This is a genomic window from Streptomyces sp. URMC 123 (genome assembly GCF_051386515.1).
Lineage (GTDB): Bacteria > Actinomycetota > Actinomycetes > Streptomycetales > Streptomycetaceae > Streptomyces.
Window position 1 is genome coordinate 1 of record NZ_JBPQTV010000003.1, and the last position, 56,044, is coordinate 56,044.

Here is a 56,044-nt window from a genome sequence, read left to right on the forward strand (position 1 = left end):
ACCGCGCCGACGAACGTGGTCTTGCCCACGCCGAAGCCGCCCGCCACCACGATCTTCGCGGAGGTGGTGGAGCGGGCCGCTCCGCTAGAGCTTCCGAAGTCCACTGAGCACCCTTTCGAGCAGTGTCACATCCGGCGTGCCGCCGGCCTCGGTGCCGCCGCCCGGCTGGTGGATCGCCACCATGCCGGCCTCGGCGAGGTCCGCCACCAGAATCCGCGCCACACCGAGCGGTATCGCCAGCAGCGCGGAGACCTCCGCGACCGACTTCACCTCACGGCACAGGTGGCAGATGCGCTGGTGCTCCGGGAGCAGCGTGCCCATGACGGCGGGGTCGGCCGTGGTGCTGACCAGCGCCTCGATGGCGAGCTGGTAGCGCGGCCGGGTCCGGCCCCCGGTCATGGCGTACGGCCGCACCAGCGGTTGGTCGCCCTCACCCATGTACGACGCGTGATGGCCGTACGGGTCGGGCGAGGCGGATTGCGGGGTCATGAATCCTCCGGGCGGGACAGCAGATTGGTCGGATTGCCGTCAGGCGGTGCCGGTGGGGGGAAGGCGAGCGGCCGGACGTTCGGACGGTGTTCTTGCGTTCGGTCGATCGTAATGGTCAGTTCAGGAGGCTGCCCTGGAGTTCGGCGCGGAGGTCGGGGGTGAGGACCGTGCCCGCGCGGTCGACGAGGAGGGCCATCTCGTAGCCGACGAGGCCGATGTCGCACTCGGGGTGGGCGAGGACGGCCAGGGAGGAGCCGTCGGAGACGGACATGATGAAGAGGAAGCCGCGTTCCATCTCCACCACGGTCTGGTTGACGGCGCCGCCCTCGAAGATGCGGGAGGCTCCGGCGGTCAGCGAGGTCAGGCCGGAGGCCACGGCCGCGAGTTGGTCGGCGCGGTCGCGTGGGAACCCTTCGGACATCGCGAGAAGGAGTCCGTCGGCGGAGACCACCACCGTGTGGGACACACCGGGGGTGTTCTCCACGAAGTTGGTGATCAACCAGTTCAGATTCTGCGCCGCCTGGCTCATCGGACTCAACTAACGCTCCTGCTGGTAAGTGGGGCCAATACCACGGCCGTCCGTGCCGGCCTGTCGGCCCTGCTGGATGCCACGGCGAAGGTTGGTCAGCCGTCCGCGCACGTCGTCGGGCGCGCGCGAGACCTGCGGACCGGTCTGGGGGGTCTGCTGCTGGGCGGTGCCCGCGACCAGGTTGGCACGCGGGACCCGGCGCGGCAGACCGGAGGTGGTGATGCCGCCGGCCTTGGGCTCGCGGAGCTGCTCCGCGCGCCGCCACCGTTCGTCGTTGGGCGAGGTGCGCCAGTTGGCGCCCGTGTCGCCCTCCGAGCGGACCGTGGCACCCGGGTCGCGCCGCGGCATCGGTGCCCTGGGCTCCTCGGCCGGCAGGCTCGCCTCGGCGTTCTCACGGGAGGGTGCCGGGGCCGCGGGACCGGCCGGCTGCTCGCCGGGCTGGCCCTGCACGCCGCGGAACCAGTCCGACTCCAGCGCCTCGAACAGCGGCGTACGGCCGTCGCCCTGGCTCTCGGCGGGCGGGAGCGAGTCCTGCCCGGAGCCGTTCGGCAGCGCGTACTCGCCGGTCTGCTGCGGCAGGTCGTACTCGCCGGTCCGCTGGGGAAGATCGTACTCGCCCGTGCGCTGGGGGAGGTCGTACTCCCCGGTCTGCTGCGGGAGCTCGTACTCGCCCGTGCTCTGCGGGAGGCCGTACTCGCCGGTCTGCTGCGGGAGCTCGTACTCGCCGGTGCGCTGGGGCAGGTCGTACTCGCCCGTGCGCTGGGGGCCGCCGAGGGCGTCCGCCGCGCCGGTGTCGGCGCCCGCCTGGGGCACCCGGTGCTCCCCGGTGTGCTGCCCGACGGGGAACTCCCCGGTGTGCTGCGGGGTGCCACCGGCGTCCGGCCGCCGCGGCTCCAGGCCGGGCAGCGAGAACTCGGCGGTGTCGCCGGGGCCACGGCCCTGCGCGCCGTCACCGGCGGGGCGGTACGCCTCCGGCCGGTGCTCGCGCGGACCCGCGGCCTCGCCGACGCCGGGCTGCGGGAAGCGGCCCGTGGACTCGACGTCCTCGTGCCCCCGCGGCCCCTCGGACTCGTTCCCGGCGGGCGCCGACGACGGGGCCCGGCCGGGCCAGTCGTCGCCGCCGCTGCGGTCGGCACCCCAGCTGGGGCCGGCCGGGCGGCCGTCGCCGGGGAGCTCGCCCGCGGTGCCGCGGGCCGGCAGCTGGGGACGGCGGCGCGCGGGCGCGTCACCGCGGCCCTGGCCGCCCTGGGCGCCCGGAGCACCGGTCGGCGGGGCGACGGTGGGCGTGCCACCGCCGGCGCCGCGCGTGGGCAGGGCGCCGCCGCGCCGGGGCGCGGCCGGAAGGTTGTCGGAGCCACCGGGGCGGTCGCCGCCCTGGCCGCCGAAGGGGTCGGCCTGCCGGCCGCCGAAGGCACCGGAGCCCGCCTGGGGGTTCTGACCCGAGGGGCCGCCGAACGCGGCCCCGCCGGAGGACTGGCCCGCACCCGAGCCCGAGCCGCCGAAGGCGTCCGCGCCGCCGAACGCGCCGGCGCCCGCGGGGGAGCCCGCGCCCGGCCGCGACGGCAGACCGCCGGGGCCGCCCTGCGGACCGCCCGCGCCCTCGATCGGCATGCCCGCGGCGCGGCCCGCCGCGCCCGGCTCACGGCCGGGCAGCGCCGGCCGGGAACCGCCGACCTGGCCGCGCGGCTTCATGCCGGCGAGGCGGTTGGCCGCGGGGTTGTGGCCGCTCTTGCCGGGGGCACCGGGCCCACCCGGCCTGGCCGCGCCGCCCGCGCCGCCCGGCAGACCGGGCGCGCCCGGCGCACCGGACACCGCGCCCGGGGCACCCGAACCGGCCGCCGGAGCGCCCGGCTTGCCGGGGGCCGGCTTCTTGCCGCCCTGGGCGACGTCGACCGGCAGCATGACGAGCGCGGTGGTGCCGCCGGAGTCCGACGGCCGCAGCTGGATGCGGATGCCGTGCCGCAGGGACAGCCGGCCGACCACGAACAGACCCATGCGCCGCGAGACGGAGACGTCCACGGTCGGCGGGCTGGCGAGCCGCTCGTTGATCGCCGCGAGGTCCTCGGGGGACAGGCCGATGCCGGTGTCGTGGATCTCGACCAGCACCCGGCCGTCGGGCAGGGCGTGACCGGTGACCTTGACCTTGGTCTGCGGGGAGGAGAACGAGGTGGCGTTCTCCAGCAGCTCGGCGAGGAGGTGCACGAGGTCGTTGACGACGCGGCCGGCGACCTCGGTGGCCGGGACGCCGCTCAGCTCGATGCGCTCGTACTGCTCCACCTCGGAGGCGGCGGCGCGGAGCACGTCGACCAGCGGGACCGGACGGGTCCAGCGGCGGCCCGGCTCCTCGCCCGCGAGGACGAGGAGGTTCTCGCCGTTACGGCGCATACGGGTCGCGAGGTGGTCGAGCTTGAACAGCGAGGACAGCTGGTCCGGGTCGGCCTCGCGGGACTCCAGCTCGGAGATGAGCGAGAGCTGACGCTGGATGAGGCCCTGGCTGCGGCGCGAGAGGTTGGTGAACATCGCGTTGACGTTGCCCCGCAGCAGCGCCTGCTCGGCGGCGAGGCGGACCGCCTCGCGGTGCACGTCGTCGAAGGCCGCGGCCACCCGGCCGATCTCGTCCCGGCTGTGCACACCGACGGACTCGACGGAGGTGTCCACGTCCTGCGGGTCGGACTCGGAGAGCTGCTTGACCAGCTCGGGGAGGCGCTTCTGAGCGACCGTCTGGGCGGTGTCCTGGAGCCGGCGCAGCGAGCGCACCATGGAGCGGGCCACGACGAACGCGCCCACCAGCGAGACGCCGAGCACGAGCAGGATCACGACACCGTTGAGGATGGCGTCCTGCTGGGCCTCGGAGCGCAGCTCCGCCGCCTTCTGCTGCATCTCGTTGAGGAGGGTGTCCTCGATGCGGGACATTTCCTCGATCTTGGTGGTGTCCTGGTCGTACCAGTCCTTGTACGAGCGCTTCTCGGCCTCGATCTGGCTGTCCGGGGTCAGCATCCGCAGCGCGTACTGGTCGGCCGCGATGATCTCCGCGTTGCCGCCGTCGGAGAGCGCCTGGAGCAGCTGCTCCGACTCGGTCCTGCCCGCGTAGATCTGAATGAACTGGGCGAGCGCGGACTCGCCGCTGACCAGCGCCGACTGGCCGTACTGCCGGTCACTGACGGACAGCTTGGGCTTGGGCTGGTGGGCGAGACCGGCACTGACCATCGCGCGCTGGATGGACGCGTACTCCTTGGCGGAGGAGAACGCCGCCAGCGCGCGGGTGCTGCGGATCATGTCGCTGTTGCTGGTCGCCTGCGCCATGTCCTGGGAGAGCGAGAGCAGCGAGGTGATCAGCTCGTTGTAGCTGCTGACGGTCTGCGCGATGTAGTCGCTGTTGCTGTACGCGCCGGCGCGGATCGTCTTGATCTTCTGCAGCTGCTTGACGATGTTGACCAGCGAGGAGTTCGCGCCGACCAGCGCCGCGCTGTCGGACTGCTCGATCTCGCGGGTGGCCTCGCGGAACGACTGGATGGACCGGTTGGTCTTCTCCCGCGAGTAGACGACGTCGTCGTTCTTGTCGTCACCGGCGGCCAGCGGACCGGCGGAGTGGTCGCGCTCCTCCTGGAGCGCCTCCGCCAGGTCGGTGGCCTGCTTGGTCATCTTGGTGAGCAGCTGCATGTTGTCGAGCTGCTCGAGGTTGTCCAGCGAGGTGTTGATCCGCAGGCCACCGAGGGTGGTGGCGGCGACCACGGGGAGCGCCAGCAGGGACACCAGGCGGGTGGAGATGCGCCAGTTGCGCAGGGCTATCCGGCTGCCGGCGTCGGTCGGCGACTTGCCGGAGGACTTGCCGGAGGTCTTCGCCTCGCCCTTGGCCTTGCCGCCGGCCTTCGCCTTGCCGCCGCCCTTGGACGTCGAGCCGCCCTTGGCCTTGGCGCCGCCCTGGGTACCGCCCTGGGCACCCGTCACGGCGCCGGGTTCGGAGCCCGGGGCGGGAGCACCGACGACGGGTGCACCGCCGCCCGCTCCGCGATCCGGGCCCGGACCGGCCGGCGCGGCCGGTGGGGCACCCGGCCCCTGGGCGCGCTGAGGCGAGGAGCCACGGTCGGCCCCACCGCGCGGCTCCGGGTCCGCCGCCCCGCTGCCATCCCTTTTGAAACGTCCCTGCACTAGCGTCGCAACCTCTGGACCAGGCGTCCCGCCGTGATGTCCGGCGAAACGGTGTCGAGTCGTGGGGACACGGCCCCATGGCGGTCGTGAGTGACCGGCGCGCCTCCCCTTTCCACCGCCGCGCGGCGCTGCTCTGCGCCCAGCGCGCCGGCTGAATTCTGCGGCGGTCCGTGGAATTCCAGCACAGTGCCGGATCTCCAACAAGGGCGGTGGGTCCGGGTGCGATCCGAGTGACGCTTTGTGCGGAAGGCGTCACGAGACGTAGAAAGTGATGTCTGCGATAACGGACTTTTGCCCACGAGTCGCTCGCGGGTGCGGGCTGTCCCAGTAGCGATGATCGGGAGCGGAACGACCGCTTCAATGCGGCAATGTCCGTTTCGGGCGACTCGGATCGCCGCCCGTTTTGCCTCATTTGCCGGGCAACTCGTGAGCAAACTCACATGATGAAGGGCACTTCTTCCCGGGATTCGAGGGGAATTGGATGTTTAGCCTGACGCTTTACAGGGATGGCCGGCGCGTCAAGTGCCGGCCACCATCACGCCCCGCGCCGGCCCGGCGCCCGCAGCCCGAGGATCTCGCCCCGCCATGAAGACGACGATGATGTTCCGCAACATAGCCAACCCGCGGCGCACCACGCTGGCGCACCTGAAGGACGCCGACGAGCCGCGCCCGGCCCCCGCCGAGCTGCCGGAGCACCCCGTCGACCTGCCGACGCAGACCGCCAACCCGCGCCGCACCGTCCTGATGGACGCCCCGAAGGGCTGACCGGCTCGCGCGCTGCCGCGATCGCCTTGCCGCGCTCGCGAAAAGGGGAGCGTTAGCCTGGGGTGTCAGTCTCCCGCGAGTCAGTAAGGGGCAATCGCTTCCCGTGCGCATCGCCAGGTTCTCCATCGACGGCAACGTCGCCTTCGGTGTCGTGGAAGGGGACGCCGCCACCGAAGGCGGCCCCGTCCTCGACATCATCAAGGGCCACCCCTTCGCCGCATTCGAGCGCTCGGGCCGGAAGGTGCCGCTGAGCAAGGTCCGGCTGCTGCCGCCCGTCCTGCCCAACAAGGTCGTCGCGATCGGCCGCAACTACGCCGAACACGCGGCGGAGCTGGGCAACGAGGCCCTCGACGAGCAGGGGCGCCCGGTCGCCCCGGTCACCTTCCTCAAGCCCTCCACGGCCGTGATCGGCCCCGGCGACCCCATCGCCTACCCCTCCTTCTCGCAGGAGGTGCACCACGAGGCCGAGCTGGCCGTGGTGATCGGCCGCATGTGCCGGGAGGTCCCCCGGGAGCGCGTCAAGGACGTCGTCCTCGGCTACACCTGCGCCAACGACATCACCGCGCGGGACGTCCAGCGGAGCGAGAACCAGTGGGCCCGGGCCAAGGGCTTCGACACCTCCTGCCCGCTGGGCCCCTGGGTGGAGACCGAACTCGACCCCAGCGACCTGGGCATCATGTGCACGGTCAACGGTGAACAGCGCCAGCTCGGCCGCACCGGCGACATGATCCGCTCCATCGAGGACCTGATCGTGCACATCACCGAGGCGATGACGCTGCTCCCCGGCGACGTCGTCCTCACGGGCACCCCCGCCGGGGTGGGCCCGCTCAACGTCGGCGACGAGGTCGCCGTCACCATCGAAGGCATCGGCACTCTCACCAATAAGGTGATCAAGCGTGGCTAGCGCATCCGCAGCATCCCCAGCGGCTCCCGTACGCGTACGGTTCTGCCCCTCGCCGACCGGCAACCCCCATGTGGGCCTGGTCCGCACCGCCCTTTTCAACTGGGCGTTCGCCCGCCACCACGGCGGCACCCTGGTCCTTCGGATCGAGGACACCGACGCGGCCCGCGACTCCGAGGAGTCCTACGAGCAGCTGCTGGACTCGCTGCGCTGGCTGGGCCTGAACTGGGACGAGGGCCCGGCCGCGTTCGACGGCTCCACCGCCACGGCGGTGGGCCCGCACGCGCCCTACCGCCAGTCGCAGCGGATGGACATCTACGCCGACGTCGCGCGCAAGCTGCTGGAGGCGGGCCACGCCTACCACTGCTACTGCACCACCGAGGAGCTCGACGCCCGCCGCGAGGCCGCCCGCGCCGCCGGCCGGCCCTCCGGCTACGACGGCGCCTGCCGCGACCTGACGGCCGAGCGCAAGGCCGCGTACGAGGCCGAGGGCCGCTCGTCGATCGTCCGCTTCCGGATGCCCGACGAGCCCATCACCTTCACCGACCTGGTCCGCGGCGAGCTGACCTTCACCCCGGAGAACGTGCCGGACTACGGCATCGTCCGGGCCAACGGCGCCCCGCTCTACACGCTCGTCAACCCGGTCGACGACGCGCTGATGGGGATCACGCACGTGCTGCGCGGCGAGGACCTGCTGTCCTCCACCCCGCGCCAGATCGCGCTCTACCGCGCCCTGGCCGCGATCGGCGTCGGCAGCGGAGGCGTCCCGGCCTTCGGCCACCTGCCGTACGTCATGGGGGAGGGCAACAAGAAGCTCTCCAAGCGCGACCCGCAGTCCTCGCTCAACCTCTACCGCGAGCGCGGCTTCCTCCCCGAGGGCCTGCTGAACTACCTCTCGCTGCTCGGCTGGTCGCTCGCCGAGGACCGCGACGTGTTCTCCATGGACGAGATGGTCGCCGCCTTCGACGTGGCGGACGTCAACGCCAACCCGGCGCGCTTCGACCTCAAGAAGTGCGAGGCCATCAACGCCGTCCACCTGCGGGAGCTGGCCCCCGACGAGTTCGTCCGCCGGCTGGTGCCGTACCTGTTCGACCGGGAGCCCACCGCCGCGGAGCTGGAGCTGCTGGGCCGGGCCGCGCCGCTCACCCAGGAGCGCATGGTCACCCTCTCCGAGGTCAAGGGGATGCTCGGCTTCCTCTTCGTCGGCCCGGAGGACTTCGCGCTCGACGAGGCCGACGCGGCGAAGGTGCTGACCGAGGACGCCCGCCCCGTGCTGGAGGCCAGCGTCACGGCCCTGGAGGGTCTGGCGGACTTCACCCCCGACGCGATCCAGGCGGTGCTGCGCGAGGCGCTGGTGGACGGCCTGGGCATCAAGCCCAAGTTCGCCTTCACCCCGCTGCGCGTGGCGGTCACCGGCCGCCGGGTCTCCCCGCCGCTCTTCGAGTCCATGGAGCTCCTGGGGCGCGAGGAGACGCTGCGGCGGCTGCGCGCCGCCCACGCGGCCATCGGCTAGCCCCACGGCACCCGTCCGTCCCCCGGCCCCGGTCGTGGGCCGGGGCGGACGGGTATCAATTTTGGAGCCGCGTCCCCCATCGGGTAATGTTCTTCCTGCGCCGCCCGAGAGGGCCGAAAGGCCGGCCGGGAAGCGCAAGCCGAACAAAGCCCCCAGGGGTTGCGTTTTGGTGGGGTATGGTGTAATTGGCAGCACGAGTGATTCTGGTTCACTTAGTCTAGGTTCGAGTCCTGGTACCCCAGCAGGAGATCTCCTGTAAGATCTCCGATCTTGGCAAGTCCAAGACCAGCCCCCGTTGTGTAGCGGCCTAGCACGCTGCCCTCTCAAGGCAGTAGCGCCGGTTCGAATCCGGTCGGGGGTACAGATCCTGACTCCGTCACCATCCGGACATTCCCCGGAGGCGACGACGAATGGATCGCTAGGGCCCCCGTTGTGTAGCGGCCTAGCACGCCGCCCTCTCAAGGCGGTAGCGCCGGTTCGAATCCGGTCGGGGGTACTGGTCAATACCATGGGCTATGGTGTAATTGGCAGCACGAGTGATTCTGGTTCATTTAGTCTAGGTTCGAGTCCTGGTAGCCCAGCGCAGGTGTTTCAAGGAAACACACGACATCTGCAAAAAGCTAGCCCCCGTTGTGTAGCGGCCTAGCACGCCGCCCTCTCAAGGCGGTAGCGCCGGTTCGAATCCGGTCGGGGGTACAGAAAAGAAAAGGCCCCCCGTCACTATGACGGGGGGCCTTTTCGCTGCGTTTTTCAAGGGCCTTTCGGCAGGAAAGCGCCGAAGGAAAGCGCCGAGGAATTCCCGGGCCGCCCGGGGACGGCGTACAGCCCCCGTCGACGCCGTTGACGGGGGCTGTACGGCCACAAGGGGCCCGCGGGGGTCATGACGGGCCCCACGGGCTCACGGGGAGCGGCGCAGGGCCTCCGTGAGGCGCGCGGCCGCGTCGATGACGGCCTGCGCGTGCATCCGCCCCGGGTGCCGGGTCAGCCGCTCGATCGGCCCGGACACCGACACCGCCGCCACCACGCGGTTCGACGGGCCCCGCACCGGCGCCGAGACCGAGGCCACGCCCGGCTCGCGCTCGCCGATCGACTGGGCCCAGCCCCGGCGCCGTACGCCCGACAGGGCCGTGGCGGTGAAGCGGGCGCCCTGGAGGCCGCGGTGCAGCCGCTCCGGCTCCTCCCAGGCCATCAGGATCTGGGCCGCCGAGCCGGCCTTCATCGGCAGGGTCGAGCCCACCGGCACCGTGTCCCGCAGTCCGGACAGGCGTTCCGCCGCGGCCACGCAGATCCGCATGTCGCCCTGGCGGCGGTAGAGCTGCGCGCTCTCGCCCGTCACATCGCGCAGATGCGTCAGCACCGGGCCGGCCGTGGCCAGCAGCCGGTCCTCGCCGGCCGCGGCCGCGAGCTCGGCCAGGCGCGGGCCGAGGATGAACCGGCCCTGCATGTCCCGCGCCACCATCCGGTGGTGTTCCAGTGCCACCGCGAGCCGGTGGGCCGTGGGGCGGGCGAGCCCGGTCGCGGTGACCAGCCCGGCGAGAGTGGCCGGGCCGGACTCCAGCGCGCTCAGCACCAGAGCAGCCTTGTCGAGAACGCCGACGCCGCTAGAGTTGTCCATGCAACGATACTCGCGTCTCACTCTGTGAAACGCAAGTTCACAATCCCGCGAAACCCGCCAACCTGGAGGGGCGCCCCCCGATCGGGGCCCGGCCGCCGTCCGGCACGCGAAGTCCCTGGGGGGCCGGACACGGCACCACCACTCGAGTTGGACCGGCACAGGCGCCGGCCGAAGGGAAAGCGATGGGACGGACACTGGCGGAGAAGGTCTGGGACGACCATGTCGTCCGGCGCGCCGAGGGCGAGCCCGACCTGCTCTTCATCGATCTGCACCTGCTGCACGAGGTGACCAGCCCGCAGGCGTTCGACGGTCTGCGCCGCGGCGGGCGCCGGGTCCGCCGGCTCGACCTCACCATCGCCACCGAGGACCACAACACGCCCACCCTCGACATCGACAAGCCGATCGCCGACCCGGTGTCCCGGGTGCAGCTGGAGACGCTGCGCCGCAACTGCGCGGAGTTCGGCGTCCGGCTGCATCCGCTCGGCGACGTCGAGCAGGGCGTCGTCCATGTGGTGGGACCGCAGCTGGGACTGACCCAGCCGGGCATGACCGTCGTCTGCGGCGACAGCCACACCTCCACGCACGGCGCCTTCGGCGCCCTGGCGTTCGGCATCGGGACCAGCCAGGTCGAGCATGTGCTCGCCACCCAGACCCTGCCGCTGGCCCCGTTCCGGACCATGGCCGTCACGGTCGAGGGGGAGCTGCCCGAGGGGGTGACCGCCAAGGACCTGATCCTGGCGATCATCGCCCGGATCGGCACCGGCGGCGGCCAGGGGTACGTCATCGAGTACCGCGGCCCGGCCATCGAGAAGCTGTCGATGGAGGCCCGGATGACGATCTGCAACATGTCGATCGAGGCCGGCGCCCGGGCGGGCATGATCGCCCCCGACGAGACCACCTTCGCGTACCTGCGGGGCCGCCCGCACGCGCCCACGGGAGCGGACTGGGACGCGGCCGTGGCGTACTGGCGCACCCTGCGCACCGACGAGGACGCCGTCTTCGACCACGAGGTCGTCATCGACGCCACCGAGCTCGCCCCCTTCGTCACCTGGGGCACCAACCCCGGCCAGGGCGCGCCGCTGTCGGCCGCCGTCCCCGACCCCGCTTCGTACGAGGACGCCTCGGAGCGCCTCGCCGCCGAAAAGGCCCTGGAGTACATGGGGTTGACGGCCGGTCAGCCGCTGCGCGAGATCGGTGTGGACACCGTCTTCGTAGGCTCGTGCACCAATGGGCGGATCGAGGACCTGCGCTCGGCCGCCGCCGTCCTGAGGGGCCGGCGCGTCGCCGACGGCGTCCGCATGCTGGTGGTGCCCGGCTCCGTACGGGTGGCCCTGCAGGCCGTCGAGGAGGGGCTGGACAAGGTGTTCACCGCCGCCGGCGCCGAATGGCGGCACGCGGGCTGCTCGATGTGCCTGGGCATGAACCCCGACCAGCTCCAGCCCGGCGAGCGCGCCGCCTCCACCTCCAACCGCAACTTCGAGGGCAGGCAGGGCAAGGGTGGCCGCACCCACCTGGTCTCCCCGCAGGTGGCCGCCGCCACCGCCGTCCTGGGGCACCTCGCCGCCCCGGCCGACCTGTCCGACGCAGCCACTCCCGTGGGGGTCTGAACAGCCATGGAAGCCTTCACCACGCACACCGGCCGGGCCGTCCCGCTGCGCCGCTCCAATGTCGACACCGACCAGATCATCCCCGCCCACTGGCTCAAGAAGGTGACCCGGGACGGCTTTGAGGACGGGCTCTTCGAGGCCTGGCGCAAGGACCCCGACTTCGTCCTCAACCGGCCCGAGCGGCGCGGCGCCAGCGTGCTCGTCGCCGGACCCGACTTCGGCACCGGGTCCTCCCGGGAGCACGCCGTCTGGGCGCTGCAGAACTACGGTTTCAGGGCCGTCGTCTCGTCCCGCTTCGCCGACATCTTCCGCGGCAACTCGCTCAAGAACGGGCTGCTCACCGTGGTCCTGCCGCAGGAGACGGTGGACGCGCTGTGGGAGCTGACCGAGGCCGACCCGGCCGCCGAGGTCACCGTCGACCTGGTGGACCGCCAGGTCCGGGCCCGCGGAATTGTGGCCGATTTTCAGCTTGACGAGAATGCCCGCTGGCGGCTTCTGGAGGGGCTGGACGACATCGACCTCACCCTGCGGCACGAGTCGGACATCGCCTCCTTCGAGGCGGCGCGCCCGGCCTTCAAGCCGCGCACAGTGCAGGTCTGATCAGGACTCTTCCCAGGCTGCGCCCCCTGCCTCCCGGCAGGGGGCGCAGCCGTGTGTTGAGGCCCTGTGAAGCGACAACTCGCCCCAGATGGCACAATCGGTGCATGGACCGCGACAGCCAACTCGAGCTCTATGGCATCGTCGCGGACCGGCTGAAAGAAGCGCACGCCAAAGTGCGCGCACTGCAAGTCCCGGAGGGCGTACGGATGGCGCTGTCCCGGAAGCTGCTGATCATCACGGCGGCGGCGAAACACGATCTGGCCGATGCGGCACGGCGGCTGGAGCGGTTGATGCGTGACCTCGACGAGGGTCGGCTCCCCGACGGCGACTGACGCCGACGGGACAGGAGCCAGGGCCGAGTTCGTTGCGGCACAAGGGTGATAAGCCCGTTTCGTGTTTGATTTGCGGTATATATCTGCCTAACGTGCGAAAAAGCTTGAACACTTTCGTTCCGGCAATGTCTCCGAAGGGGAAGACGTGAACAAGGCGCAGCTTGTAGAAGCGATTCAGGAGAAGCTCGGCGGGCGGCAGAACGCCGCCGACGCCGTCGACGCGGTGCTGGACGCCATGGTCCGCGCGGTCGTCGCCGGCGACCGGGTGTCGGTCACCGGGTTCGGGTCGTTCGAGAAGGTCGAGCGCCCGGCGCGCTACGCCCGCAACCCGCAGACCGGCGAGCGGGTCCGGGTCAAGAAGACCTCGGTGCCGCGCTTCCGCGCCGGCCAGGGCTTCAAGGACCTCGTGGCCGGCACGAAGAAGCTGCCCAAGGACGACGTCGCGGTGAAGAAGGCCCCCAAGGGCAGCCTCCAGGCCGGTGGCGCCACCAAGAAGGCCGCGGCCAAGAAGGCCACCGCCAAGAAGGCGGCCACGGCGAAGAAGGCCACCACGGCCGCCGCCGCGAAGAAGGCGGCTCCCGCCAAGAAGACGACGGCGAAGAAGACCACGGCGGCCGCCACCAAGAAGGCGACCACCGCCAAGAAGGCCACGCCGGCGAAGAAGACCACCGCGGCCGCCGCCAAGAAGACCACGGCCGCCAAGAAGGCCACGCCGGCCAAGAAGGCGACCACGGCCAAGAAGACCACCGCGAAGAAGGCGCCCGCCACGAAGAAGGCCACGGCGGCCAAGAAGGCGCCCGCGAAGAAGACCACCGCGCGCAAGACCACCGCGAAGAAGACGGCCACCAGGAAGAAGTAGCGCCGAACGCGTTCAGCGGCGGCATGCCGAGCGCCGGGCCGGGCTCCCCACGGGAGCCCGCCCCGCGGCGTCTCCGGCCTTCTGTCCCGGGCGTCACCGGCGTTCTTGGCGGTGTTCCCGAGGCGCCCCCCGGCGTTTCCCGCGCTGTGCCCGGGGCGTTCCCCCGGCGTCCCCGGCGTCCCCGGCGGCGCGCTCGCTCCGTGTCCCGCGCCGTCAGAACGTCTGGAGCGTGATGAGCGTGACCTGGCGCTCCGCGCCCTCGCCCTCGACCTCGATCCGGACCCGCTGTCCGGCCCGCAGCAGCCGCAGACCCCCCGCGTCGAACGCCGCCGTGTCGAAGGGCAACGGGGTGCCGTCGTCGAGCAGCACGCTGCCGGAGCGGGTCTCGGGGTCGTACGTGTAAGCGGTGGCCTGCATGGCGAGCAGCCTATCCGGCACCCGGCGCCACCGGCCGCGCCCCGGCCGGCACCTCGCCCGCCTCGCCCACCCGGCGCGCCGTGTGCGGCCCCACCCCCAGCGCGAGCGCCGCACGCAGGTCGTCCACCGTGTCCACGTCCTGCCGTACGGACTCCACACCGGCCAGGGCGATCTCCGTCGCCCCGGAGGCCGCGTGCCGCGCCCGGGACGGCCCGCCGAACGCGGGCGCCAACTCCACCCCCGGCCCCGCGGCGAGCAGCGTCGTCCCCGTCCCCGCCGCGTCCGCGAGGAACCACCGGCCGGGCCCCTCGGCGGCGCGCAGCACCCGCGCCAGCTCGCCCGGCCGCAGCGCCGGCAGATCCGCGTTGAGCGCCGCCACCGCGGCCCGCGGCGCCCTCGCGCGCACCGACCGCGCGCCGTGCGCCAGGGCCGCGTTCAGCCCCCGGGCCGGCTCGTCGGCGACGATGCGCGCCCCCACGGCCGCCAGTTCCCCGGCCGCCAGCGGGTCGTCCGTGACAACCACCACATCCGCCACACCGGGGCAGGCCAGCGCCGCCGCCACCGTGTCCTGCGCGAAGGCCAGCGCCAGCCCCGGCCGCCGGCGGTCGGCCACCGCGCCCGCCAGCCGGCTCTTGGCCAGGGCCAACGGCTTCAGGGGCACCACCAGGGACCAGACCACACCCGCTCCGTCCTCACGCATCGGCCCCATTGTCGCCTCGCCGTGCGCCTGCCGGGACGGGCGGGGTTACGGTGTTCTCGACAGAGCGAGGGCCCGGGGTGACACTTGTGCGGCTGTCCGGGTGGACCGGGCCGGCCCGCCACGCGGTGCGGCAGCGTCACCGAAAAGCTCGGCAGCCTGTCCAGAACCTATGAGGAGGGTGTCCGAGTGTCCCGCCGCAGAATCGGCTTCTGGTATCGCCTGACGGCGGTCCTCGCGAAACCGCCGCTGGTGGTTCTGTTCAAGCGGGACTGGCGCGGAATGGAACACATTCCCGCGACGGGCGGATTCATTACCGCGATCAATCACAACTCGTATCTCGACCCGCTCGCCTACGCGCACTTCCAGTACAACACCGGGCGCGTCCCCCGCTTCCTCGCCAAGGCCGCCCTCTTCAAGGCGCCCTTCGTCGGCATGATGCTGCGCGGCACCGGCCAGATCCCCGTCTACCGCGAGTCGGCCGACGCCGTCGGCGCCTTCCGGGCCGCCGTCGCCGCCATCGAGCGCGGCGAGTGCGTGGCCTTCTACCCCGAGGGCACCCTCACCCGCGACCCGGACCAGTGGCCGATGCAGGCCAAGACCGGCGCCGCCCGGGTGGCGCTGCTGACCCGGGCCCCGGTCATCCCGGTGGCCCAGTGGGGCGCCAACGAGGCCATGCCGCCCTACGCCAAGCAGGACAAGCTGCGGCTCTTCCCGCGCAAGACCCTGCGCGTGAAGGCCGGTCCGCCCGTCGACCTGTCGGCGTACTACGACCGCGAGCCCACCGCCGAGGTGCTGCGCGCGGCCACCGATGACATCATGGCGGCCATCACCGGGCTGCTGTCCGAACTGCGCGGTGAGCCCGCTCCCGAGGAGCCGTACGACCACCGCAAGGCCCTGGCGCGGCAGCGCCGGGCATCGCGGGGCACGGCCGGGGAAGACGCGGAACACGTCGGGGAGCACGGTTCGCCGGAGCGGAAGGAGAGCAAGTGACGCGCTGCGCGGTGTACGGCACGGGGTCCTGGGGCACGGCGTTCGCCATGGTGCTGGCGGACGCGGGCTGCGAGGTGACCCTCTGGGGCCGCCGGCCGGAGCTGGTGGCGGCCGTCAACACCGGCCGGACCAACCCCGACTACCTCCCCGGCATCGAGCTGCCCGCCTCCGTGCGGGCCACCACCGACCCGGCCGAGGCCGCCCGGGGCGCCGAGTTCACGGTGCTCGCCGTGCCCTCCCAGACGCTGCGCGGCAACCTCGCCCGCTGGGCGCCGCTGCTGCCCTCCGACACCGTCCTGGTCAGCCTGATGAAGGGCGTCGAACTCGGCACGGCCAAGCGGATGAGCGAGGTCATCGAGGAGGTCGTGGCCGAGGCCACCCCCGGTGGCGGCCCCGAGGACGTCCGGCGGCGGGTCGCGGTGCTCACCGGGCCCAATCTCGCCAAGGAGATCGCCGCCCGGCAGCCCGCCGCCGCCGTGGTCGCCTGCGCCGACGAATCGGTTGCCCAGCGGCTCCAGACCGCCTGTCACACCCCCTACTTCCGCCCGTACACCAACACCGACGTGGTCGGCTGCGAGCTCGGCGGCGCGGTCAAGAACGTCATCGCGCTCGCCGTCGGCATCGCCGACGGCATGGGCCTGGGGGACAACACCAAGGCGTCGCTGATCACCCGTGGGCTGGCGGAGACCAGCCGGCTCGGGCTCGCCATGGGCGCCGACGCGCACACCTTCGCGGGGCTGGCCGGCATGGGCGACCTGGTGGCCACCTGCTCCTCGCCGCTCTCGCGCAACCACACCTTCGGCACCAACCTCGGCCGCGGCATGACCCTGGAACAGACCATCGCCGCGACCAAGCAGACCGCCGAGGGCGTCAAGTCCTGCGAGTCGGTGCTGGATCTGGCCCGCCGTCACCATGTCGACATGCCGATCACCGAGACCGTGGTCGACATCGTGCACCACGGCAAGCCGCCCCTGGTGGCCCTCAAGGAACTGATGTCGCGCAGCGCCAAGCCCGAACGCCGCTGACACCGTGGACATCCGACCGCAAGGTAATCTCGAACGCGATATGAGCAGCGAGCCCTCCTCCCAGAGCCCCGTCCCCTCCGCCAGCGGAGCGGACCCCCGCCGGCTGCGGGTCGCCGTCGTCTTCGGCGGCCGCAGTTCCGAGCACGCCATCTCCGTCGTCACCGCGGGCGCCGTGCTGCGCGCGATCGACCGGACCAGGTACGACGTGCTGCCCATCGGCATCACCACCGACGGCCGGTGGGTGCTCACCGCCGACGAGCCGGAGCGCATGGCCATCGCCGACCGCTCGCTGCCCGGCGTCGAACGGCTCGCCGAGCCGGGCGAGGGCGGCGTGCTGCTGCCCGTCGACCCGGCCAGCCGCGAGGTCCTCTACACCGAGCCGGGCGCGGTGCCCAAGGCGCTCGGCGAGGTGGACGTCGTGCTGCCGCTGCTGCACGGCCCGTACGGGGAGGACGGCACCCTCCAGGGGCTGCTGGAGCTCTCGGGCGTGCCCTATGTCGGCTCCGGTGTGCTGGCCTCCGCCGTGGGCCAGGACAAGGAGTACATGAAGCGGGTCTTCGAGTCCTTCGGCCTGCCGGTCGGTCCGTACGAGGTCGTCCGGGCCCAGGAGTGGGAGCGGGACGCCACCGCGGCCCGCGCAAAGGTCGTGGACTTCGCCGCGGAGCACGGCTGGCCGATCTTCGTGAAGCCGGCCCGGGCCGGCTCCTCCATGGGCATCACCAAGGTCGACGACCTCGCCGGCCTGGACGCGGCCATCGAGGAGGCCCGCCGCCACGACCCCAAGATCATCGTCGAGTCGCTGCTGCGCGGCCGCGAGATCGAGTGCGGGGTGCTGGAGTTCGAGGACGGGCCGCGCGCCAGCGTGCCGGCCGAGATCCCGCCGGTCACCAGCCACGACTTCTACGACTTCGAGGCGAAGTACATCGACTCCGCCGCCGGGATCGTGCCGGCCCCGCTGACCGCCGAGGAGACCGCCGAGGTCCAGGCGCTGGCGGTGCGGGCCTTCGAGGCCGCCTCCTGCGAGGGCCTGGTGCGCGCGGACTTCTTCCTGCTCGACAGCGGGGAGTTCGTGATCAACGAGATCAACACCATGCCGGGCTTCACCCCGATCTCCATGTACCCGCGGATGTGGCAGGAGAGCGGCGTCGACTACCCCGAGCTGGTGGACCGGCTGATCCAGGCGGCGCTGCGCCGGCCGACCGGCCTGCGCTGAGCCCGGGGCGTTGCTCGGGCCGGGACGCCGGGCGGGTATCCGCGGGCCGGTGCCGGCCGGGCCGGGGCCGCGGGGCCCGGGCCACGCGCTAGAGCTCCGTGGGGACGGTGCGCTTGATCGGCTCGGCGAAGTCGGTCAGCGCACCGATCTCCGTGGTGCCCTTGGGCAGCGTCACCTCGACGAACGCCTTCCGCCCGACGGTGGTGAACCGGAAGCTCCCGTCGGAGCGCCGCTCCAGCAGCCAGCCCACGCCATTGACCTCCACCCCGTCGTCGGTGGTGGGGTTGTACTGTGCGGTGCCGGGAGTCAGCACCGCCGGCCTCGGCACCCCGCAGCGCAGCACCACGGGGGGCTCGCCCCAGGCGGCGGTGAAGTCGGACGCGGGCCCGGCGGACGAGCGCGCCAGCCCGTTCACGGTCCCGGGCAGCTCCCCGCGCAGCGCCCGGCACAGCTCGGCCTCCCGCCCCGACGGGGTGGGGGCCGCCAGGTCACCGGCGCCGCCACCGCCCCCGTCACCGGAGCAGCCGGCCAGGGCCAGCAGCGCGGCACAGACAGCGGCGACGGCGGCGACGGCGGGCGGCCGATGCGGGGAAGCGCTCACCGAGCGAGCATAGACGGGGGCTACAGATGCACGACCGGGCAGGTCAGCGTCCGTGTGATGCCGTCCACCTGCTGGACCCTGGCGACCACCATGCGGCCCAGTTCGTCGACGGTGTCGGCCTGGGCGCGCACGATCACGTCGTAGGGGCCGGTGACATCCTCGGCCTGGATCACCCCCGGGATCTTGGCGATCAGTTCGGCTACGGTCGACGCCTTGCCGACCTCGGTCTGGATCAGGATGTACGCCTGTACCACGGAACCTCCAGGGCGGCTTCGAGGATCATGTGGGGAGAAGGGACGCCACGGTACCGCGTCGCCAGGTGGTGCGGGGAGACCCGCGCGCCCCGTGGCGCCGGTCGCGCGCACGCGTGGCGGGCGGGGGCGGAACAGAGATGACAAACGAATGGACGGACCGACGCCGCCGTCGGCACGCGAGTGGGACCACTGTTGGCTCGGAAGGGGCACAGCGATGAAGGGCACCGTGGGCGAGTTGGGGGAGTTCGGCCTCATCAGGGAGCTGACGTCCCGGATCACGACCACCCCGGCGGTACGGCTCGGGCCGGGCGACGACGCCGCGGTCGTGGCGGCACCCGACCGGCGTGTCGTGGCCAGCACCGACCTGCTGCTGGAGGGACGGCATTTCCGCCGCGACTGGTCCACCGCCTACGACGTCGGGCGTAAGGGAGCCGCGCAGAACCTGGCCGACATCGCGGCCATGGGGGCGGTGCCCACCGCCCTGCTGCTCGGCCTCGTGGTGCCCGCCGAACTCCCGGTGACCTGGCCGACCGAGCTCATGGACGGCATCCGGGACGAGTGCCAGGTGGCGGGCGCCGCCGTGGTCGGCGGCGATGTGGTGCGCGGCGACACCATCACGGTGGCGATCACCGCCCTGGGCGATCTGCGCAACCACGAACCGGTCACCCGCTCCGGCGCCCAGCCGGGCGACGTGGTGGCGGTGACCGGCTGGCTGGGCTGGTCGGCGGCCGGGCACGCGGTGCTCTCCCGCGGCTTCCGCTCGCCGCGCGCCTTCGTCGAGGCCCACCGGCGGCCGGAGCCCCCGTACCACGCGGGACCGGCGGCGGCCGGCCTCGGCGCCACCGCGATGACGGACGTCAGCGACGGGCTGGTGGCCGACCTCGGCCACATCGCGGAGGCCAGCAAGGTCCGGATCGACCTGCGCTCGGCGGCCATAGACATCCCCACGCAGATGTCCGACATCGGCCAGGCCGTGGGCGTCGACCCGCTGCAGTGGGTGCTCAACGGGGGAGAGGACCACGCGCTGGTGGCGACCTTCCCGCCGGATGTGAAGCTGCCCGCCCGCTGGCGGGTGATCGGCGAGGTGCTCAACCCCTCGGCGCTGCCCCAGGTGACGGTGGACGGCGCGCCCTGGACGAGCGCGGGCTGGGACCACTTCGGGCAGAACGCGGAGGAGTGAGCGCCGGGCGGCGGCGGTCACCGAGTAGATTCGGCGGCATGCCGATATCCTCCGCGCCGCCGGCCGCGGCGCCGCCCCGCGTGCTCACCGTCGCCGGATCGGACTCCGGCGGCGGCGCGGGCATCCAGGCCGACCTCAAGACCATGCTGGCGCTCGGCGCCCACGGCATGAGCGTCGTCACCGCCGTCACCGCGCAGAACTCGCGCGGGGTGACGGGCGCCTGGGAACTGCCGGCCCCGGCGGTACGGGCCCAGTTCCGCGCCGTCGTCGATGACATCGGCGTCCAGGCCGTCAAGACCGGGATGCTGGCCTCGACGGACCTGGTGGTCACCGTCGCCGAGCTGCTGTCGGGCGTCGACGCCCCGGTCGTGGTGGACCCCGTGGGCGTCTCCAAGCACGGCGATCCGCTGCTGGCCGCGGAGGCGCTGGACGCGGTGCGCACGGCCCTGCTGCCCCGGGCCACCGTGGCGACGCCCAACCTCGACGAGGTGGCCTGGCTGACCGGTGAGCGGGTGGCCGACGAGGCCGGCATGCGGCGGGCGGCGGCGGCGATCCTGGGGTACGGGCCGCGCTGGGCCCTGATCAAGGGCGGTCATCTGCCGGGCGCGGGGGCGGGCGCGGTGGACCTGCTGACCGACGGCGCCGAGGAGCACTGGCTGCGGGCCGCGCGCCACGACAACCGGCACACCCATGGCACCGGCTGCACCCTGGCCGCCGCGATCGCCTGCGGCCTCGCCCGGGGTCTTCCGGTGCCGGAGGCGGCGGCCGAGGCCAAGGAGTACGTGACGGGCGCCATCGCGGCGGGCTTCCCGCTGGGGGAGGGCATCGGCCCCGTGGACCACGCCTGGCGGTGGCGCGCCCGCCGGGGGTGAGCCCGCCGTACGCCCGCGGGCCGCGCCGTACGACGTCGGGGAGCCCCGCGGCGGGGAGCGCGCTCGGAAAAACGAATAAGCCGGCCCACCGTGAGGTGGACCGGCTCAAGCGTTCAGCCGAGGCCGCTCTTGCGCGTTAACGCGAGACCTTGCCGGCCTTGATGCACGAGGTGCAGACGTTGAGCCGCTTCGGCGTCCGACCGACCACGGCACGCACCCGCTGGATGTTGGGGTTCCAACGGCGGGGGGTGCGGCGGTGCGAGTGCGAGATGTTGTTGCCGAAGCCCGGCCCCTTGCCGCAGACGTCGCAGTTGGCAGCCACGGGTTACTCCAAAGACGGGTCATCCCCGCTGACGCGAGGAGAACAGAAGCGTACGGTGAACCCCTCGACACACCGGCAAGCGGACGCTGACCGGCACAGTCGGAGGGAATGTCCCGACTTTCATCGGGCAACCGGAGCAGCATACAACGACCGCTCCCGTACAACGAAACTACCATGGCTCCTCCGGCCCCTGCCCCGGACCCGTGGTCCGACCGGGGCTACGCTGCGGCTCGGCGCGCCGATCTTCCCGTCGCCCGCCGTTCGCCCGCCGTCCACGCGGGGCGTCCGAGGCAAGCCGCCCGAGGAGGACACGTGCCGCACACAGTCGACGCCACGGTGGTGCGGAGCTGGTGCACGCTGGCCCTGGAGGCGCTGGGGCGCTCCCGCGAGGACATCGACGCCATCAATGTCTACCCCGTGGCGGACGGCGACACCGGCACCAATCTCTACCTCACCGTCGAGTCCGCGGCCCACGCCGTCGACGCCGTCTTCGCCGCCCACGCGACGGTCGCCGCCCCCCACGAGGGGCCCGCGCTGCCGGACGCCCTGCGCGCCATGGCCCACGGGGCGCTGATCGGCGCCCGCGGCAACTCCGGGACGATCCTGGCGCAGCTGCTGCGCGGCATGGCGGAGGTGCTGGCCGGCCACGGCGGGGGCGTGCGGCGGGCCCCGGGCGCCCAGGGGCTGCGCGACGCGCTGCGCCGGGCCGCGGAGTCGGCGTACCAGGCGGTCGCCCACCCCGTGGAGGGCACCATGCTCAGCGTGGCCACGGCCGCGGCCGAGGCGGCCGGCCGGGCGCCGGGGGAGAGCAGCACCGCACAGGTGGCGCGCGCGGCGTACGAGGGGGCGCGCACCGCTCTGGAAGCGACCCCCGAGCAGCTCGCCGTCCTCGGCCGGGCCGGCGTCGTGGACGCCGGCGGCTGCGGTCTGGTCGCGGTGCTCGGCGCGCTCGCCGAGGCGGTCTCCGGGCGCACCCGGCCCACCGCGCCGGCCGCCCCGCCCACCCGTGCCCGCCGCGGAGCGCCTGCTCAGGGAGGCGCACAGCGGGTGGCCGTCCCGGGCCCCTCCCCGGCGCCGTACGACTCCCCGATGCCGTGCGAGGGCGGGGTCCCGCTCGAAGGGGCCGGCTGCCCCGCGGCGGCCGGGGCCCCGGCGGGGGACGCGGGCACCGCCGGTGCCGCGGGCAGCCCTGCCGGCCCCGCCGGCCCGGCGTACGAGGTCATCTACCTGCTGGACGCCGACGACGCCGCCGTGGCCGCGCTGCGCACCCGGCTGGACGGGCTCGGCGACTCCCTGGTGATCGTCGGCGGCGACGGCCTGTGGAACGTCCATGTGCACGTCGACGACGCGGGGGCCGCCGTCGAGGCCGGTATCGAGGCCGGGCGACCCCACCGGGTGCGGATCACCCACTTCGGCGCGGAGCGGGCCGGCGCCGAGGCCGCGGCCCGCGCCGACGCGCGTGCCGTCGACGCCGGCGCGGGCCGCGCCCGGCCGCCCGCCCCGGCCCCCCGGGCCGAACGCGCGGTCGTGGTCGTCGTGCCCGGCGACGGGCTCGCCGGCCTCTGCGCCGAGGCCGGCGCGACCGTCGTCACGGCGGCCCCCGGCGACCAGCTCGCCAGCGGCGAACTGGCGCACGCCATCCGCCGCGCCCACGCCCGCGAGGTGGTGCTGCTGCCCAACGACCCGGCGCTGCGCCACACGGCCGCGGTCGCCGCGGAACAGGCGCGGGCCGACGGCGTACGGGTCGCCGTCATCCCCACCCGCTCACCGGTGCAGGGCATCGCGGCGCTCGCGGTCCACGAGCCGGGCCGCAGCTTCGACGAGGACGTCGTCGCCATGACCGCGGCGGCCGGCGCGACCCGCTTCGCCGAACTGGCCGTCGCCGAGAGCCGGTCGTGGACCATGGCGGGCGTCTGCCAGGCCGGGGACGTCCTCGGCCTGATCGACGGCGATGTCGCGGTCATCGGCTCCGCGCCCGCCGAGACCGCCGTCTGCGTGCTGGACCGGATGCTCGCCGCCGGCGGCGAGATGGTCACCCTCGTCCTGGGCGCCGGGCTGCCGGCCGAGGTCGGCGAGGCGCTCCAGGCCCATGTGCGCCGCGGGCACCTCGCCGTGGACACCGTGGTCTACCGCGGCGGCCAGCAGTCCGCCCTGCTGCTCATCGGCGTCGAATAGGTCGAACAGCCGGCCCGCCGACCGGTCCGCGCGGTGGCGGGACCGCTCCCCGCACCGAGGGCGCCCCCCAGCGCACCGGGGCGGCCCACGCCGGATTGTCGGCCCCATGGTGTGCAATGGGACCGTGCCCGCGCTCGACGAACCCCTCAAGAAGACCCTCGGCGGCACCACCGCGAAGGTGCTGGCCGACCACCTCGACCTGCACACGGTCGGCGACCTGCTGCACCACTACCCCCGGCGGTACGCCGAGCGCGGCGAGCTGACCCGCCTCGCCGACCTCCCGCTGGACGAGCACGTCACGGTCGTCGCCCAGGTCGCCAAGGCCGCGAAGAAGACCTTCAACCAGGGCCGCGGGGTCCGCCTGGAGGTCGTCGTCACCGACGGCAGCGGCTCCCTGACCCTCGTGTTCTTCGGCCGCGCGGCCCACCACCACGAGCGCGAACTGCTGCCCGGCCGGCGCGGCATGTTCGCCGGCAAGGTGTCCGTCTTCAACCGCACCCGCCAGCTCGCCCACCCCGACTACGAGCTGCTCCCCCGGGAGGGCGCCGCCGACGCGGTCGAGTCCTTCGCCAATCAGCTCCTGCCGCTCTACCCGGCCTGCAAGCAGATCGCCTCCTGGCAGATCGCCAAGGCCGTGGGGGCGCTGCTGGACACCTTCGAGGCCGACGGCTGGCAGGACGTCGTGGACCCGCTGCCGCCCGCGCTGCGCGAGGGCCGCGGCCTGACCGGGCTGCCGGAGGCGTTCCGCAAGGTGCACCAGCCGCGCACCAAGGCCGACATCGCGGCCGCCCGGGACCGGCTCAAGTGGGACGAGGCGTTCGTGCTGCAGGTGGCCCTCGCCCGCCGCCGGTACGCCGACGCCCAGTTGCCCGCCGTGCCCCGCGCGCCGCGCCAGGGCGGGCTGCTGGACGCCTTCGACGCCAAGCTGCCCTTCACCCTCACCGAGGGCCAGCGCGCGGTCTCCGCCGAGATCTTCGCCGATCTGGCCACCGAACACCCCATGCACCGCCTGCTCCAGGGCGAGGTCGGCTCCGGCAAGACCATGGTGGCGCTGCGGGCGATGCTCGGCGTCGTGGACGCCGGCGGCCAGGCGGCGATGCTCGCGCCCACCGAGGTCCTCGCCCAGCAGCACCACCGCTCCATCGTCGAGATGATGGGCGAGCTGGCCGAGGGCGGCATGCTCGGCGGCGCGGAGCAGGGCACGAAGGTCGTGCTGCTCACCGGCTCCATGGGCGCGGCCGCCCGGCGGCAGGCGCTGCTCGACCTGGTGACGGGCGAGGCGGGGATCGTCGTCGGCACCCACGCCCTGATCGAGGACAAGGTCCGCTTCCACGACCTGGGCCTGGTGGTCGTCGACGAACAGCACCGGTTCGGCGTGGAGCAGCGCGACGCGCTGCGCTCCAAGGGCGAACAGCCCCCGCACCTGCTGGTGATGACGGCGACGCCGATCCCCCGTACGGTCGCGATGACGGTCTTCGGCGACCTGGAGACCTCCGTGCTCGACCAGTTGCCGGCCGGGCGCTCGCCCATCGCCAGCCATGTGGTGCCCGCCAAGGACAAGCCGCACTTCCTGGCCCGCACCTGGGAGCGGGTGCGCGAGGAGGTCGAGGCGGGGCACCAGGCGTACGTGGTCTGCCCCCGCATCGGCGACGAGGAGGACGAGAAGGCGGCCGGGGGCCGGGCGGCGCGGTCCTCCGCGGGGGAGAGCGCCGTCCCGGAGACCGGTGCCTCCCCGGAGGACGAGGCGGAGCGCCGCCCGCCGCTCGCCGTGCTGGACATCGCCGAGCGGCTCGCCAAGGGCCCGCTCGCCGGGCTGCGGGTGGAGCCGCTGCACGGCAGGATGCACCCCGACGACAAGGACGCGGTGATGCGGCGGTTCGCCGCCGGCGAGGTGGACGTGCTGGTGGCCACCACCGTGATCGAGGTCGGGGTGAACGTCCCGAACGCGACCGTGATGGTGATCATGGACGCGGACCGGTTCGGCGTCTCCCAGCTCCACCAGCTCCGCGGCCGGGTCGGCCGCGGCTCCGCCCCCGGGCTGTGCCTGCTGGTCAGCGAGATGCCGGAGGCGAGCCCGGCGCGCGGCCGGCTGGACGCGGTGGCCGGCACGCTCGACGGCTTCGAGCTCTCCCGGATCGACCTGGAGCAGCGCCGCGAGGGCGACGTGCTGGGGCAGGCGCAGTCGGGCGTGCGGTCGTCGCTGCGGATGCTCGCGGTCATCGAGGACGAGGAGGTGATCGCGGCGGCCCGGGAGGAGGCGGTGGCGATCGTCGCCGCCGACCCCGAGCTGGAGCGGCTGCCCGCGCTGCGCGGCGCCCTCGACAGCCTGCTGGACGCCGACCGCGAGCGCTATCTCGACAAGGGCTGACGGGCCGCGCGGCCCCCGAACGCCGGTTCGGCGAGGGCCGATTGTCAGTGGTCGCTGGGAGAATGGACACAGTCCGAGCCGATCCGCCACGGGATCGGCCGACGTGGACACTTGGGGGCACTTTCATGTCATTTCGGCATCTCAACGAACTCCCGCTCGGCGACAAGATCTTCCGGATCGAGCTCGCCAGCGACGACGACACCACCGTGACCCTGACCCTCGCCGGCTGGCGGGAGGACTCCCCGGAGACCCTGCTCGCCTCCGGCAGCCTCACCCTCCCGCTCGCCGACGTCCCCGCCCTGCGCATCGCCGTGAACCGCGCCCTGCGCGCCCTGGCGATGGTGGCCGACGTCGCCGAGCCGATCCCGGACCGGGACGTGCTGCGCGAGCTCTTCCCGGGCCACGGCGCCCCCTGGGTGCCGCAGCACGAGGAGGACCTCGCCCAGCGGTTCCACGACGGCGAGACCATCGCCCGGATAGCCGCCCGCTTCGGCCGCACCCCCGACTCGGTGCGCGCCAAGCTCCGGGAGCTCGGCCACGACCCGCGCCGCCCGGAGTACTGCCCGCCCGACGGCTGTCTGTCCTGGTCGCGCTACGCCTCGCCGGCGCTGGTCGGCGCGGAGCGGCGGCCGGCCGAGGACTGACCGGCCGGGCCGACGGAATATCGTGGTGAGGGCAGCGACCGCCGTCGTTGCCCCCACCACGGCCCACCCCACGCAAAGGACCGGACCCATGACCCGCGTGATCGCCGGCTCGGCCGGCGGACGCCGCCTGGCCGTGCCGCCGGGCACCGGCACCCGCCCGACCTCCGACCGGGCGCGCGAGGGCCTGTTCTCCACCTGGGAGTCGCTGCTGGGCAGCCTGCGCGGCACCCGGGTGCTGGATCTCTACGGCGGCTCCGGCGCCGTCGGCCTGGAGGCGCTCTCCCGGGGCGCCGAGCACGTGCTGCTCGTGGAGGCCGACGGCCGGGCCGCCCGCGTGATCCGGGAGAACGTCCGGGCCGTCGCCCTGCCCGGCGCCGAGGTCAGGACCGGCAAGGCGGAGCAGATCGTGGCCGGGCCGGCGCCCGAGCGCCCGTACGACGTGGTGTTCCTCGACCCGCCGTACGCCGTCACCGACGACGGGCTCCGGGAGATCCTGCTCACACTCCGTGCCGGGGGCTGGCTCGCCGACGACGCGCTGGTCACCGTGGAGCGCAGCACCAGGGGCGGCGAGTTCCACTGGCCGGAGGGGTTCGAGCCACTGCGGGCCCGTCGCTACGGCGAAGGAACGCTTTGGTACGGTCGCGCCGCCGCTGCGCACTCCAGTGCGACAACCCCCAGCGCGCCATGAACGGACCGGAGAGCGAGGAACCACTGTTGCGCCGCGCAGTCTGTCCGGGGTCCTTCGACCCCATCACCAACGGGCACCTCGACATCATCGCCCGGGCCGCCAAGCTCTACGACGAGGTGTACGTCGCGGTGATGATCAACCAGGCCAAGAAGGGCCTGTTCACCGTCGAGGAGCGGATCGATCTGATCCGCTCGGTCACCGCCGACTACGGCAATGTGCGGGTCGAGTCCTTCCACGGCCTCCTGGTGGACTTCTGCAAGCAGCGCGACATCCCCGCGATCGTCAAGGGCCTGCGCGCGGTCAGCGACTTCGACTACGAGCTCCAGATGGCCCAGATGAACAACGGCCTCTCCGGCGTGGAGACCCTCTTCGTGCCCACCAACCCGGCCTACAGCTTCCTCTCCTCCAGCCTCGTCAAGGAGGTCGCCGCGTGGGGCGGCGATGTCTCCCACCTGGTGCCGCCGCTGGTCCTCGAAGCGCTGACCAGCAAGTTGCCCAAGCGCGGCTGAGCCCCGGCCGACCCCTTCCGGCTGACGGGACGTCAGTTCGCCGCGGGAGGCCCCCGCCGGCCGTACAGTCGTCCCGTCCGTCACCATCCGGCGTAGCGAGAGAGCGGCGAGTACCAAGGTGGACGTGCAGAAGAAGCTCGACGAGATCGTCGCCACCATCAGCAGTGCCCGGTCCATGCCCATGTCGGCCTCGTGCGTGGTCAACCGCGCCGAGCTGCTCGCCAAGCTGGAGGCCGTCCGCCAGGCGCTGCCCGACTCCCTCGCCGAGGCGCGCGAGCTCCTCGGCGGCCGCGAGCGCATGGTGGAGGAGGCCCGCCAGGAGGCCGAGCGGATCATCGAGACCGCCCACGCCCAGCGCGGCTCGCTGATCTCCGACACCGAGGTCGCCCGCCGCTCCCAGGCCGAGGCGGACCGCATCCTGGCCGAGGCCCGCCGGGAGGCGGAGCAGATCCGCGCCGAGGCCGACGACTACGTCGACAGCAAACTCGCCAACTTCGAGGTGGTCCTCACCAAGACCCTCGGCTCGGTGGACCGCGGCCGCGAGAAGCTGCTGGGCCGGGCCCCGGGCGGCGACGAGCGGGCCTTCGACGCCCCCGAGTACGCCGACGTGCCCGAGCCGAGCTCCGACCCGGCCACCCTGCGGCAGCGCACCGACGCCTATGTCGACGCCAAGCTGGGCGCCGTGGAGGCCGCCCTCGCCGCCACCCTGGAGGCGGTCGGCCGGGGGCGGCTCAAGCTCCAGGGCCGCCGCGCGGCCGACGAGCTGGGCGCCCACCTGGCCGCCCAGGAGGGCCTGACCCAGGCGCCCAGCACCAGCGACGCGGAGTATCTGGCCGGCCTGGCCGCGCCCGAGGACACCGGCGCGCGCCCGCCGGCCGCCCCGCCGGAGCTGCCCGCCCAGCGCGGCGGCCAGGTCGCCGCGCAGGCCGCCGGGCAGCTCAGTGGCCAGGACGGCGGGCAGGACTTCTACGCCCCCGCCGGCGGCTACCCGCAGGGCGACCCGCACGGGGACCCGTACGGCTATCCCCAGACCGCACAGCAAAACCCCTACGCGTACCAGCAGACGTACGCGCAGCAGGACCCGTACGCGTACCCCGGCTACGGCACGGGGCAGGGCGGTTACGGCAGCGGCCAGGGCGGGGGCTACGACTCCGCCGGCCACTCCCCGGGCGCCCCGCCGGCCGCGCGGGCGCTGGACGAGACCAGCTTCTTCGACACCGGCATGATCGATCTCGATCGGCTGCGGGAGTACGAGCAGGGCCGCTGACCGCCCCCGTACTCCGCCGCACCCCTCTGACCTGCGGCGCAGCGGTGGCGGCCGGCGCGGGGGGCCGCCCGGTGGCCGATGCCGGGGGGTCCCGGCCGGCGCGGATTGGGTCTCCGGGCGCCCGTCCAGTATCCTGACTGTTCGGTCGCGAGTACGTCCGCGATCTCGGCTGCCCGACCGGCATCAGCGTCCGGGTGGCCCGTACCGCAGCGTAGAAAGCAGGAAGCCCTGAACGCCCGCCTCGACCACCGCAACCCCCTCGTGTTCGATACACATGAGCTGGGTCGGCGTCCTGGTGCGCTCCAGCGGCTCTCCCGCTCCGTCGCGGCCCCCAAGGACCTCGGCATCGAGGTCATCCGGGTGCCCGACGACGCGACGGTGGACATCGATCTCCGCCTGGAGTCGGTCATGGAAGGGGTGCTCGTCACGGGCACCGCCCGTGCGCCGCTCTCCGGCGAGTGCGTAAGGTGTCTGGAGCCGCTGGAGCGCGAGCTCGAAGCGGACTTCCAGGAGATGTTCTCCTACCCCGAAGCCGACGCCCGAGGCCGCATCGCGGACCCCGGCGCCGACGACGAGGAGGACGACATCCTCACTCTCGAGGACGGCATGTTCGACCTCGAGCCCGTGCTGCGGGACGCGGTGGTGCTCGCACTGCCGCTCCAGCCGGTGTGCCGGGAGGACTGCCCCGGACTGTGCCCCGACTGTGGGGCGCGGCTCGCGGAAGACCCGGACCACCACCATGACGCCGTCGACATCCGTTGGGCGGCATTGCAAGGACTCGCCGACACCATCCAGGGCGGCGAGAAGGAAAACACACCCCGCGACAGCGGGGATGACCCACAGGAGAAGTAGCCGTGGCTGTTCCGAAGCGGAAGATGTCGCGCAGCAACACGCGCCACCGCCGGTCGCAGTGGAAGGCTGCGGTCCCGACCCTGGTGGAGTGCAACAGCTGCCACGAGCCGAAGCAGCAGCACATCGCGTGCCCGAGCTGCGGCACCTACAACCGCCGTCAGGTCCTCGAGGTCTGATCGGGCGGGTGACAGGCTTCATGTCAGACGCCACCACGCCATCCCGCACCAGCGGGGGTGAACCGGCGCAGGCGGACACGGCCTCGTCCCACACGCTTCTGGAAGGGCGGCTCGGGTACCGACTCGAGTCCGCCCTTTTGGTGCGTGCCCTGACGCACCGTTCCTTCGCGTACGAGAACGGCGGTCTGCCCACCAACGAGCGGCTGGAGTTCCTCGGGGACTCGGTGCTCGGCCTGGTGGTGACCGACACGCTGTACCGCACCCACCCGGACCTGCCCGAGGGGCAGCTCGCCAAGTTGCGGGCCGCGGTGGTCAACTCTCGTGCGCTGGCCGAGGTCGCCCGCGGCCTCGACCTCGGTGCCTTCATCCGGCTCGGCCGGGGCGAAGAGGGCACCGGAGGCCGGGACAAGGCGTCGATCCTCGCCGACACCCTGGAAGCGGTGATCGGCGCGGTCTACCTCGACCAAGGGCTGGAAGCGGCGGCGGAGCTGGTGCACCGGCTCTTCGACCCGCTGATCGAGAAGTCCTCCAACCTCGGCGCCGGCCTGGACTGGAAGACCAGCCTCCAGGAGCTCACGGCCACCGAGGGGCTGGGCGTCCCCGAGTATCTGGTCACGGAGACGGGACCGGATCACGAGAAGACCTTCACGGCTGCCGCCCGCGTCGGTGGTGTCGCGTACGGCACCGGCACCGGCCGCAGCAAGAAGGAAGCGGAACAGCAGGCGGCGGAGGCCGCCTGGCGGGCCATCCGCGCGGCGGCCGACGAGGCCACCGCCGCGGCGGCGGTCGCTCCCGTGGAGGAGGCGGCGCCCGCCGCGTCCGCCGTGGAGCGTCCTTCGGCCTGACCGTCGACCGCGACCGCCCCTCGTCCCCCGGGACGGGGGGCGGTCGTCGCGTTCCCCGCTCGGCGCATTTCCCGCATTTCCCGCTCGTCGTGTTCCCCGTGGTCGACGTGTCGCGTCGCCCCGATGTCGACCCCCGATCCCCTCCCGGAGGAGCCCCGTGCCAGAACTGCCCGAGGTCGAGGTCGTCCGCCGAGGACTGGAGCGCTGGGCCACCGGCCGGACGGTCACCGAGGTCCAGGTGCTGCACCCGCGCGCCGTACGGCGCCACCTCGCGGGGCCGGCGGACTTCGCCACCCGGCTGGTCGGGCACCGCTTCGGGCCGGCCCGGCGCCGGGGCAAGTACCTCTGGGTGCCCCTGGAGGACCCGGCGGCCGCACTCGGCGACCCCGACGCCCCCGGGGTGTCCCTGCTCGCGCACCTCGGCATGAGCGGGCAGCTCCTCATCCAGCCGCACGCGGCGGCGGACGAGACGCATCTGCGCATCCGTATCCGCTTCGACGACACCGACGCGTCCCCCGTACGGCTCGCCGGCACCGGGGTCACCGGGGCCCCCGGCACGGAGCTCCGCTTCGTCGACCAGCGGACGTTCGGCGGGCTGTCGCTGCACGAGCACGCGCCCGGCGCCGAGGACGGCCTGCCGGACGTCATCGCCCATATCGCGCGCGACCCCCTCGACCCCGCGTTCGACGACGCCGCCTTCCACGCGGCGCTGCGCCGCCGGTGTACGACGGTCAAGCGGGCGCTGCTGGACCAGTCCCTGATCAGTGGGGTCGGCAACATCTACGCGGACGAGGCGCTCTGGCGCGCCCGGCTGCACTACGACCGGCCCACCGCCACCCTCACCCGGCCGCGCAGCGCCGAGCTGCTGGGGCATGTGCGGGACGTGATGACGGCGGCCCTCGCGGCCGGCGGCACGAGCTTCGACAGCCTCTACGTCAATGTCAACGGCGAGTCCGGCTACTTCGACCGCTCGCTCGACGCGTACGGGCGCGAGGCGGAGCCGTGCCGCCGCTGCGGCACGGCGATCCGGCGGCGGCCCTGGATGAACCGGTCCAGCTACTACTGCCCGCGCTGCCAGCGCCCGCCGCGCCCCGTCGCCTGAGCCGCGGCCGGGTCCGTCCGGCGCGGGGCGGCCACACCGCACCGACTATTGCCTATATTCATTGAGGTTTGTCCCAATTTGGGGATTCCTCAGGTGCGGAGGCGATGGTGACGGACGCGTCGGCGACGGCAGGACTACGACAGTCGAGAGTCGAACGCCGCGCGGCGCCGCCGAGCGCCGCCGACGTGCCGGCCGGCGGCCCCGGCCCCCGCAGCGCCGACCGCCCCCACCCCCGCTGGCACCGGCCCGACACCTGGCCGCGCGAGTGGATGATGCTCGCCGCCTACTGGGTCGCCTCCCGGCTGGTCATGCTCGCGCTGCTGCGCCAGGGCCACGGCGACATCGCCCACGAGGTCCACCAGCTCTACCGCAAGTGGGACGGGCGGCTGCGCACCGGCAGTTTCCCGGTCGGGGACGTCACCTGGCAGTACCCGCCAGGGGCGGCGATCATCATGCTCGCCCCGGGGCTGGTGCCCGCCCTCACCTACCTCCAGGCCTTTGTGGTGCTGCTCGTCGGCGCGGACCTCGTCGTGCTGGCGGCGCTGGTGCGCGCCGGGGTGCGTGGGCCCGGACGCAGCCTGGCCGGCGCCTGGATGTGGGCGCTCGGCCTGCCGCTGCTGCTCAATCTGCCCTACGCGCGCTACGACGTGCTGGTCACAGCCATCGCGGTGATCGCCCTGCTCGCCGTGTCCACCCGCCCCCGGCTCGGTGGGGCCCTCGCCGCGCTCGGTGCCGTGATCAAGGTGTGGCCCGTGCTGACCGTGCTCGGCACGCCCCGGGGGCGCACGACCCGGGAGGCGTGGCTCGCGCTCGCGGCCTCCACCGCCGCGCTGCTGGCCCTGCTCGCGATCGCCTTCCGGGGCGCCTTCGCGTTCCTCTTCGCCCAGAAGCACCGCGGGGTGGAGATCGAGTCCATGGGTGGGACGCTGCTCCATGTGGCGCGGCGCTTCGGCTGGTCCGGGCGGATCAAACACCAGTACGGCTCCTTCGAGTTCGTCGGCGCCTACGTCCCGGCCATCGCCTTCGCCTCCCTCCTGCTGACGCTGGTCGCGTTCGGCTGGCTGCTCGCCTGGCGGCTGCGGGCGGCGCGCTGGAGCGAGGCCACCCCGTACGACGCCGCCCTCGCCGCCGTCCTGCTGTTCACCATCACCAGCCGGGTGATCAGCCCGCAGTACATGGTGTGGCTGATCGGCCTGGCGGCGGTCTGTCTGACCGTACGGAGCACCAGCCAGCGCCCGGTCGCCCTGCTGCTGCTGATCGTCGCCGCGGTCACCACGGTGGACTACCCGCTCTTCTTCGGGGCGGTGCTCAAGAGCTCCTGGCAGGGCGTCGCGGTGGTCGTCCTGCGCAACACGCTGCTGCTCGGCGCCGCGGTGCTGTCCTGTGCGCGGCTGTGGCGCTCGACGGTGCCGGCCCGGGGGAGGTGATCCACGAGGGGGTGACCCGGGGCGGACCGGGGGAGTGAGCGGGGGCGCTCGGGCCGGGTGGGCCGCGGTCAGTCGGGGGAGTGCGATCACTCGAACGCGGTCCAGGGGTCGGGTCGTGGCCCCGCGCGGGGCAGAGTGTTCATATGACATTCCGACCGGACCTCCGGCCGCCCTGGTCGGCCGGGCCGGCCCGCACCCGACGCGCGCTGGTGACCGCGGCGCTGTTCGGGAGTGTGTGTGCCGCGCTCTCGGCCGTGGCCTTCTCGGGGGCCGGACTCACCGGCGGCGCGTCGGCGCGCGGCGCCCCGGCCGCGGGCGGACTGGTCGTCACCCACGAGCCGGCCGGCCCGGGATACGGCGACGAGGCCGCGTATCTGAGGGACCGCCGGCTGCTGGAGCGGGTCGCCGACCGCGTCAACGAACGGGTCGCGCTGCCCACCACCGTCACGGTCACCGCCCGCGGCTGCGGGTCCGGCGAGGTCTCCTACGACCCGGACGCCTCCCGGATCGACGTCTGCTACGAGCACGTGGCCGAGACCCGCGACCTCTTCCGCGGCGCCGGCCGCACCCCCGAACAGGCCGCGGAGGCGACCGAGGGCGTCCTGACCGAGACCCTCTACCACGAGACCGCCCACGCGCTGATCGACAAGCTCGAACTGCCGTACGTGGGACGGGAGGAGGACGTCGCCGACCAGTTCGCCGCCTATGTCCTCGTCCAGCAGGGCGAGGCCGGCCGGCGCCATCTCCTGTGGGCCGCCGACGACTACGACCTCTACGCACAGCGCGGCGGCCCGGCGGACGTCGACTTCTCCGACGAGCACCCGCCCGACGCGGCCCGCTCGGCCAACTACCGCTGCTATCTCTACGGCGCCGACCCCGGCCGCTTCGCCTCGCTCGTCGACGGTCGGCGCCTCACCCGGGACCGGGCGGGGCTCTGCGCCGACGAGTACCGCGACCTCCAGCGCGGCTGGTCCCGCCTGCTCGCCCCGCACCGCCGCTGAGCGGCCGTCGGTCCGGCGCCGTACGCTCCGGAGGCTCGCGAGCGCCGAGTGCCCCCGCTCAGACGATGTGCACGCGTTCGAGCGTCCCGTCCTCGGTGCGCAGCAGGACGTGCCGGCCCTCGGCCATCTCCCTGGCCAGGAACGCGTACACCTGGACGGCGCGGTTGATCACGTCCGACTTGGAGAGCCCGGAGATCTCCGTCAGCTCCTGCACCGCCTGCACGGCGGCGGGGACGAAGGTCACCGAGTAGCGCTCGCTCTCCACGGATTCCACGGGTCGCAGCGACCTGCTCATAAGGACCTTTCCCTCGCTCGCGCGGGATGCCCGTCCGATGCGGGCAGAGCACCGCTGACATCTGCACTCTCTCACAGATGCATCTGCCGCGCAGCCGGAGTGGTGCATTCCTGGTGCGCAGCTGGTGCGCCTGCGCTACGGTGACATACGAGCGCCCGCCTCGCGACCGCATGGGGGATGAACGCGGGTGGGGTGCTCCCGGGCGCGGTCGCCGACGAGCGCCGACGCCCGGAACACCGGGATAACACAGGGAAGTCGCCGATCGAGAGGAGTGCTCATGCGCACTCACCAACCCTCCGCGCTGCCCCCTTAGCGGGCGGCGGAGGAGGTGCCCGGACTCAGCCGCGCACTCGACAGGGGTGCGCAGTCGGGGCACAGGTACGGAAAGGCTCCCATGGTCATCGACAAGGACGTGGCCGTCCCCGCCGTGCGCGACGCCGCTCCCGCCCCGGAGGGCGGGCCGGGCCCGACGGACACGGTGTTGGACGAACCCACGTCGGCAGCCACCGTCAGCATCGGTCTCACCCCGGACGGCCCGGAGGTCTCGGCCACCGTGCCGGGGGAGTGGAGCGGCCATCTGCTGCGCACTCTCGGCCACCTGGGCACCACCGTCGCCACGGTGGTCGGCCCGGTCGTCGTACTGAACGCGAGCAGAGGGGCCGATCTCCCCTGGCCGGCCGTCGCGGGGCTCGCCCTGCTGCTGACCCTCATGCCCTTGGTGCTGCTCCTGCTGAGCGACCGTCGGGCGCGGGACTGAGCATCACCCGCGGCCGGGTGCTCCGCGGGGTCCGGCGCGGAGGTGCGCCCCCTGCCGGGGCGCACCTCCACCCACCGCGGGGCGGGCACGCGCGGTCGACAAGCCGTCAGAAACCGAAGTTCTGGGTCCACCACGGGCCGCCGGGGCCGAAGTGGGCGCCCACGCCCAGGGTGGTGAAGTCGCAGTTCAGTATGTTCGCCCGGTGGCCCGGGCTGCTCATCCAGGCGTCCATCACCGCTTGGGGGTCGGTCTGGCCGCGGGCGATGTTCTCGCCGCCCAGATGGTCGATTCCGGCCTCGTCGGCCCGGTCCCAGGGCGTTCTGCCGTCCGGGTCCGTGTGGGCGAAGAAGTCCCGCTCCGCCATGTCCTCGCTGAACTCCTCCGCCAGCCGGGCGAGTTCGGCGTCGTAGCGCAGCGGCGTACAGCCCGCCCGGGCGCGCTCGCGGTTGACCAGGGAGAGCACCGCGCTCTCCGCGGCGGAGGGCGCCCGGACCGCCGCGGCGCGGGCGCGCGGCACACCGGTCGCGGCCGGTGCCGCCTGTCGCCGCGCCCCGGCCGGCGCCTTGCCCGGCGCGGCGGAGGCCCGCTGTCCGGAGGCCGGCTTCCCGGGAGCCGCCTTCCCGGCGCCGGGCGCCGCCGGAGCTCTTCGCGCGGCGCGGCTCGACGGCTCGTCCGCCGTGTGCGAGGGGGCGGCGCCCGGCGACGGGGCGCGGTCGGCGCCGCGGTCGGCCGGGGCGGGGGCCCGGTCCTCGGGGGCGGCGTACGGCGTCGCCCCCGGTGCGCCCCCGGCCGGGCCGAGGGTCTGCACCCGCTCGGCGGAACCACTCGCTCCGCCGAGGGCGAAGGTCTGGCCACCCCCGGGGATCATCCCCGAGGCCACCGCCACGGCACCCAGTGCCATGGCGGCGGTGGTCCCCAGGAGGCCCGCCCGGGCGGGCGGCCGGCCGCGGTGGGCGCCCCGCCGCCGAGTGGCGGAGGCCGATCCGGGCGGCGCGGGGGCGATCGCGGCCGCGGAGGCGATCGCCGGGGGCTTGGGGGCAGAGCGTCGGTGGCGGCCCATCTGCTGCTCTCCTCTGGTCCTCGGTCCGCTGGGTCGTCGGCGGCGTTCCCCCGTCGACTCGATCGCGGACCTGGCCGGAGCGGCCCCAGGGGCATCAGCCGCCTCACTCGCAAGGGTGAGGTGCGTCGACCGGCGACTGTACGGCATCGCCTCCGGGGCGGAAGTGCTTCCTGGGCAATTGGACGGTTAACGTGCGCACATGAACGAAGATGCCCGTCTCACCGTCTGGGTCCGTGGCCACGTCCAGGGCGTCGGCTTCCGCTGGTTCACCCGAGCGACCGCACTGGAGATCGGCGGCCTCACCGGCTTCGTCTCCAACCTCGCCGATGGCCGGGTGCAGGTGCTCGCCGAGGGGCCGCGCGAGCGCTGCGAGCGCCTGCTGGACTGGCTCCGGGCCGGCGACACGCCCGGCAGGGTGGACGGCGTCACCGAGATCTGGGACACACCGCGCGGCGGATACGAGGGCTTCGAGGCCCGCTGAGGCCCGCGCCCGGCGCCGGCCCGCGGGCGCTCCCCGGTCCGCGAAGTGCCCGCTCAGGGCGCCGATGACCTGGTGGTTGCCAGATCGGCGACATCGTGCAAGGCTGCCGCGTAAGAAAGATCTCCACGCCCCCGCGGGCCCCCTGGAGAGGCAGCGCCGCGCCATCCGCCGCCGCGCGCCCCGGGCCGCCCGAGGATACGGGGTGTGATCGTGTTGACCGTCAAACTTTTTGGTGAGACGCTGGAATCCCCGCGCACCCTACCTGTTTGACATTGAGAACAATGGTGATGGCAGACACCGCGGGTGCGATTCCCTCACGACCCACACCGCTTCGGTCGGTCACTCAGTGTGGAGGACCATCCATCATGGCAAAGGCGCTTCTCGGTTACGTCGGCGGTTCCGACCCGCGACTCCTCGCCGAGATGCGACGGCTCCAGCAGCGTGTCCAGGACCTCGAGTCCGAGCTCGTACGGATTCAGGCCGAGAACGACGCGCTGTCCGCCGCCGCACACCACGGCGACTCGTTGCTCAAGAGCATCGACATCGACGTACACCAGTCGGAGCCTGCGCTCACCTGATGCAGCACACGCCAGCGGCCCGATTCAGTACATGACAGCGGCCACGGCCCGCCGGGCCGCTGTGACGCCGTCGCGTCACCCGTGGTTGAAAGCTGAAGAATAGAAGAATCCACAAGGGACGCCTCCGTACGGCGTCCCTTTGTCTTGTCCGTACGGCGTCCCTTTGTCCCGCCTGCCGTGGCCGTCGCCCTTCGGTTCCGGACCGTGGGGCCCGCTTCTTCCGCTCCTCCGTGCCCTCTCCGCGCCTTCCGGTCCGTCCCGAGATGTCGCCCCGCCGTTCCCTGCCTCTGATGTGCCCTGCGCCTTCGCGGGTGAAACCGGGGGTGAACGCGGAAAAAAGCGTACGGCGGCGCGCCGGAGCCGTACTCCAGCGACGCTGGTGCGCGGGGGCCGCCCGGTAGAGTCCAACGGCGTGCACCTCAAGAGCCTGACCCTGCGCGGGTTCAAATCCTTCGCCTCGGCGACCACCTTGCGGTTCGAGCCGGGCATCACCTGTGTGGTGGGCCCCAACGGCTCCGGCAAGTCGAATGTCGTCGACGCCCTCTCCTGGGTCATGGGCGAGCAGGGCGCCAAGTCGCTGCGCGGCGGCAAGATGGAGGACGTCATCTTCGCCGGCACCACCGGCCGGCCGCCGCTCGGCCGCGCCGAGGTGTCCCTCACCATCGACAACTCCGACGGCGCGCTGCCCATCGACTACGCCGAGGTCACCATCACGCGGATCATGTTCCGCAACGGCGGCAGCGAGTACCAGATCAACGGCGACACCTGCCGGCTGCTCGACATCCAGGAGCTGCTCTCCGACTCCGGCATCGGCCGCGAGATGCACGTCATCGTCGGCCAGGGCCAGCTGGACTCCGTTCTGCACGCCGACCCCATGGGCCGCCGCGCGTTCATCGAGGAGGCCGCCGGCGTCCTCAAGCACCGCAAGCGCAAGGAGAAGGCGCTGCGCAAGCTGGACGCGATGCGGGCCAACCTCGCCCGGGTGCAGGACCTGTCCGACGAACTGCGCCGCCAGCTCAAGCCGCTGGGCCGGCAGGCGGCTGTGGCCCGGCGGGCCGCCGTCATCCAGGCCGACCTCCGCGACGCCCGGCTGCGGCTGCTCGCCGACGACCTCGTCACCCTGCGCGAGGCGCTGCGCGCCGAGGTCGCCGACGAGGCCGCCCTCAAGGAGCGCAAGCGCGTGGCGGAGGCCGAACTGCTCGCCGCCCAGCAGCGGGAGGCCGCCCTGGAGGAACAGGTCCGGGCGCTCACGCCGCGCCTGGAGGAGGCCCGGCGCACCTGGTACGAGCTGTCCCAGCTGGCCGAGCGCGTCCGCGGCACCATCGGCCTGGCGGACGCCCGGGTGCGCAGCGCGAGCGCGGCGCCGCCGGAGGACCGGCGCGGCCGCGACCCCGAGGACATGGAGCGCGAGGCCGCCCGCATCCGCGAGCAGGAGGCGGAGCTGACCGCGGCCCTGGAGGCCGCGCGGGCCGCCCTGGAGGACACCGTCGCGCACCGCGCCGAGCTCGAACGCCTCCTGGCGCAGGAGGAACGGCGACTGAAGGACGCCGCCCGCGCCCTGGCCGACCGCCGGGAGGGCCTGGCCCGGCTGCACGGCCAGGTCAACGCGGCCCGCAGCAAGGCCGGTTCGGCCCGCGCGGAGATCGAACGGCTGACGGAGGCGGGGGACGGCGCCCGGGAGCGGGCGGTGGCCGCCCAGGAGGAGTACGAGCAGCTGCGCGCCGAGGTGGCGGGCCTGGACGCGGAGGACGCCGAGCTCGCCCGGCGCCACGACGAGGCCCGGAGCGGGCTGGCCGAGGCCGAGGCCGCGCTCGCCGCCGCCCGGGAGGCCGCCACCGCCGCCGAGCGCAGGCGGGCCGCCACGCAGGCCCGGCACGACGCGCTCGCCCTCGGGCTGCGCCACAAGGACGGCACCGGCGCCCTCCTCGGCGCCGCCGAGCGCCTCGGGGGGCTGCTGGGCCCGGCCGCCGAACTGCTCACCGTCGAGCCCGGCCACGAGGTGGCCGTGGCCGCGGCCCTCGGCGCGGCGGCCGACGCGATCGCGATGACGGACCCGGGCACGGCGGCCGAGGCCATTCGGCTGCTGCGCAAGCAGGACGGGGGCCGGGCGGCGATACTGCTCGGCTCGACGGCGACGGCGACGGCATCGACAACGGCCTCCGCGGCTCCCGGCGCGGCCACCGCCCCCGCCGACGGCCCCGCTTCGGCAGGCAGCCCCGCTTCCGCCGACGGCACCGCTTCCGCCGACGGCCCCGCCCCCGACCGGCTCACCCGCGCCGCCGATCTCGTCCGCGGCCCGGCCGAGCTGATGCCGGCCGTACGGCGGCTGCTGCGGGACGTCGTCGTGGTCGGCACCCTGGAGGACGCCGAGGACCTGATCGCCGCGCACCCCGCCCTGACGGCGGTGACGGCCGAGGGGGACCTGCTGGGCGCCCACTTCGCCCACGGCGGCTCCGCCGCGGCCCCCAGCCTCCTGGAGGTGCGGGCCTCCGTCGACGAGGCGGCGCGCGAGCTGACCGCCCTGGCCGTGCGCTGCGAGGAGCTGGCCGCGGAGCAGCACCGCGCGGCCGACGTCAGGGCCCGGGCCGCCGCGCTCGTCGAGGAGCTGGGGGAGCGCCGGCGCGCCGCCGACCGCGAGAAGTCCACGGTCGCCCAGTCCCTGGGGCGCCTCGCCGGGCAGGCCAGGGCGGCCGAGGGCGAGGCCGAACGGACGGCGGCGGCCGTGGCACGGGCCGAGGAGGCGCTGCTGCGCGCCACCGAGGAGGTGGAGGAGCTCACGGCCCGGCTGCTCACCGCCGAGGAGGAGCTGGCGGCGGGGGAGCACGGCGCCGACGAGCCGGACACCTCCGTACGGGACCGGCTGGCGGCCGACGGGGCGAACGCGCGGCAGACGGAGATGGAGGCGCGCCTCCAGGTCCGTACGCACGAGGAGCGGGTCAAGGGGCTCGCGGGCCGGGCGGACGCGCTGGACCGGGGGGCGCGCGCGGAACGCGAGGCGCGGGCGCGCGCCGAGCAGCGGCGCGCCCGGTTGCGGCACGAGGCCGCGGTCGCCGCGGCCGTCGCCGACGGGGCCCGGCAGCTGCTGGCGCATGTCGAGGTCTCGCTGGTGCGCGCCGAGGAGGAGCGGGCGGCCGCGGAGGCGGCGAAGGGGGAGCGCGAGGCGGAGCTGGCCGCGGAGCGCGAGCGCGCCCGGGAGCTCAAGGGCGAGCTGGACAAGCTCATCGACGTCGTCCACCGGGGCGAGGTGCTCGGCGCCGAGAAGCGGCTGCGGATCGAGCAGCTGGAGAGCAAGGCGCTGGACGAGCTGGGCGTGGAGCCGGCCGTACTGATCGCCGAGTACGGGCCCGACCAGCCCGTGCCGGCGAGCGGGGAACCGGCCGGGGCGGCCGCCACCACCCCGGGCGACGGCGGTGAGGGCGCCGAGGACGGCAAGAGGGCCGAGGGCACCGAGGGCGCTGGGGGCGCCGGGGGATCACCGGCCCAGCGGTCCGTGCCGTTCGTCCGCGCCGAGCAGGAGAAGCGCCTGCGGGCCGCCGAGCGGGCGTACCAGCAGCTCGGCAAGGTCAATCCGCTGGCGCTGGAGGAGTTCGCGGCGCTGGAGGAGCGGCACAAGTTCCTGAGCGAGCAGCTCGACGACCTCAAGCGGACGCGCGCCGATCTGTTGCAGGTGGTCCGCGAGGTCGACCAGCGGGTCGAGCAGGTGTTCACCGAGGCGTACCGCGACACCGCGCGGGAGTTCGAGGGCGTGTTCTCCCGGCTCTTCCCGGGCGGCGAGGGCCGGCTGGTGCTGACGGACCCCGAGAACATGCTCACCACCGGTGTGGACGTGGAGGCGCGGCCGCCGGGGAAGAAGGTCAAGCGGCTGTCGCTGCTCTCCGGGGGCGAGCGCTCGCTCACCGCGGTCGCCCTGCTGGTGTCGATCTTCAAGGCGCGGCCGAGCCCGTTCTATGTGATGGACGAGGTCGAGGCGGCGCTCGACGACACCAATCTGCAGCGGCTGATCGGGATCATGCGGGAACTCCAGGAGAGTTCCCAGCTGATTGTGATCACTCACCAGAAACGGACCATGGAGGTCGCGGACGCGCTCTACGGCGTATCCATGCAGGGTGACGGCGTCTCCAAGGTCATTAGCCAGCGCCTTCGTTGATCAACTTCATTACTTGAACACAAGTGACCCTGGCCTCAACGGAAACTTCTTGGTTACGGCCTATTGACTTAGAAACTTGAAGGCATAGTCTCTGCAGCGTTGCGTTTACCTTCAAGTGGTGGGTGCCCTCGCAGAGCCCTCGCATGATGCGCCACTGGAAGGCCCCATCCCACACCCGGCAACGCCGCCGGGGCCCAGGAGTACACGTTGACCAGCACCGCTCCGCCGACCACGGCGCCCGGAGGCCGCAAGGCCGCCCCGGAGCACCTCGGCCACGTCATCTTCATCACGGCAGCGGCCGCGATGGGCGGCTTCCTCTTCGGCTACGACAGCTCCGTGATCAACGGCGCCGTCGAGGCGATCCGGGGCCGCTTCGAGGTCGGCTCCGAGGCGCTCGCCCAGGTCATCGCCGCCGCGCTGATCGGCTGTGCCGTCGGTGCCGCGACCGCGGGCCGGCTGGCCGACCGCATCGGCCGCATCCGCGTCATGCAGATCGCCTCGGCGCTCTTCACCGTCAGCGCGATCGGCTCGGCCCTCCCGTTCGCCCTCTGGGACCTCGCCATGTGGCGGGTGCTCGGCGGTGTGGCGATCGGCATGGCCTCGGTGATCGGCCCCGCCTACATCGCCGAGGTCGCCCCGCCCGCGTACCGGGGCCGGCTGGCCGCCTTCCAGCAGGCCGCGATCGTCATCGGCATCGCCGTGTCCCAGCTGGCCAACTGGGGCATCCTGAACCTCGCCGACGGCGACCAGCGCGGTGAGATAGCCGGGCTGGAGGCCTGGCAGTGGATGCTCGGCGTCATGGTCGTGCCCGCCGCCCTGTACGGCCTGCTCTCCTTCGCGATCCCCGAGTCGCCGCGCTTCCTGATCTCCGTCGGCCGCACCGAACAGGCCAAGAAGGTCCTGTCCGAGGTCGAGGGCGCGGACGTCGACCTGGACCAGCGGATCGTCGAGATCGAGACCGCGATGCGGCGCGAGCACAAGTCGACCTTCCGCGATCTGATGGGCGGCCGTTTCGGTCTGCTCCCGATCGTCTGGATCGGCATCGGGCTCTCGGTCTTCCAGCAGCTCGTCGGCATCAACGTGATCTTCTACTACTCGTCGTCGCTGTGGCAGTCCGTCGGGATCGACCCCTCCAGCTCGTTCCTGTACTCCTTCACCACCTCGATCATCAACATCGTCGGCACCGCGATCGCGATGGTCTTCGTCGACCGCATCGGCCGCAAGCCGCTGGCGCTCATCGGCTCCGCCGGCATGGCGCTCTCCCTGGGCCTCGCCGCCTGGGCGTTCTCCTACAAGACCGGCTCCGGCACGGACATCTCCATGCCCGACCTCCAGGGCTCGGTGGCGCTCGTCGCCGCCCACTCCTTCGTGCTCTTCTTCGCCCTCTCCTGGGGCGTGGTCGTGTGGGTGCTCCTGGGCGAGATGTTCCCGAACAAGATCCGCGCCGCGGGTCTCGGTGTGGCCGCCGCCGCCCAGTGGGTCGCCAACTGGGTGATCACCGTGACCTTCCCGAGCCTCTCCGACTGGAACCTCTCGGGCGCGTACGTGATCTACACGGTCTTCGCCGTGCTCTCGATCCCCTTCATCCTCAAGTGGGTGCCGGAGACCAAGGGCAAGGCGTTGGAGGAGATGGGCTAACCTCCCCGCTGCCCCTCTCCTCACCAACGGGTGCGCCCCGGCTCGATCACCGAGCCGGGGCCCACGCGCGTGTCCGGCCGGAGGGGCGTGACCCAGGCCGCACGGAGCGGCGCCCGACGCCCGATCAGCGCCCCTTGGGGAAGGCGGCGCGCAATGCGGAGCCGCGGGTGATGAACGCGACGCGGACGACGGGCAGCATGCAGACGACCTGCGTCACGGCGTACCACGGCGGACAGACACCCGGGATCAGGTCGACGCCGATGATCGCGATCGGCATGATGACGGCGAGAGCCCTCACGCGCTCGAAGGCCCGTCGAGATCCGTGGGAAGCGGAGACGGTCATCCGGTGGATCAGCACGGCGACCATGGGCAGCAGGACCGCCCGGACCCACATGAACGTGTTCACCATGTGACCGCCGCTCGACACCGCGACGACCGCCAGGAGGGCGACGGCGCCGAGTACGCCGTACACCTTGATGCTGCTCTTCGCCGTGCCGAAGGCCCCTTGAACGCGAGGGCGGTCGAGGAGTGCCGCATCGGCCGTGGTGCGCGGGTTGGTTTCCATGCTCACCGACGCTATGGAGCGCGTGGTCCGCTTCCTCGTCGCGCGGTGGACCGCCACCGTCATCCCCGCCGGATACCGGCAGGTGGAACCGGTGACGCGGATGTCCACCGGGTACTGGTGGAACGGCTTCTCCTACGAGCGCACCCGTCGGGACGCCCTGCTGGATCAGAAGTGGCGGCTCCGGTGGGAAGACCCCGCCACCTGGCGCGACCTGCGGTTCACAGCGATCGTGCCACTCACCGCGGGCGTGGTCGCCGCCCTCCCGCCGACCGGGGTGGCCGCGGCGGTCCTCGGGCTCGGCCGGCCGGGGCTCGCCGCGCGCCTCGTCGGGGCACTCGGCCTGATCGTGGCCGTCGCCTCCGCCCCCTACGCTTGGCGGCTCGTCGAGCCGGTGGCCGTCCGCTTCCTGCGCCCGTCGCCCGCGATGGCGCTGGTCGACCGGGTGGACGAGTTGACCGCCCAGCGCGCGGACTCCACGGTCGCGCAGGCTGCCGAGATCCGCCGGATCGAAAGGGATCTGCACGACGGGGCGCAGGCCCGCCTGGTCGCGCTCGGGCTCTCCCTGGCGACCGCGGAGAAGCTGATGGAGACCGACCCGGAGCGGGCCAAGGCACTGATGCGGGACGCGCGGGCCGGCGCCACCGCCTCGCTGGCCGAGCTCCGCGAGCTGATCCGTGGGATCAGCCCACCCGTGCTGAGCGAGCGGGGGCTCGTCGACGCGGTGCGCGCCCTCGCCCTGGACACCCCGCTCGACGTGACCGTCAGCGCTGACGCCCGGCCGACCCTGGACCCGCCGATGGAGTCGGCCGTCTACTTCGGGGTCGCCGAGCTGCTGACCAACGCGGTCCGGCATGCCCACGCGTCGCGGGCGCGCGTCCGCCTCGCCAGGGACGAGGCCGGCCTCGTGGTCGAGGTCGACGACGACGGCCGGGGCGGGGCCGACGAGCGGGCCGACGGCGGCTTGGCGGGCCTGCGCCGCCGCCTCGCGGTCTTCGACGGCACCCTGGAGATCACCAGCCCACCGGGCGGCCCGACCCGTGTCAGGATGGCGCTGCCATGCGAATCGTCGTAGCCGAAGACCTCTACCTCCTGCGCGACGGGATGGTCCGCCTGATCGAGGCGTACGGGCACCACGTGGTGGCGACAGCGACCACCGGACCCGAAACGCTCGGCGCGCTGCGGACGTGGCGCCCGGATGTGTCCGTCATCGACGTCCGCATGCCACCGCACCAGTCGGACGAGGGCCTGCGGGCAGCCCTCGCCGCCCGCGGCGAGATGCCCGGACTGCCGGTCCTCATCCTCTCCCAGCACGTCGAGCAGCTGTACGCCCGCGAGCTCCTGGCCGACGGCTCCGGCGGCGTCGGCTACCTGCTCAAGGAGAGCGTGTTCGACGCCGACCAGTTCATCGGCGCCCTGGAGCGCGTCGCGGGCGGCGGGACCGCCATGGACCCGGCCGTCATCGCGAAACTGCTGTCCGGCGGTTCCCCGATGCGGGAACTCGAACGGCTCACCGAACGCGAGTACTCCGTACTGGCCCTCATGGCCGAGGGGCTGTCCAACCAGGCCATCGGCCGCCGCCTCTTTCTCAGCGAGAGCGCCATCAGCAAGTACACCACCTCCCTGTTCGGCAAGCTCGGCATCTCCGAGGATGACGAGACCAACCGCCGTGTCCGCGCCGTCCTCACCTACCTGAACAAGCCGTAGCCCGGTCCGGCCCCTGACACGATCACCGCACTTGCGCACATGCGGAACGGCCCCCGCGCCACAAGGGCGCGGGGGCCGTTCGAGAGGGGTGGGGCGGAGGCGTCAGGCCACGGGAGCCGCGGTCCGCTCCTCCTCGGTCGCCTGGGACGGCACCCGGGCGCCGGCCCCGGCCCCGACCGAGGTGCCCGGCCGCGCCGGCGGCAGCACCGCGTACAGGATCGCCGCGATGGCGATCGTCACCACCCAGGCCAGGCCGTTGCGGCCCAGCCAGGTCTCCGAGAGCGGACCGGAGAACCAGGTCACCGAGGTGAAGCAGAGGCCGGTGAGCAGCGCCGCGCCCCAGGCCACCATCGCCTGCCAGCAGAACCCGCCCGCGTACCAGTACGCGCTGGTGCGCGAGGTGTCCATCAGCGCCTTCGGGTCGTACTCCTTGCGGCGCAGCATGTCCACGCCGAACACGCCGATCCAGGCCGAGAAGGACACCGCGAGCAGCGTCAGGAACGCGATGAAGGAACCGATGAAGCTGGTGGCGACGATCATCAGCAGCGCGCCGCCCACCAGGCTGATCGCCGCGTTCACGCTGACCGCCCAGGCGCGCGGCACATTGATGCCGAGCGTCTGCGCCGTGAAGCCGGCCGAGTACATGGACAGGCTGTTGATCAGGAGCATGCCGACCAGCGCGATCAGCAGATACGGCACGGCGATCCAGGTCGGCAGCAGCTTGCCGATGAAGGAGACCGGGTCGGAGGCGGACGCCAGGTCCGGCGTGCCGACCGCCATCACGGCGCCCATCAGCACCATCGGCACCACGACGATGCCCGCGCCGCCCACCGTGTTGCCGACGATCGCCTTGCCGGAGGCGGTGCGCGGCAGGTAGCGGGAGAAGTCCGCGCCGGAGGGGGCCCAGCTCAGGCCGCCCGCGGCGATGGTGCCGATGCCCGCGATCAGCATCGCGGTGGAGCCGGCCGGCTTGTCGAAGACGGCCTGCCAGTCGGTGTCGGCGATCAGATAGACGAGCACCAGCACGCTGAACGCGCCGAAGAAGTACGCCGACCACTTGTTGCACAGCAGCAGCACCTTGCGGCCCATGCCACTGACCGCGAAGGTGCAGCCGACGAAGACCAGCAGGGTCAGCACGATCAGCACGGTGTTGCTCTTGATGCCGAAGAGCAGGTCGAGCACCGTGAGAATCGCGTAGGCGCCGGTGACCGCGTTGATGGTCTCCCAGCCCCAGCGCGCCACCCAGGTGACCGCGCCCGGGAAGAGGTTGCCGCGCTGGCCGAAGACCGCCCGCGAGAGCGTCATGCCCGGCGAGCCGCCGCGCTTCCCGGAGATGGTGAGGAAGCCGACGATGCCGTAGCTCACCAGCGGCGCGCAGACGCCGACGACCAGGGCCTGCCAGAAGTTGAGCCCGTTGGACACGATCAGGCCGGCGCCCATGGTCAGCAGCAGCACGCTGATGTTGGCCGCGACCCAGGTGGGAAAGAGCTCTCTGACTCTGCCCCCGCGCTCTTCGTCGGGGACCGGCTCAATGCCGCGGGTCTCGACGGCGCCTTCGGCGTCGGTGGGGGAGGTGGTGCCCATGAATGGAGTCTCCGTGCAGGTACGAGCGACGTTGATCGTCAGGAGTCATAGGGGAACAGGGGGACTCTACGCGCGTCGCATAGCTTCGGACCATCGTACTTTGCTCCAACTTTGGGCAAATAGGGGCATTGGTCCTCCGGACAGACCGCAGGAAAGGGCGGCGAGGGACGATCCACCCGGCCGGACCCGCGCCCGTACGGTCCCCGCCCGCGCAGCACCGATACTGGGAGCGTTATGGAAATCGTCATCCTTGCTGTAGTCATCGCACTGGTCGCGGTCGCCGCCGTCAGCGGTCTCGTGGTCAGCGGCCGCAAGAAGAAGCAGCTGCCGCCCACGCCGCCGAGCGCGCCGACCATCACGGCTCCGCCCGCCGAACCGCACGTCGGCGAGGAAGCCGAGACGCCGCGCGACGAACCGCGCCGCACCATCGAAGAAGTCGACCTCCCGGTCGCCGAGGCCCCGCCCGCCGAGGCGCCGGTCACCGAGGCCCCCGCGCCCCCGGCGCCCGCCGCTCCCGAGATCGAGGTCCCCGAGCCCACCGCCGGCCGCCTGGTACGGCTGCGGGCCCGGCTCTCGCGCTCGCAGAACTCCCTCGGCAAGGGCCTGCTCACCCTGCTGTCCCGCGAGCACCTCGACGAGGACACCTGGGAGGAGATCGAGGACACCCTGCTCACCGCCGACGTCGGCGTGAAGCCGACGCAGGAGCTGGTGGACCGGCTGCGCGAGCGGGTCAGGGTCCTGGGCACCCGCACCCCCGACGAGCTGCGCACCCTGCTCCGCGAGGAGCTGCTGAAGCTCATCGGCACGGAGGCCGACCGCTCGGTGCGCACCGAGGGCGGCGCGGACACCCCCGGCGTCGTGATGGTCGTGGGCGTCAACGGCACCGGCAAGACCACCACCACCGGCAAGCTCGCGCGGGTCCTGGTCGCCGACGGCCGCAGCGTGGTGCTCGGCGCCGCCGACACCTTCCGCGCCGCCGCCGCCGACCAGCTCCAGACCTGGGGCGAGCGCGTGGGCGCCCGCACCGTGCGCGGCCCCGAGGGCGGCGACCCGGCCTCGATCGCGTTCGACGCGGTCAAGGAGGGCATCGCCGAGGGCGCCGACGTGGTGCTCATCGACACCGCCGGCCGACTGCACACCAAGACCGGGCTCATGGACGAGCTGGGCAAGGTCAAGCGGGTCGTGGAGAAGCACGGGCCGCTGGACGAGGTGCTGCTGGTGCTGGACGCCACCACCGGTCAGAACGGCCTGGTCCAGGCGCGGGTCTTCGCCGAGGTCGTGAACATCACGGGCATCGTGCTCACCAAGCTCGACGGCACCGCCAAGGGCGGCATCGTCATCGCCGTCCAGCGCGAGTTGGGCGTGCCGGTGAAGCTGGTGGGCCTGGGCGAGGGCGCGGACGACCTGGCACCGTTCGAGCCCGAGGCGTTCGTCGACGCGCTCATCGGGAGCTGAACCGCCGCCCGGGGCGTGCGTCGCGCTCCCGAAGCGCGAACCGCCGCCCGAGGGGTCGGGCGTCCCTGTCGAAGCGTGAAGCGCCGACGAAAGTGCTCTAGTTGCACCGACGGCATGGGCGGCATCGCGAAGGCGATGCCGCCCATGCCTGTTTCTCCGGGTGTGATGGATGTCTCTGGGCATGGCGGAGCGGACCGTCGATGGCTGGGAGGCTATCGGCGGTCCGCGTTGTGTCCTGGATCTTCGATTGATCAGCTCTCGGGGCGTGCTCTATGTGAGCGAGCTTTCAGGACCGGATGACGTGGCCCTCGGGAGCCCACGTCCCGAGGGTCACGGCCTTGCGGCGGCGGGTGGGTCGTCGGCGGGGCCGGTCGCCGCCCAAAGCGGTGGCGCGGCCCAGGAGGCGGGTTCACAGCGGTTGACGTGGGCGAACTGGAAGGCCATGAGGAGAGCCTGGGCTGCGATGCCGCAGATGCGCCGGGTGCCGGCGTCTTCGAGGGGTTGTCTCTGGAGGCGGCCCTTGGCGAAGCCGTTGGTGCTTTCGCGCGGGCGCGGGCGCGGTCGATCCAGGTCTGTTTGGCGATCTTCTTGGCGAGCCTGCCCTTGGTGGCGTCCTTGAGGCTGGGGCATGGGTGAGCAGTACCAGTTGCCCTCGATGAGTTCGGCTTCGGCGAAGCCGGTCTAAACCCTGAGCTGGTCGGAGGTGTAGTCGTGGACAACCCAGAGCCCGGACGGGAGCTGGAAGTTCTCCGGCTTCTGACCGTTGTGGCGCGGTCACCGGCCAGGTGACCGGGGGGTGCCCCTATGGGTTTCGTCAACCTGTATGGGTTGGTTGGGGGTCGTAGAAGGTGCCGTCGCGGAGCATGGCGAAGAGCACGTCGGCTCGTCGTCTGGCGAGGCAGAGGAGGGCTTGGGTGTGGTGCCTCTTGTACGGCCATGACTCGTCCGCCGCCCTGGTCATCGACGGGAAACTGGTCGCCGCCGTCGAGGAGGAACGGCTCAACCGGGAGAAGAAGACCTCACGCTTCCCGGTCATCGCGATCCGCTGGTGCCTGGAATCGGCAGGGATCTCCTTCGACGACGTCGACACCTTCGCCTTCTCCTGGCAGTTCTCCCAGGACGTGGGGAACTGGATGATCGCCGAGATCACCGAGGACCCCGCGGCGACCGTGGAACAGAAGTTCGCGCGCCTGGAGCGTCTGGCGGAGACCCACGCGGCGATGTTCGGCGAGGCCGCGACCGAAGCCGACTTCCTCGAGCACACCGGTCACAGGCTGAACCCTCGCAAGCTGGTCCGGGTCCCGCACCACATCGCCCACCTGATGACCGGATACCACCTGTCGGGCGGCGGAGACGCGGCGTTCCTCGTCAGCGACGGCCGCGCCGAATGGCTGTCGTCGATCATGGGTGAGGTGCGCGGGGGCGAGGTGAAGATCTTCGACGACATGACCATCGACTCGCGGCACTCGCTGGCGATGCTCTTCTCCGTGGTGACGCGCTACCTCGGATTCGTCCCGAACAATGACGAGTACAAGGTGATGGGGCTGGCCGGCTATGGCACGCCGCCCGAGCCGAACCCGTTCCTGACGCACGTGGTCGAGATGTGCCCCGACGGCACCTACAAGATTCCCTATCCGGCGAACGCCGTACCCGCCTACTACGAACTCTTCGACCGCGTCTTCGACGGAGACCCGGAAGGCCGGGAGGACTTCGACTACCGGGTCCGCGTGGCCAGTGCGGCCCAGCACATGCTCGAGACGGTGACCGCCGGCCAGATCCGGACGCTCGAGGCCCGCAGCGACCTGTCCCGCGTGATCTTCGAGGGCGGACTCGCCCTGAACTGCGTCAACAACAGCAAGCTGCTGCAGCGTTCACGCTTCACCGAGATGGATGTCAGCTTCGGCGCCAGCGACGTCGGCGTGGCCATCGGAGCGGCTCTGTTCGCCAGCCGGCAGGTCGGCACACCGCCCCGGATCAGCGCGACACCGTACCTGGGCCCCGGCTACGACGGCCAGGAGATCCCGGCGGCCCTCCAGAGCTACGCCGACCAGGTCGTCTGGCGGGAACTGGACCCCGCGGACGTGCCCTGGGAGGCCGCTGTCTTCGAGCTCGGCAAGAAGACGACCTCGCCCTACATGACCTTCGTGGTTCCGGTGCGACCCGAGTACCGGGAGATGATCCAGGGTGCCTGCCATGTCGACGGCACCTCGCGGATCCAGACCGTCACCGAGCAGGGCAATCCCCTGCTCGCCGAGCTGCTGCGTCACTTCACCGAGCTGACCGGAATTCCCTGTCTGATCAACACCTCGTTCAACGTCGCTGGCGAACCCATCGTCTGCTCTCCTGCGGATGCTCTGTCCTGCTATTTCAAGACAGAGATGGATCACCTGTTCCTCGGCAACTTCCTGGTGTCACGAAAGTGAGCGAGTGGACACCTTCCTGATCTTGGGTGTCCACAATCGCACTTCAGGAGATTGCGCTACGCTCTATGGGAAGGAAGGGAGACGTGAGTTCATGTCGCTCTTAGAGGCGAATCCGTATGTAGGTAATCACTGCGAATCCACCACCCTCGTGAATCTGTTGCGGCAGCGGGACATCGACTTGTCGGAGTCGTTCGTTTTCGGGCTCGCCGGTGGTTTGTCCTTCATCTACTGGCGGGCGAAGCAGATGCCGACACCGTTCGTCGGCGGCCGTATCAAACCCGACACGCTGTCCGAGAATCTCGCGAACGCGCTGAACCTGCGGCTGTCGGTGCACGAGACGTCCTCGGCCAAGCGAGCGAGGGAGCATCTGCTGGCAGAGCTCGACTCGGGAAGTGTCGTGGGCCTCAAACTCGACCGTTATCTGCTCGACTACTCGACCGACGACTTCCGGTTCGCGGCGCACTATGTTACCTGCGTCGGATACGACGACGACCGTTTCGCCCTGGTGGAGACCAAGCCGCTCGGCCTGCAATGGGCCACCGGTGAATCTCTCGCCTCCGCGCGGGACCCCCGGGGCCCAATGAGTTCGCGCAACCGTGCTTTCACCCTTGAACCCCAGAAGGGCGGACTACCCGATCTGGGGGAAGCCGCTCGTAAAGGCATCAGGGCGACGGCGCAGCAATTTCTGAATCCGCCGATCTCCAACTTCGGCTTCAAGGGAATGCGCAAAGTCGCCAATCTGATGCCGCAGTGGCTCGACGACCTTGACTCGCCTGCGGACAGCCTGCCCGAGATCTCTACAATCATGGAGGACGCCGGAACCGGCGGGGGTTTGTTCCGCATGATGTGGTCGGAGTTCCTCGCAGAGACGGCCGACCTCACTGGGACCGGCAAGTTCCAAGAGATCTCGGACGCGTACCGCGGGGTGTCGAAGAAGTGGACCGACGTGGCCGGACTGGTGCGTGAGGCAGGAGCCACCTCGTCGCGGGAATGCCTCAGGAGCGCGTCGACGATGGTGCACGAGGCCGCGGAGGAGGAGCGGAACCTGATGCGACGTCTCCTGGACCTGTCGAGCTGAGCGGCTGACGCCGCGCTCTCCCGGCGCGGCGCCCGCCCACCCGGCGCCATGCCCTCCGAGCGAGCGGTCCGTGCCCCTTTCCAGGCGCCGCGTGACGATCTTGTTGAGGCATGTTGTTCGGGCGTGACCGGTGTGACGATTCCGCCGTTCGGGACGGTGTGAGTACTCGGTCGCGACTGTGAGCCAGGGCCGGGGTGCGGGTGGTCGTTGCGCGAAGTTTGCCAGCATGACGCGGTTGCCAGTGACACTGGGCGCGACGTCCTCGGGTCGCTCCATCAGCGAGCAGGGTGGCTCACCGCGGGCGGGATGGCGACCTGGGCCGGCCAGTGCCGCGAGAGGCGCCCCGCGGGGACTTGACTTAACATCTGATCAGCGTTTTTCGTCGGCGTTCAAGCGTGAAGCGCCCCCGCCGCATCCACACCCTGCGGGGGGGGCGCTTCGCCGTCCCGGGCGGCGCGACGGACCCGTACCCGTCAGGCCGCCGCCCGGTGGCTCACATAGGCGAGCGTGCCCAGCAGCAGCCGGGCCTGCGGCGGGCGGCCCGCCGTGTCCAGCGTCGGCGGGCGCAGCCACCGCATCGGGCCCAGGCCGCCGAGGTCGAAGGGCGGCGCCGTGATGTGCTCGCCGGGGCCCAGGCCGTCCAGATCGAGCCGCGCGTCGTCCCAGCCCATGCGGTAGAGCAGCCGGGGCAGCTCGGCGGCGGACCCCGGGGCCACGAAGAACAGCGCGCGGCCGGTCGGGGTGGCCGCCACGGGGCCGAGCGGCAGCCCCATCCGCTCCAGCCGGACCAGCGCGTGCCGCCCCGCCGCCTCGGCGATGTCGATCACGTCGAAGTGGCGCCCGACGGGGAGCAGCGCGGCCGCCCCGGGCACCTCCGCCCAGGCGGCCGTCACATCGTCCAGGGTGGCCCCCGCCGCGACCGGGGGCGCGAAATCCAGCGGATGGGCGCCGGGAGCGGGGCAGTCGGCCGTGCCGCAGGAGCACACCACCGAGCCGTTCCCGTCCCGAGCGGCACGGGCCCCGGGAACCACGTCCCAGCCCCAGAGACCGGTGTACTCCGCCACCGCCGTGCAGTCGGAAGCCCGGCCGCGGCGCCGCGAGCCGGACCGCATGTCGAGAATGCCGCCGATCGTGAAGCCCATGCCCCCTCCAACGGGTCGTGAGCGCCGATGGTTACGACTCGGAGTCTTGCCGTAACTCTGCGTCGCCGCAGGGAGGTACGGGCGGCGCTGGGTGGCGCGGCAGGTGGTGCGGCGCGAGCCGTGCGCTGCGGCGTGCATCGCAGCGCCAACTCCTGATCGCCGTGTGTCAAGTGAATCGCGTGGAGGTGCGGAGGAGTTCATTCGAAGGGGTGGCGAATGGTGGCGATTCAGCGAACGCCCTCGCGGGAGCAGTGATCGTAGGATTACTTTCGGTACATGAACCCCCGGAGGCGTATCCGAGCACGCGCATGCCGACGGCATGAATCCGCGTCAGCCCGGCCCCATGGGCGGGTACTTCACGGGACAGGTCGCCGCACCGGGCGGCATCCTGGATTCGGTTCGCGCACGCAGGCCCCGCTTCCAGGGCTCGGCGACGGGCACAGAGACAACGGAGCGAGGCGCAGTGACTCGGGATGGGGGCGTTCCAGTGGGCGGCAACGGCGGTAGCGGTACGAACGCTGAGAAGCGCCCCAATGACCAGCTCGGCTCATGGTTCGTGCGCAGCGGCTGGTCGAAGGGTGAGCTCGCGCGGCAGGTGAACCGCCGGGCGCGGCAGATGGGCGCGCATCACATCAGTACGGACACCTCCCGGGTGCGCCGATGGCTCGACGGCGAGCAGCCGCGCGAGCCCATTCCGCGGATTCTCTCCGAGCTGTTCTCGGAGCGATTCGGGTGTGTGGTCGGCGTCGAGGACCTGGGGTTGCGCTCCGCGCACCAGTCGCCGTCCGTGTCCGGGGTCGACCTCCCCTGGGCCGGCCCCCAGACGGTCTCGCTCATCAGCGAGTTCTCCCGCAGCGATCTGATGCTGGCGCGGCGCGGCTTCCTCGGCACCTCGCTGGCGCTGGCCGCGGGCCCCGCGCTGATCGAGCCCATGCAGCGCTGGCTGGTGCCCGCGCCCGGCGGCCTCGCGGACGCCCCGTCCGCGCCCTCCCCGGAGCGCTCCCGCCGCCCCACCCGGCTCTCCGGCCCGGAGCTCGACCTGCTGGAGTCCACCACGGTCATGTTCCGCCAGTGGGACGCCCAGTGCGGCGGCGGACTGCGCCGCAAGGCGGTGGTGGGGCAGCTCCACGAGGTCACCGACCTGCTGCAGGAACCCCAGTCGGAGCCGGTGGCCAAGCGGCTCTTCACGGTGGCGGCCGAGCTCGCGGAGCTGGCCGGCTGGATGAGTTACGACGTCGGGCTCCAGCCCACCGCGCAGAAGTACTTCGTGCTGGCCCTGCACGCGGCCAAGGAGTCGGGGAACAAGCCGCTCGGGGCGTACATCCTCTCCAACATGAGCCGCCAGATGATTCATCTGGGCCGGCCGGACGACGCCCTGGAGCTCATCCACCTCGCGCAGTACGGCAGTCGGGACTGTGCCACGCCCCGCATCCAGTCCATGCTGTATGCGATGGAGGCCCGCGCCTACGCCAACATGGGCCAGCCCAACAAGTGCCATCGCGCGGTGCGCATGGCCGAGGACGCCTTCGGTGACACGTCGCCGAACGACGGCGATCCGGACTGGATCAGGTTCTTCTCCGAGGCGGAGCTCAACGGAGAGAACGCCCACTCCTACCGCGATCTCGCCTATGTGGCCGGGCGCAGCCCGACCTATGCCGCGCTGGCCCACCCCGTGATGGAGCGGGCCGTGGAGCTCTTCGGCGAGGACGAGGAGCACCAGCGCTCGTACGCGCTCAACCTGATCGGCATGGCCACCGTCCACCTGCTCCAGCGGGAGCCGGAGGCGTCCGCGGGCATGGCGGAGAAGGCCCTGGACGTCGCTCGCCGGGTGCGTTCCGAACGGGTGAACACCCGGCTGCGCAAGACGGTGGACACCGCGGTGCGGGACTTCGGCAATGTCGCCGAGGTGATCCAGCTGACCGATCAGCTCGCCGTCCATCTCCCGGAGTCCGCCGAGGCCGTCCAGGCCGTCTGAGCCAGCCTGTCAGGGCCGAGGGGGCGCCCCTCGGCCCAGTCCCTCGTTCCCGGGCGTATCCCCTCGCGCCCGAGGCCATGCGCGGTTCACCCACCCGTAACACGGGCGCGCCCTTCGTCACTGCCGTGAAACACCCAGCGGCATCGGCTGAAACCGCGCTCCGTCAGCCTCGTGGCCACAACCCGCCCCACGTGGTCCTCGCACCGCCGGCATGCGCGGGGGGCCGTTCCCACGTACGAGGAGACACCGGCTTTGAATGGCGCAGATACCGCATTCGTACTGATCAGTGCCGCGCTCGTCATGTTGATGACGCCCGGCCTGGCCTTCTTCTACGGCGGCATGGTGCGGGTCAAGAGCGCCCTCAACATGCTGATGATGTCGTTCGTCTCGCTGGGCATCGTGAGCGTGCTCTGGGTGCTCTACGGGTACTCGCTCGCCTTCGGTGACGACCTCGGGGGCGGCCTGCTCGGCAATCTCGATCACATCGGCCTCCGGGGCATCACCGTCGAGTCGCTGACCAATGGCGACAAGGGCATTCCCGTCTTCGCCTTCGCCCTCTTCCAGCTGATGTTCGCGATCCTGACGCCCGCCCTGATGAGCGGCGCCCTCGCGGACCGGGTGAAGTTCAGCGCCTGGGCCCTGTTCATCACCCTCTGGGTGTCGCTGGTCTACTTCCCCGTCGCGCACTGGGTGTGGCAGGCGGACGGCTGGCTGTTCAAGCTGGAAGTGATCGACTTCGCGGGCGGCACGGCGGTGCACATCAACGCCGGCATCGGCGCGCTCGCCGCGGTGCTGGTGGTCGGCAAGCGCATCGGGTTCAAGCGCGAGCCCATGCGCCCGCACAGCCTGCCCCTGGTGATGCTGGGCGCCGCGCTGCTCTGGTTCGGCTGGTTCGGCTTCAACGCGGGATCGGCGCTGGCCGCCAACGGCACCGCCGCCACCATGGCGCTCAACACCCAGGTGGCCACCGGCGCCGCGATGCTGGGCTGGCTGGCGTACGAGCGCGTCCGGCACGGCGCCTTCACCACGCTGGGCGCCGCCTCCGGAGCGGTCGCCGGCCTGGTCGCCATCACCCCGGCCGGCGCGCATGTGAACGCCTTCGGCGCCCTGCTGATCGGTGTGGTCGCCGGAGCCGCCTGCTCCTGGGCGGTGAGCCTGAAGTACAAGCTCGGCTT

Annotated in this window: 51 protein-coding genes, 5 tRNA genes and 1 pseudogene (1 of these 57 cut by a window edge); 42 read left to right on the forward strand and 15 right to left on the reverse strand. The window is 72.5% G+C overall.

Annotated features, from left to right (window positions below; all coding sequences use genetic code 11):
• The 4 genes and pseudogenes from ACSNOD_RS00925 to ACSNOD_RS00940 all read right to left on the reverse strand — a co-directional run.
• Positions 1-104: pseudogene (locus tag ACSNOD_RS00925) on the reverse strand (ATP-binding protein); the annotation flags it as partial.
• Positions 85-489, reverse strand: coding sequence for a DUF742 domain-containing protein (locus ACSNOD_RS00930; protein ID WP_436764741.1), 405 nt, complete (start codon positions 487-489; stop codon positions 85-87). The gene ACSNOD_RS00930 and the pseudogene ACSNOD_RS00925, both read right to left, overlap by 20 nt.
• Positions 490-604: 115 nt before the next feature.
• A complete protein-coding gene (locus ACSNOD_RS00935) occupies positions 605-1,018 on the reverse strand; it encodes a roadblock/LC7 domain-containing protein (protein ID WP_153451728.1) in 414 nt (137 codons plus the stop codon).
• A 9-nt stretch (positions 1,019-1,027) separates the two neighbouring features.
• Positions 1,028-5,167 carry a nitrate- and nitrite sensing domain-containing protein gene (locus ACSNOD_RS00940; RefSeq protein ID WP_436764742.1) on the reverse strand — a complete coding sequence of 1,380 codons (4,140 nt, stop codon included), beginning with the start codon at positions 5,165-5,167 and terminating at the stop codon, positions 1,028-1,030.
• Between the two features lie 585 nt (positions 5,168-5,752).
• Between ACSNOD_RS00940 and ACSNOD_RS00945 the strand changes: the two genes are divergently transcribed.
• From ACSNOD_RS00945 to ACSNOD_RS00980, 8 genes are all read left to right on the forward strand, one after another.
• Positions 5,753-5,932: a hypothetical protein gene (locus ACSNOD_RS00945; RefSeq protein ID WP_436764743.1), complete on the forward strand. Its 180-nt coding sequence runs from the start codon at positions 5,753-5,755 to the stop codon at positions 5,930-5,932.
• A 103-nt stretch (positions 5,933-6,035) separates the two neighbouring features.
• The gene (locus ACSNOD_RS00950) at positions 6,036-6,836 is read left to right on the forward strand and encodes a fumarylacetoacetate hydrolase family protein (RefSeq protein ID WP_436764744.1); all 801 of its coding nucleotides are present in this window, start codon (positions 6,036-6,038) and stop codon (positions 6,834-6,836) included.
• The gene (gene gltX / locus ACSNOD_RS00955; protein ID WP_436764745.1) at positions 6,829-8,346 is read left to right on the forward strand and encodes a glutamate--tRNA ligase; all 1,518 of its coding nucleotides are present in this window, start codon (positions 6,829-6,831) and stop codon (positions 8,344-8,346) included. Before ACSNOD_RS00950 ends, gltX begins: the two co-directional genes overlap by 8 nt.
• A gap of 170 nt (positions 8,347-8,516) precedes the next feature.
• A tRNA-Gln gene (locus ACSNOD_RS00960) sits at positions 8,517-8,588 on the forward strand.
• A 46-nt stretch (positions 8,589-8,634) separates the two neighbouring features.
• Positions 8,635-8,707 (forward strand) — tRNA-Glu (locus ACSNOD_RS00965).
• 62 nt (positions 8,708-8,769) lie between these two features.
• Positions 8,770-8,842: transfer RNA gene (locus tag ACSNOD_RS00970), tRNA-Glu, on the forward strand.
• A gap of 13 nt (positions 8,843-8,855) precedes the next feature.
• A tRNA-Gln gene (locus ACSNOD_RS00975) sits at positions 8,856-8,927 on the forward strand.
• 42 nt (positions 8,928-8,969) lie between these two features.
• Positions 8,970-9,042, forward strand: a tRNA-Glu gene (locus ACSNOD_RS00980).
• A 202-nt stretch (positions 9,043-9,244) separates the two neighbouring features.
• Here the strand turns inward: ACSNOD_RS00980 and ndgR are convergent.
• Positions 9,245-9,961, reverse strand: a complete 717-nt coding sequence (ndgR, locus tag ACSNOD_RS00985; protein WP_436764746.1) for an IclR family transcriptional regulator NdgR — start codon at positions 9,959-9,961, stop codon at positions 9,245-9,247.
• A 182-nt stretch (positions 9,962-10,143) separates the two neighbouring features.
• Here ndgR and leuC point away from each other — a divergent pair, with 182 nt between their 5' ends.
• The 4 genes from leuC (at position 10,144) to ACSNOD_RS01005 (ending at position 13,359) form a co-directional block, all read left to right on the forward strand.
• Complete coding sequence (gene leuC, locus ACSNOD_RS00990) at positions 10,144-11,568, forward strand: 3-isopropylmalate dehydratase large subunit (RefSeq protein WP_436764747.1); 1,425 nt, start codon at positions 10,144-10,146, stop codon at positions 11,566-11,568.
• Positions 11,569-11,574: 6 nt separating this feature from the next.
• The gene (gene leuD / locus ACSNOD_RS00995) at positions 11,575-12,168 is read left to right on the forward strand and encodes a 3-isopropylmalate dehydratase small subunit (RefSeq protein WP_436764748.1); all 594 of its coding nucleotides are present in this window, start codon (positions 11,575-11,577) and stop codon (positions 12,166-12,168) included.
• Positions 12,169-12,272: 104 nt separating this feature from the next.
• On the forward strand, positions 12,273-12,500 hold the full coding sequence (locus ACSNOD_RS01000) for a hypothetical protein (protein ID WP_436764749.1): 228 nt from the start codon (positions 12,273-12,275) through the stop codon (positions 12,498-12,500).
• A 145-nt stretch (positions 12,501-12,645) separates the two neighbouring features.
• On the forward strand, positions 12,646-13,359 hold the full coding sequence (locus ACSNOD_RS01005) for an HU family DNA-binding protein (protein WP_436764750.1): 714 nt from the start codon (positions 12,646-12,648) through the stop codon (positions 13,357-13,359).
• 213 nt (positions 13,360-13,572) lie between these two features.
• Here ACSNOD_RS01005 and ACSNOD_RS01010 read toward each other — a convergent pair whose 3' ends face one another.
• Complete coding sequence (locus ACSNOD_RS01010) at positions 13,573-13,776, reverse strand: hypothetical protein (RefSeq protein ID WP_436764751.1); 204 nt, start codon at positions 13,774-13,776, stop codon at positions 13,573-13,575.
• Between the two features lie 10 nt (positions 13,777-13,786).
• Positions 13,787-14,485, reverse strand: coding sequence for a 2-phospho-L-lactate guanylyltransferase (gene cofC / locus ACSNOD_RS01015; protein ID WP_436764752.1), 699 nt, complete (start codon positions 14,483-14,485; stop codon positions 13,787-13,789).
• A gap of 177 nt (positions 14,486-14,662) precedes the next feature.
• Between cofC and ACSNOD_RS01020 the strand changes: the two genes are divergently transcribed.
• Genes ACSNOD_RS01020 through ACSNOD_RS01030 form a run of 3 tightly spaced genes read left to right on the forward strand, consistent with a single transcriptional unit; the run spans position 14,663 to position 17,704 of the window.
• On the forward strand, positions 14,663-15,466 hold the full coding sequence (locus ACSNOD_RS01020) for a lysophospholipid acyltransferase family protein (protein WP_436764753.1): 804 nt from the start codon (positions 14,663-14,665) through the stop codon (positions 15,464-15,466).
• Complete coding sequence (locus tag ACSNOD_RS01025) at positions 15,463-16,491, forward strand: NAD(P)H-dependent glycerol-3-phosphate dehydrogenase (protein WP_436764754.1); 1,029 nt, start codon at positions 15,463-15,465, stop codon at positions 16,489-16,491. The genes ACSNOD_RS01020 and ACSNOD_RS01025 overlap by 4 nt, the downstream gene beginning before the upstream one ends.
• Positions 16,492-16,531: 40 nt before the next feature.
• Positions 16,532-17,704, forward strand: coding sequence for a D-alanine--D-alanine ligase family protein (locus ACSNOD_RS01030; protein WP_436764755.1), 1,173 nt, complete (start codon positions 16,532-16,534; stop codon positions 17,702-17,704).
• Between the two features lie 88 nt (positions 17,705-17,792).
• On the opposite strand, the gene ACSNOD_RS01035 is transcribed toward ACSNOD_RS01030, so the two are convergent.
• Both ACSNOD_RS01035 and ACSNOD_RS01040 read right to left on the reverse strand, forming a co-directional pair.
• Complete coding sequence (locus tag ACSNOD_RS01035; protein WP_436764756.1) at positions 17,793-18,305, reverse strand: DUF3515 domain-containing protein; 513 nt, start codon at positions 18,303-18,305, stop codon at positions 17,793-17,795.
• A gap of 20 nt (positions 18,306-18,325) precedes the next feature.
• A complete protein-coding gene (locus tag ACSNOD_RS01040) occupies positions 18,326-18,559 on the reverse strand; it encodes an Lrp/AsnC family transcriptional regulator (RefSeq protein WP_383270803.1) in 234 nt (77 codons plus the stop codon).
• 214 nt (positions 18,560-18,773) lie between these two features.
• On the opposite strand from ACSNOD_RS01040, the gene ACSNOD_RS01045 reads away from it, so the two are divergent.
• Complete coding sequence (locus ACSNOD_RS01045; protein WP_436764757.1) at positions 18,774-19,739, forward strand: thiamine-phosphate kinase; 966 nt, start codon at positions 18,774-18,776, stop codon at positions 19,737-19,739.
• A 38-nt stretch (positions 19,740-19,777) separates the two neighbouring features.
• On the forward strand, positions 19,778-20,611 hold the full coding sequence (gene thiD, locus ACSNOD_RS01050; RefSeq protein ID WP_436764758.1) for a bifunctional hydroxymethylpyrimidine kinase/phosphomethylpyrimidine kinase: 834 nt from the start codon (positions 19,778-19,780) through the stop codon (positions 20,609-20,611).
• A gap of 136 nt (positions 20,612-20,747) precedes the next feature.
• Here thiD and rpmB read toward each other — a convergent pair whose 3' ends face one another.
• Positions 20,748-20,933 carry a 50S ribosomal protein L28 gene (gene rpmB / locus ACSNOD_RS01055; RefSeq protein ID WP_015036441.1) on the reverse strand — a complete coding sequence of 62 codons (186 nt, stop codon included), beginning with the start codon at positions 20,931-20,933 and terminating at the stop codon, positions 20,748-20,750.
• A 312-nt stretch (positions 20,934-21,245) separates the two neighbouring features.
• Between rpmB and ACSNOD_RS01060 the strand changes: the two genes are divergently transcribed.
• The 12 genes from ACSNOD_RS01060 to ACSNOD_RS01115 all read left to right on the forward strand — a co-directional run bounded on the left by ACSNOD_RS01060 (position 21,246) and on the right by ACSNOD_RS01115 (position 33,987).
• Entirely contained in the window at positions 21,246-23,108 is a 1,863-nt protein-coding gene (locus ACSNOD_RS01060; RefSeq protein ID WP_436764759.1) for a DAK2 domain-containing protein, read from the forward strand.
• Between the two features lie 106 nt (positions 23,109-23,214).
• Positions 23,215-25,476, forward strand: coding sequence for an ATP-dependent DNA helicase RecG (gene recG / locus ACSNOD_RS01065; RefSeq protein ID WP_436764760.1), 2,262 nt, complete (start codon positions 23,215-23,217; stop codon positions 25,474-25,476).
• Between the two features lie 125 nt (positions 25,477-25,601).
• Complete coding sequence (locus ACSNOD_RS01070; RefSeq protein WP_436764761.1) at positions 25,602-26,120, forward strand: hypothetical protein; 519 nt, start codon at positions 25,602-25,604, stop codon at positions 26,118-26,120.
• A gap of 88 nt (positions 26,121-26,208) precedes the next feature.
• On the forward strand, positions 26,209-26,808 hold the full coding sequence (gene rsmD, locus ACSNOD_RS01075) for a 16S rRNA (guanine(966)-N(2))-methyltransferase RsmD (protein ID WP_436764762.1): 600 nt from the start codon (positions 26,209-26,211) through the stop codon (positions 26,806-26,808).
• Positions 26,809-26,834: 26 nt separating this feature from the next.
• Positions 26,835-27,317 (forward strand): pantetheine-phosphate adenylyltransferase, encoded by a 483-nt coding sequence (gene coaD, locus ACSNOD_RS01080; protein WP_436764763.1) that lies wholly within the window; start codon positions 26,835-26,837, stop codon positions 27,315-27,317.
• Positions 27,318-27,435: 118 nt separating this feature from the next.
• Positions 27,436-28,584 carry an ATP synthase F0 subunit B gene (locus ACSNOD_RS01085; RefSeq protein WP_436764764.1) on the forward strand — a complete coding sequence of 383 codons (1,149 nt, stop codon included), beginning with the start codon at positions 27,436-27,438 and terminating at the stop codon, positions 28,582-28,584.
• A gap of 261 nt (positions 28,585-28,845) precedes the next feature.
• Positions 28,846-29,436 carry a YceD family protein gene (locus tag ACSNOD_RS01090; protein ID WP_436764765.1) on the forward strand — a complete coding sequence of 197 codons (591 nt, stop codon included), beginning with the start codon at positions 28,846-28,848 and terminating at the stop codon, positions 29,434-29,436.
• A gap of 2 nt (positions 29,437-29,438) precedes the next feature.
• Positions 29,439-29,612, forward strand: coding sequence for a 50S ribosomal protein L32 (gene rpmF, locus ACSNOD_RS01095; RefSeq protein ID WP_436764766.1), 174 nt, complete (start codon positions 29,439-29,441; stop codon positions 29,610-29,612).
• A 20-nt stretch (positions 29,613-29,632) separates the two neighbouring features.
• Positions 29,633-30,457, forward strand: a complete 825-nt coding sequence (rnc, locus tag ACSNOD_RS01100) for a ribonuclease III (protein ID WP_436764767.1) — start codon at positions 29,633-29,635, stop codon at positions 30,455-30,457.
• A gap of 157 nt (positions 30,458-30,614) precedes the next feature.
• On the forward strand, positions 30,615-31,559 hold the full coding sequence (mutM, locus tag ACSNOD_RS01105; RefSeq protein ID WP_436764768.1) for a bifunctional DNA-formamidopyrimidine glycosylase/DNA-(apurinic or apyrimidinic site) lyase: 945 nt from the start codon (positions 30,615-30,617) through the stop codon (positions 31,557-31,559).
• Positions 31,560-31,663: 104 nt separating this feature from the next.
• On the forward strand, positions 31,664-32,986 hold the full coding sequence (locus tag ACSNOD_RS01110; protein ID WP_436764769.1) for a glycosyltransferase 87 family protein: 1,323 nt from the start codon (positions 31,664-31,666) through the stop codon (positions 32,984-32,986).
• Between the two features lie 143 nt (positions 32,987-33,129).
• Positions 33,130-33,987, forward strand: a complete 858-nt coding sequence (locus ACSNOD_RS01115; RefSeq protein ID WP_436764770.1) for a DUF4344 domain-containing metallopeptidase — start codon at positions 33,130-33,132, stop codon at positions 33,985-33,987.
• 58 nt (positions 33,988-34,045) lie between these two features.
• On the opposite strand, the gene ACSNOD_RS01120 is transcribed toward ACSNOD_RS01115, so the two are convergent.
• Complete coding sequence (locus tag ACSNOD_RS01120) at positions 34,046-34,282, reverse strand: hypothetical protein (protein ID WP_436764771.1); 237 nt, start codon at positions 34,280-34,282, stop codon at positions 34,046-34,048.
• A 394-nt stretch (positions 34,283-34,676) separates the two neighbouring features.
• On the opposite strand from ACSNOD_RS01120, the gene ACSNOD_RS01125 reads away from it, so the two are divergent.
• Complete coding sequence (locus ACSNOD_RS01125; RefSeq protein WP_436764772.1) at positions 34,677-35,039, forward strand: hypothetical protein; 363 nt, start codon at positions 34,677-34,679, stop codon at positions 35,037-35,039.
• A gap of 106 nt (positions 35,040-35,145) precedes the next feature.
• On the opposite strand, the gene ACSNOD_RS01130 is transcribed toward ACSNOD_RS01125, so the two are convergent.
• Entirely contained in the window at positions 35,146-35,940 is a 795-nt protein-coding gene (locus ACSNOD_RS01130) for a CAP domain-containing protein (protein ID WP_436764773.1), read from the reverse strand.
• A gap of 358 nt (positions 35,941-36,298) precedes the next feature.
• Here ACSNOD_RS01130 and ACSNOD_RS01135 point away from each other — a divergent pair, with 358 nt between their 5' ends.
• From ACSNOD_RS01135 to ACSNOD_RS01150, 4 genes are all read left to right on the forward strand, one after another.
• Positions 36,299-36,580, forward strand: coding sequence for an acylphosphatase (locus ACSNOD_RS01135; protein WP_436764774.1), 282 nt, complete (start codon positions 36,299-36,301; stop codon positions 36,578-36,580).
• A gap of 365 nt (positions 36,581-36,945) precedes the next feature.
• A complete protein-coding gene (locus ACSNOD_RS01140; protein ID WP_436764775.1) occupies positions 36,946-37,158 on the forward strand; it encodes a hypothetical protein in 213 nt (70 codons plus the stop codon).
• A gap of 412 nt (positions 37,159-37,570) precedes the next feature.
• Entirely contained in the window at positions 37,571-41,305 is a 3,735-nt protein-coding gene (gene smc, locus ACSNOD_RS01145; RefSeq protein ID WP_436764776.1) for a chromosome segregation protein SMC, read from the forward strand.
• Between the two features lie 207 nt (positions 41,306-41,512).
• Positions 41,513-42,943, forward strand: coding sequence for a sugar porter family MFS transporter (locus ACSNOD_RS01150; RefSeq protein WP_436764777.1), 1,431 nt, complete (start codon positions 41,513-41,515; stop codon positions 42,941-42,943).
• Between the two features lie 124 nt (positions 42,944-43,067).
• Here the strand turns inward: ACSNOD_RS01150 and ACSNOD_RS01155 are convergent, their stop codons facing one another.
• On the reverse strand, positions 43,068-43,508 hold the full coding sequence (locus ACSNOD_RS01155; protein WP_436764778.1) for a hypothetical protein: 441 nt from the start codon (positions 43,506-43,508) through the stop codon (positions 43,068-43,070).
• On the opposite strand from ACSNOD_RS01155, the gene ACSNOD_RS01160 reads away from it, so the two are divergent.
• Both ACSNOD_RS01160 and ACSNOD_RS01165 read left to right on the forward strand, forming a co-directional pair.
• Positions 43,507-44,580, forward strand: coding sequence for a sensor histidine kinase (locus ACSNOD_RS01160; protein WP_436764779.1), 1,074 nt, complete (start codon positions 43,507-43,509; stop codon positions 44,578-44,580). The two genes, ACSNOD_RS01155 and ACSNOD_RS01160, sit on opposite strands and share 2 nt — an antisense overlap.
• Complete coding sequence (locus ACSNOD_RS01165; RefSeq protein ID WP_436764780.1) at positions 44,565-45,212, forward strand: response regulator transcription factor; 648 nt, start codon at positions 44,565-44,567, stop codon at positions 45,210-45,212. Before ACSNOD_RS01160 ends, ACSNOD_RS01165 begins: the two co-directional genes overlap by 16 nt.
• 102 nt (positions 45,213-45,314) lie before the next feature.
• Here the strand turns inward: ACSNOD_RS01165 and ACSNOD_RS01170 are convergent, their stop codons facing one another.
• The gene (locus ACSNOD_RS01170; RefSeq protein ID WP_436764781.1) at positions 45,315-46,796 is read right to left on the reverse strand and encodes a purine-cytosine permease family protein; all 1,482 of its coding nucleotides are present in this window, start codon (positions 46,794-46,796) and stop codon (positions 45,315-45,317) included.
• A 234-nt stretch (positions 46,797-47,030) separates the two neighbouring features.
• Between ACSNOD_RS01170 and ftsY the strand changes: the two genes are divergently transcribed.
• From ftsY to ACSNOD_RS01190, 4 genes are all read left to right on the forward strand, one after another.
• Positions 47,031-48,251 (forward strand): signal recognition particle-docking protein FtsY, encoded by a 1,221-nt coding sequence (gene ftsY / locus ACSNOD_RS01175; RefSeq protein WP_436764782.1) that lies wholly within the window; start codon positions 47,031-47,033, stop codon positions 48,249-48,251.
• A gap of 423 nt (positions 48,252-48,674) precedes the next feature.
• Positions 48,675-48,887: a hypothetical protein gene (locus ACSNOD_RS01180; protein ID WP_436764783.1), complete on the forward strand. Its 213-nt coding sequence runs from the start codon at positions 48,675-48,677 to the stop codon at positions 48,885-48,887.
• A gap of 278 nt (positions 48,888-49,165) precedes the next feature.
• Positions 49,166-50,674 (forward strand): carbamoyltransferase N-terminal domain-containing protein, encoded by a 1,509-nt coding sequence (locus tag ACSNOD_RS01185; protein WP_436764784.1) that lies wholly within the window; start codon positions 49,166-49,168, stop codon positions 50,672-50,674.
• A 4-nt stretch (positions 50,675-50,678) separates the two neighbouring features.
• Positions 50,679-51,752: a BtrH N-terminal domain-containing protein gene (locus ACSNOD_RS01190; protein WP_436764785.1), complete on the forward strand. Its 1,074-nt coding sequence runs from the start codon at positions 50,679-50,681 to the stop codon at positions 51,750-51,752.
• 473 nt (positions 51,753-52,225) lie between these two features.
• On the opposite strand, the gene ACSNOD_RS01195 is transcribed toward ACSNOD_RS01190, so the two are convergent.
• Entirely contained in the window at positions 52,226-52,894 is a 669-nt protein-coding gene (locus ACSNOD_RS01195) for a bifunctional DNA primase/polymerase (protein WP_436764786.1), read from the reverse strand.
• A gap of 487 nt (positions 52,895-53,381) precedes the next feature.
• On the opposite strand from ACSNOD_RS01195, the gene nsdA reads away from it, so the two are divergent.
• Positions 53,382-54,869 (forward strand): transcriptional repressor NsdA, encoded by a 1,488-nt coding sequence (nsdA, locus tag ACSNOD_RS01200; RefSeq protein ID WP_436764787.1) that lies wholly within the window; start codon positions 53,382-53,384, stop codon positions 54,867-54,869.
• 252 nt (positions 54,870-55,121) lie between these two features.
• Positions 55,122-56,044: the 5' portion of an ammonium transporter gene (locus tag ACSNOD_RS01205; protein WP_436764788.1), read on the forward strand. Its footprint extends 466 nt past the window's final position; only the first 923 of its 1,389 coding nucleotides appear in the window; the start codon lies at positions 55,122-55,124; its stop codon lies off the right edge, out of view.

Excerpts from the sequence above, each read along its gene's own strand:
- ACSNOD_RS00930 (WP_436764741.1), bottom strand. The coding sequence starts at position 489 with ATGACCCCGCAATCCGCCTCGCCCGACCCGTACGGCCATCACGCGTCG.
- ftsY (WP_436764782.1), top strand. The coding sequence starts at position 47,031 with ATGGAAATCGTCATCCTTGCTGTAGTCATCGCACTGGTCGCGGTCGCC.
- ACSNOD_RS01110 (WP_436764769.1), top strand. The coding sequence starts at position 31,664 with ATGGTGACGGACGCGTCGGCGACGGCAGGACTACGACAGTCGAGAGTC.
- ACSNOD_RS01155 (WP_436764778.1), bottom strand. The coding sequence starts at position 43,508 with ATGGAAACCAACCCGCGCACCACGGCCGATGCGGCACTCCTCGACCGC.
- ACSNOD_RS01010 (WP_436764751.1), bottom strand. The coding sequence starts at position 13,776 with ATGCAGGCCACCGCTTACACGTACGACCCCGAGACCCGCTCCGGCAGC.
- ACSNOD_RS00935 (WP_153451728.1), bottom strand. The coding sequence starts at position 1,018 with ATGAGCCAGGCGGCGCAGAATCTGAACTGGTTGATCACCAACTTCGTG.
- leuD (WP_436764748.1), top strand. The coding sequence starts at position 11,575 with ATGGAAGCCTTCACCACGCACACCGGCCGGGCCGTCCCGCTGCGCCGC.
- thiD (WP_436764758.1), top strand. The coding sequence starts at position 19,778 with ATGCCGATATCCTCCGCGCCGCCGGCCGCGGCGCCGCCCCGCGTGCTC.
- ACSNOD_RS01000 (WP_436764749.1), top strand. The coding sequence starts at position 12,273 with ATGGACCGCGACAGCCAACTCGAGCTCTATGGCATCGTCGCGGACCGG.
- rsmD (WP_436764762.1), top strand. The coding sequence starts at position 26,209 with ATGACCCGCGTGATCGCCGGCTCGGCCGGCGGACGCCGCCTGGCCGTG.
- cofC (WP_436764752.1), bottom strand. The coding sequence starts at position 14,485 with ATGGGGCCGATGCGTGAGGACGGAGCGGGTGTGGTCTGGTCCCTGGTG.
- recG (WP_436764760.1), top strand. The coding sequence starts at position 23,215 with ATGGTGTGCAATGGGACCGTGCCCGCGCTCGACGAACCCCTCAAGAAG.
- ACSNOD_RS01170 (WP_436764781.1), bottom strand. The coding sequence starts at position 46,796 with ATGGGCACCACCTCCCCCACCGACGCCGAAGGCGCCGTCGAGACCCGC.
- ACSNOD_RS01160 (WP_436764779.1), top strand. The coding sequence starts at position 43,507 with ATGCTCACCGACGCTATGGAGCGCGTGGTCCGCTTCCTCGTCGCGCGG.
- ACSNOD_RS00945 (WP_436764743.1), top strand. The coding sequence starts at position 5,753 with ATGAAGACGACGATGATGTTCCGCAACATAGCCAACCCGCGGCGCACC.
- ACSNOD_RS01120 (WP_436764771.1), bottom strand. The coding sequence starts at position 34,282 with ATGAGCAGGTCGCTGCGACCCGTGGAATCCGTGGAGAGCGAGCGCTAC.
- rnc (WP_436764767.1), top strand. The coding sequence starts at position 29,633 with ATGTCAGACGCCACCACGCCATCCCGCACCAGCGGGGGTGAACCGGCG.
- ACSNOD_RS01070 (WP_436764761.1), top strand. The coding sequence starts at position 25,602 with ATGTCATTTCGGCATCTCAACGAACTCCCGCTCGGCGACAAGATCTTC.
- ACSNOD_RS01195 (WP_436764786.1), bottom strand. The coding sequence starts at position 52,894 with ATGGGCTTCACGATCGGCGGCATTCTCGACATGCGGTCCGGCTCGCGG.
- leuC (WP_436764747.1), top strand. The coding sequence starts at position 10,144 with ATGGGACGGACACTGGCGGAGAAGGTCTGGGACGACCATGTCGTCCGG.
- ndgR (WP_436764746.1), bottom strand. The coding sequence starts at position 9,961 with ATGGACAACTCTAGCGGCGTCGGCGTTCTCGACAAGGCTGCTCTGGTG.
- ACSNOD_RS01165 (WP_436764780.1), top strand. The coding sequence starts at position 44,565 with ATGCGAATCGTCGTAGCCGAAGACCTCTACCTCCTGCGCGACGGGATG.
- ACSNOD_RS01130 (WP_436764773.1), bottom strand. The coding sequence starts at position 35,940 with ATGGCACTGGGTGCCGTGGCGGTGGCCTCGGGGATGATCCCCGGGGGT.
- ACSNOD_RS01045 (WP_436764757.1), top strand. The coding sequence starts at position 18,774 with ATGAAGGGCACCGTGGGCGAGTTGGGGGAGTTCGGCCTCATCAGGGAG.
- ACSNOD_RS01030 (WP_436764755.1), top strand. The coding sequence starts at position 16,532 with ATGAGCAGCGAGCCCTCCTCCCAGAGCCCCGTCCCCTCCGCCAGCGGA.
- ACSNOD_RS01125 (WP_436764772.1), top strand. The coding sequence starts at position 34,677 with ATGGTCATCGACAAGGACGTGGCCGTCCCCGCCGTGCGCGACGCCGCT.
- ACSNOD_RS01135 (WP_436764774.1), top strand. The coding sequence starts at position 36,299 with ATGAACGAAGATGCCCGTCTCACCGTCTGGGTCCGTGGCCACGTCCAG.
- ACSNOD_RS01140 (WP_436764775.1), top strand. The coding sequence starts at position 36,946 with ATGGCAAAGGCGCTTCTCGGTTACGTCGGCGGTTCCGACCCGCGACTC.
- ACSNOD_RS01115 (WP_436764770.1), top strand. The coding sequence starts at position 33,130 with ATGACATTCCGACCGGACCTCCGGCCGCCCTGGTCGGCCGGGCCGGCC.